General features: G+C 71.2%; 57 protein-coding genes (2 of these 57 cut by a window edge). 28 read left to right on the forward strand and 29 right to left on the reverse strand.

Features of this window, described 5'->3' with window-relative positions; genetic code table 11:
• From ASF65_RS03425 to ASF65_RS03460, 8 genes are all read right to left on the reverse strand, one after another.
• Positions 1–496: the 5' portion of a copper homeostasis protein CutC gene (locus ASF65_RS03425; RefSeq protein WP_055885217.1), read on the reverse strand. It extends 230 nt beyond the left edge of the window; only the first 496 of its 726 coding nucleotides appear in the window; it begins with the start codon at positions 494–496; its stop codon lies beyond the left edge, outside the window.
• Positions 477–1400, reverse strand: a complete 924-nt coding sequence (locus ASF65_RS03430) for an ROK family protein (protein WP_055885220.1) — start codon at positions 1398–1400, stop codon at positions 477–479. Before ASF65_RS03430 ends, ASF65_RS03425 begins: the two co-directional genes overlap by 20 nt.
• Positions 1397–2401 (reverse strand): ABC transporter ATP-binding protein, encoded by a 1005-nt coding sequence (locus tag ASF65_RS03435; RefSeq protein WP_055885452.1) that lies wholly within the window; start codon positions 2399–2401, stop codon positions 1397–1399. Before ASF65_RS03435 ends, ASF65_RS03430 begins: the two co-directional genes overlap by 4 nt.
• Before the next feature lie 23 nt (positions 2402–2424).
• A complete protein-coding gene (locus tag ASF65_RS03440; protein ID WP_055885222.1) occupies positions 2425–3477 on the reverse strand; it encodes a Gfo/Idh/MocA family oxidoreductase in 1053 nt (350 codons plus the stop codon).
• Positions 3474–4316 carry a carbohydrate ABC transporter permease gene (locus ASF65_RS03445; RefSeq protein WP_055885225.1) on the reverse strand — a complete coding sequence of 281 codons (843 nt, stop codon included), beginning with the start codon at positions 4314–4316 and terminating at the stop codon, positions 3474–3476. Before ASF65_RS03445 ends, ASF65_RS03440 begins: the two co-directional genes overlap by 4 nt.
• A gap of 11 nt (positions 4317–4327) precedes the next feature.
• Positions 4328–5266 carry a sugar ABC transporter permease gene (locus tag ASF65_RS03450; protein ID WP_156369148.1) on the reverse strand — a complete coding sequence of 313 codons (939 nt, stop codon included), beginning with the start codon at positions 5264–5266 and terminating at the stop codon, positions 4328–4330.
• A 75-nt stretch (positions 5267–5341) separates the two neighbouring features.
• Complete coding sequence (locus ASF65_RS03455) at positions 5342–6604, reverse strand: ABC transporter substrate-binding protein (protein ID WP_055885458.1); 1263 nt, start codon at positions 6602–6604, stop codon at positions 5342–5344.
• Between the two features lie 41 nt (positions 6605–6645).
• A complete protein-coding gene (locus tag ASF65_RS03460; RefSeq protein WP_055885227.1) occupies positions 6646–7548 on the reverse strand; it encodes an N-acetylmuramic acid 6-phosphate etherase in 903 nt (300 codons plus the stop codon).
• 418 nt (positions 7549–7966) lie between these two features.
• Here ASF65_RS03460 and ASF65_RS03465 point away from each other — a divergent pair, with 418 nt between their 5' ends.
• From ASF65_RS03465 to nagA, 4 genes are read left to right on the forward strand one after another with little or no spacing between them, the layout of a single operon-like run.
• Positions 7967–8854 carry a BadF/BadG/BcrA/BcrD ATPase family protein gene (locus tag ASF65_RS03465; RefSeq protein ID WP_055885230.1) on the forward strand — a complete coding sequence of 296 codons (888 nt, stop codon included), beginning with the start codon at positions 7967–7969 and terminating at the stop codon, positions 8852–8854.
• Positions 8851–9609 (forward strand): GntR family transcriptional regulator, encoded by a 759-nt coding sequence (locus ASF65_RS03470; protein ID WP_055885233.1) that lies wholly within the window; start codon positions 8851–8853, stop codon positions 9607–9609. The genes ASF65_RS03465 and ASF65_RS03470 overlap by 4 nt, the downstream gene beginning before the upstream one ends.
• Positions 9606–10631 (forward strand): SIS domain-containing protein, encoded by a 1026-nt coding sequence (locus tag ASF65_RS03475; protein ID WP_055885236.1) that lies wholly within the window; start codon positions 9606–9608, stop codon positions 10629–10631. Before ASF65_RS03470 ends, ASF65_RS03475 begins: the two co-directional genes overlap by 4 nt.
• Positions 10631–11779, forward strand: coding sequence for an N-acetylglucosamine-6-phosphate deacetylase (nagA, locus tag ASF65_RS03480; protein ID WP_055885239.1), 1149 nt, complete (start codon positions 10631–10633; stop codon positions 11777–11779). The genes ASF65_RS03475 and nagA overlap by 1 nt, the downstream gene beginning before the upstream one ends.
• Positions 11780–11785: 6 nt before the next feature.
• On the opposite strand, the gene ASF65_RS03485 is transcribed toward nagA, so the two are convergent.
• Both ASF65_RS03485 and ASF65_RS03490 read right to left on the reverse strand, forming a co-directional pair.
• Entirely contained in the window at positions 11786–12607 is an 822-nt protein-coding gene (locus ASF65_RS03485; protein WP_055885242.1) for a VOC family protein, read from the reverse strand.
• A 36-nt stretch (positions 12608–12643) separates the two neighbouring features.
• Positions 12644–12955: a hypothetical protein gene (locus ASF65_RS03490; protein WP_055885245.1), complete on the reverse strand. Its 312-nt coding sequence runs from the start codon at positions 12953–12955 to the stop codon at positions 12644–12646.
• 143 nt (positions 12956–13098) lie between these two features.
• Here ASF65_RS03490 and ASF65_RS03495 point away from each other — a divergent pair, with 143 nt between their 5' ends.
• The 5 genes from ASF65_RS03495 (at position 13099) to ASF65_RS03510 (ending at position 16727) form a co-directional block, all read left to right on the forward strand.
• The gene (locus ASF65_RS03495; RefSeq protein WP_055885248.1) at positions 13099–14178 is read left to right on the forward strand and encodes a hypothetical protein; all 1080 of its coding nucleotides are present in this window, start codon (positions 13099–13101) and stop codon (positions 14176–14178) included.
• 427 nt (positions 14179–14605) lie between these two features.
• The gene (locus ASF65_RS21750; RefSeq protein WP_200939995.1) at positions 14606–14776 is read left to right on the forward strand and encodes a hypothetical protein; all 171 of its coding nucleotides are present in this window, start codon (positions 14606–14608) and stop codon (positions 14774–14776) included.
• A gap of 22 nt (positions 14777–14798) precedes the next feature.
• A complete protein-coding gene (locus ASF65_RS03500; protein WP_055885250.1) occupies positions 14799–14978 on the forward strand; it encodes a DUF3606 domain-containing protein in 180 nt (59 codons plus the stop codon).
• Positions 14979–15109: 131 nt separating this feature from the next.
• Positions 15110–15472: a DUF6481 family protein gene (locus ASF65_RS03505; protein WP_244486550.1), complete on the forward strand. Its 363-nt coding sequence runs from the start codon at positions 15110–15112 to the stop codon at positions 15470–15472.
• Between the two features lie 211 nt (positions 15473–15683).
• Positions 15684–16727, forward strand: a complete 1044-nt coding sequence (locus ASF65_RS03510) for a GGDEF domain-containing protein (RefSeq protein WP_156369149.1) — start codon at positions 15684–15686, stop codon at positions 16725–16727.
• Here ASF65_RS03510 and ASF65_RS03515 read toward each other — a convergent pair.
• Positions 16708–16926 (reverse strand): hypothetical protein, encoded by a 219-nt coding sequence (locus ASF65_RS03515; RefSeq protein WP_055885256.1) that lies wholly within the window; start codon positions 16924–16926, stop codon positions 16708–16710. The genes ASF65_RS03510 and ASF65_RS03515 overlap by 20 nt on opposite strands.
• Before the next feature lie 106 nt (positions 16927–17032).
• On the reverse strand, positions 17033–17335 hold the full coding sequence (locus tag ASF65_RS21185) for a hypothetical protein (protein ID WP_055885259.1): 303 nt from the start codon (positions 17333–17335) through the stop codon (positions 17033–17035).
• Positions 17336–17665: 330 nt separating this feature from the next.
• Between ASF65_RS21185 and ASF65_RS03525 the strand changes: the two genes are divergently transcribed.
• Entirely contained in the window at positions 17666–18256 is a 591-nt protein-coding gene (locus tag ASF65_RS03525) for a TetR/AcrR family transcriptional regulator (protein WP_055885262.1), read from the forward strand.
• A gap of 31 nt (positions 18257–18287) precedes the next feature.
• On the opposite strand, the gene ASF65_RS03530 is transcribed toward ASF65_RS03525, so the two are convergent.
• Positions 18288–19262: an AraC family transcriptional regulator gene (locus ASF65_RS03530; protein ID WP_055885265.1), complete on the reverse strand. Its 975-nt coding sequence runs from the start codon at positions 19260–19262 to the stop codon at positions 18288–18290.
• A gap of 89 nt (positions 19263–19351) precedes the next feature.
• On the opposite strand from ASF65_RS03530, the gene ASF65_RS03535 reads away from it, so the two are divergent.
• Positions 19352–20566, forward strand: a complete 1215-nt coding sequence (locus tag ASF65_RS03535) for an MFS transporter (RefSeq protein WP_082505145.1) — start codon at positions 19352–19354, stop codon at positions 20564–20566.
• A 10-nt stretch (positions 20567–20576) separates the two neighbouring features.
• Here ASF65_RS03535 and ASF65_RS03540 read toward each other — a convergent pair whose 3' ends face one another.
• Complete coding sequence (locus ASF65_RS03540) at positions 20577–21668, reverse strand: aldo/keto reductase (RefSeq protein WP_055885268.1); 1092 nt, start codon at positions 21666–21668, stop codon at positions 20577–20579.
• 96 nt (positions 21669–21764) lie between these two features.
• Here ASF65_RS03540 and ASF65_RS03545 point away from each other — a divergent pair, with 96 nt between their 5' ends.
• The 7 genes from ASF65_RS03545 (at position 21765) to ASF65_RS03575 (ending at position 33012) form a co-directional block, all read left to right on the forward strand.
• Entirely contained in the window at positions 21765–22664 is a 900-nt protein-coding gene (locus tag ASF65_RS03545) for a LysR family transcriptional regulator (protein ID WP_055885271.1), read from the forward strand.
• 294 nt (positions 22665–22958) lie between these two features.
• On the forward strand, positions 22959–24653 hold the full coding sequence (gene kdpA, locus ASF65_RS03550; RefSeq protein ID WP_055885273.1) for a potassium-transporting ATPase subunit KdpA: 1695 nt from the start codon (positions 22959–22961) through the stop codon (positions 24651–24653).
• Positions 24654–24755: 102 nt separating this feature from the next.
• Complete coding sequence (gene kdpB, locus ASF65_RS03555) at positions 24756–26810, forward strand: potassium-transporting ATPase subunit KdpB (RefSeq protein WP_055885277.1); 2055 nt, start codon at positions 24756–24758, stop codon at positions 26808–26810.
• 22 nt (positions 26811–26832) lie between these two features.
• Complete coding sequence (gene kdpC, locus ASF65_RS03560) at positions 26833–27456, forward strand: potassium-transporting ATPase subunit KdpC (protein ID WP_055885281.1); 624 nt, start codon at positions 26833–26835, stop codon at positions 27454–27456.
• 71 nt (positions 27457–27527) lie between these two features.
• Positions 27528–30197 carry a sensor histidine kinase KdpD gene (locus tag ASF65_RS03565; RefSeq protein ID WP_055885283.1) on the forward strand — a complete coding sequence of 890 codons (2670 nt, stop codon included), beginning with the start codon at positions 27528–27530 and terminating at the stop codon, positions 30195–30197.
• On the forward strand, positions 30194–30871 hold the full coding sequence (locus tag ASF65_RS03570) for a response regulator (RefSeq protein ID WP_055885286.1): 678 nt from the start codon (positions 30194–30196) through the stop codon (positions 30869–30871). Before ASF65_RS03565 ends, ASF65_RS03570 begins: the two co-directional genes overlap by 4 nt.
• Before the next feature lie 152 nt (positions 30872–31023).
• The gene (locus tag ASF65_RS03575) at positions 31024–33012 is read left to right on the forward strand and encodes a methyl-accepting chemotaxis protein (protein WP_055885289.1); all 1989 of its coding nucleotides are present in this window, start codon (positions 31024–31026) and stop codon (positions 33010–33012) included.
• Positions 33013–33113: 101 nt separating this feature from the next.
• On the opposite strand, the gene ASF65_RS03580 is transcribed toward ASF65_RS03575, so the two are convergent.
• The 3 genes from ASF65_RS03580 to ASF65_RS21195 all read right to left on the reverse strand — a co-directional run bounded on the left by ASF65_RS03580 (position 33114) and on the right by ASF65_RS21195 (position 35190).
• Entirely contained in the window at positions 33114–34121 is a 1008-nt protein-coding gene (locus ASF65_RS03580) for an SDR family oxidoreductase (protein ID WP_055885292.1), read from the reverse strand.
• Positions 34122–34283: 162 nt separating this feature from the next.
• Positions 34284–34958 carry a GntR family transcriptional regulator gene (locus tag ASF65_RS03585; RefSeq protein ID WP_055885295.1) on the reverse strand — a complete coding sequence of 225 codons (675 nt, stop codon included), beginning with the start codon at positions 34956–34958 and terminating at the stop codon, positions 34284–34286.
• A gap of 70 nt (positions 34959–35028) precedes the next feature.
• Complete coding sequence (locus tag ASF65_RS21195; protein ID WP_156369151.1) at positions 35029–35190, reverse strand: hypothetical protein; 162 nt, start codon at positions 35188–35190, stop codon at positions 35029–35031.
• 106 nt (positions 35191–35296) lie between these two features.
• On the opposite strand from ASF65_RS21195, the gene ASF65_RS03590 reads away from it, so the two are divergent.
• From ASF65_RS03590 to ASF65_RS03610, 5 genes are read left to right on the forward strand one after another with little or no spacing between them, the layout of a single operon-like run.
• Positions 35297–36565: an NRAMP family divalent metal transporter gene (locus ASF65_RS03590; RefSeq protein WP_244486551.1), complete on the forward strand. Its 1269-nt coding sequence runs from the start codon at positions 35297–35299 to the stop codon at positions 36563–36565.
• A 17-nt stretch (positions 36566–36582) separates the two neighbouring features.
• Positions 36583–37347: a 5-oxoprolinase subunit PxpA gene (locus ASF65_RS03595; protein ID WP_055885298.1), complete on the forward strand. Its 765-nt coding sequence runs from the start codon at positions 36583–36585 to the stop codon at positions 37345–37347.
• An 11-nt stretch (positions 37348–37358) separates the two neighbouring features.
• The gene (locus ASF65_RS03600) at positions 37359–38162 is read left to right on the forward strand and encodes a putative hydro-lyase (RefSeq protein WP_055885302.1); all 804 of its coding nucleotides are present in this window, start codon (positions 37359–37361) and stop codon (positions 38160–38162) included.
• 9 nt (positions 38163–38171) lie between these two features.
• Positions 38172–39794: a carboxyltransferase domain-containing protein gene (locus ASF65_RS03605; protein WP_055885305.1), complete on the forward strand. Its 1623-nt coding sequence runs from the start codon at positions 38172–38174 to the stop codon at positions 39792–39794.
• Positions 39791–41524, forward strand: coding sequence for a biotin carboxylase N-terminal domain-containing protein (locus ASF65_RS03610; RefSeq protein ID WP_055885308.1), 1734 nt, complete (start codon positions 39791–39793; stop codon positions 41522–41524). The genes ASF65_RS03605 and ASF65_RS03610 overlap by 4 nt, the downstream gene beginning before the upstream one ends.
• Before the next feature lie 22 nt (positions 41525–41546).
• Here the strand turns inward: ASF65_RS03610 and ASF65_RS03615 are convergent, their stop codons facing one another.
• The 3 genes from ASF65_RS03615 to ASF65_RS03625 all read right to left on the reverse strand — a co-directional run bounded on the left by ASF65_RS03615 (position 41547) and on the right by ASF65_RS03625 (position 43431).
• A complete protein-coding gene (locus tag ASF65_RS03615) occupies positions 41547–41888 on the reverse strand; it encodes an ATPase inhibitor subunit zeta (RefSeq protein ID WP_055885311.1) in 342 nt (113 codons plus the stop codon).
• Positions 41889–42093: 205 nt separating this feature from the next.
• A complete protein-coding gene (locus ASF65_RS03620; protein ID WP_055885314.1) occupies positions 42094–42720 on the reverse strand; it encodes a ribonuclease D in 627 nt (208 codons plus the stop codon).
• A 138-nt stretch (positions 42721–42858) separates the two neighbouring features.
• Positions 42859–43431: a LuxR C-terminal-related transcriptional regulator gene (locus tag ASF65_RS03625; RefSeq protein ID WP_055885317.1), complete on the reverse strand. Its 573-nt coding sequence runs from the start codon at positions 43429–43431 to the stop codon at positions 42859–42861.
• A 95-nt stretch (positions 43432–43526) separates the two neighbouring features.
• Here ASF65_RS03625 and ASF65_RS03630 point away from each other — a divergent pair, with 95 nt between their 5' ends.
• Both ASF65_RS03630 and ASF65_RS03635 read left to right on the forward strand, forming a co-directional pair.
• The gene (locus ASF65_RS03630) at positions 43527–44264 is read left to right on the forward strand and encodes a CoA transferase subunit A (RefSeq protein WP_055885320.1); all 738 of its coding nucleotides are present in this window, start codon (positions 43527–43529) and stop codon (positions 44262–44264) included.
• Positions 44264–44905: a 3-oxoacid CoA-transferase subunit B gene (locus ASF65_RS03635; protein ID WP_055885323.1), complete on the forward strand. Its 642-nt coding sequence runs from the start codon at positions 44264–44266 to the stop codon at positions 44903–44905. The genes ASF65_RS03630 and ASF65_RS03635 overlap by 1 nt, the downstream gene beginning before the upstream one ends.
• 96 nt (positions 44906–45001) lie before the next feature.
• Here the strand turns inward: ASF65_RS03635 and ASF65_RS03640 are convergent, their stop codons facing one another.
• The 5 genes from ASF65_RS03640 to ASF65_RS03660 form a co-directional block, all read right to left on the reverse strand.
• Positions 45002–46066, reverse strand: a complete 1065-nt coding sequence (locus ASF65_RS03640) for a lipocalin-like domain-containing protein (protein ID WP_082505147.1) — start codon at positions 46064–46066, stop codon at positions 45002–45004.
• On the reverse strand, positions 46066–48591 hold the full coding sequence (locus ASF65_RS03645) for an FtsX-like permease family protein (RefSeq protein WP_055885327.1): 2526 nt from the start codon (positions 48589–48591) through the stop codon (positions 46066–46068). Before ASF65_RS03645 ends, ASF65_RS03640 begins: the two co-directional genes overlap by 1 nt.
• Positions 48584–49309: an ABC transporter ATP-binding protein gene (locus ASF65_RS03650; RefSeq protein ID WP_055885329.1), complete on the reverse strand. Its 726-nt coding sequence runs from the start codon at positions 49307–49309 to the stop codon at positions 48584–48586. Before ASF65_RS03650 ends, ASF65_RS03645 begins: the two co-directional genes overlap by 8 nt.
• A 70-nt stretch (positions 49310–49379) precedes the next feature.
• Complete coding sequence (locus ASF65_RS03655) at positions 49380–50003, reverse strand: alpha/beta hydrolase (protein ID WP_055885331.1); 624 nt, start codon at positions 50001–50003, stop codon at positions 49380–49382.
• Positions 50004–50060: 57 nt separating this feature from the next.
• Positions 50061–51002: a ring-cleaving dioxygenase gene (locus ASF65_RS03660; RefSeq protein WP_055885333.1), complete on the reverse strand. Its 942-nt coding sequence runs from the start codon at positions 51000–51002 to the stop codon at positions 50061–50063.
• Positions 51003–51124: 122 nt separating this feature from the next.
• Between ASF65_RS03660 and ASF65_RS03665 the strand changes: the two genes are divergently transcribed.
• Both ASF65_RS03665 and ASF65_RS03670 read left to right on the forward strand, forming a co-directional pair.
• Entirely contained in the window at positions 51125–52006 is an 882-nt protein-coding gene (locus ASF65_RS03665) for a LysR family transcriptional regulator (RefSeq protein WP_055885335.1), read from the forward strand.
• A 66-nt stretch (positions 52007–52072) separates the two neighbouring features.
• A complete protein-coding gene (locus tag ASF65_RS03670) occupies positions 52073–52852 on the forward strand; it encodes a Fe-S cluster assembly protein HesB (RefSeq protein WP_055885338.1) in 780 nt (259 codons plus the stop codon).
• Between the two features lie 41 nt (positions 52853–52893).
• Here ASF65_RS03670 and ASF65_RS03675 read toward each other — a convergent pair whose 3' ends face one another.
• Together ASF65_RS03675 and ASF65_RS03680 are read right to left on the reverse strand one after the other, a co-directional pair.
• Positions 52894–53151, reverse strand: a complete 258-nt coding sequence (locus ASF65_RS03675; protein ID WP_055885341.1) for a hypothetical protein — start codon at positions 53149–53151, stop codon at positions 52894–52896.
• Positions 53152–53182: 31 nt separating this feature from the next.
• Entirely contained in the window at positions 53183–53380 is a 198-nt protein-coding gene (locus tag ASF65_RS03680) for a hypothetical protein (protein WP_055885343.1), read from the reverse strand.
• A 152-nt stretch (positions 53381–53532) separates the two neighbouring features.
• Here ASF65_RS03680 and ASF65_RS03685 point away from each other — a divergent pair, with 152 nt between their 5' ends.
• Positions 53533–53772, forward strand: a complete 240-nt coding sequence (locus tag ASF65_RS03685) for a hypothetical protein (protein ID WP_055885346.1) — start codon at positions 53533–53535, stop codon at positions 53770–53772.
• Here ASF65_RS03685 and ASF65_RS03690 read toward each other — a convergent pair.
• Together ASF65_RS03690 and ASF65_RS03695 are read right to left on the reverse strand one after the other, a co-directional pair.
• Positions 53757–54356, reverse strand: coding sequence for an aminodeoxychorismate/anthranilate synthase component II (locus ASF65_RS03690; protein ID WP_055885349.1), 600 nt, complete (start codon positions 54354–54356; stop codon positions 53757–53759). The two genes, ASF65_RS03685 and ASF65_RS03690, sit on opposite strands and share 16 nt — an antisense overlap.
• A protein-coding gene (locus ASF65_RS03695; protein ID WP_055885351.1) for an anthranilate synthase component I family protein crosses the window boundary here: on the reverse strand, positions 54353–54506 show its 3' portion. 1241 nt of this gene lie beyond the right edge of the window; only the last 154 of its 1395 coding nucleotides appear in the window; its start codon lies off the right edge, out of view — the gene reads right to left on this strand; the stop codon is at positions 54353–54355. The genes ASF65_RS03690 and ASF65_RS03695 overlap by 4 nt, the downstream gene beginning before the upstream one ends.

Raw genomic sequence — 54506 nt, forward strand, 5'->3', positions numbered from 1 at the left:
GGGCGCGGGCGAGGTCGGCGAGGCCCTCCATCGCCGTCGCGGCGCGGCCCGACGTCAGGATGCGCTCGAAGCCGAGGTCCACCGCCAGATCCACCGCCGGCTCGATCGCGGGCACGAGGTCGAAGGCGCGGTGGAGCGTCAGGCCGAGCCCGGCGCTGGCGCCGACAAGGTCCGCCAGCGTGTCGCGGTCGAGCGTGCCGTCGGGGCGCGAGGCGCCGAGGACGACGCCCGCCAGCCCAGCCGCGCGGATGGCGGCGATGTCGGCGAGCATGGCACGGCGCTCGGGGCCCGAGAACACGAAGTCGCCGCCGCGCGGGCGCACCATCGCATAGACCGGCACGGGCGCCGCGGCGGCGAGCGCCATCAGCCCCGGCGTCGGCGTCAGGCCGCCAATCTCCAGCGCCGAGCACAGCTCGATCCGGTCGGCGCCGCCCGCGATCGCGGCCTCCAAGCTTTCGGGATCGCCGACGCAGACCTCAAGCAGCGGCATCGGCATCCTCCCGCAAGGCCAGGATCGCGGCGCCGATGAGACCGGGCTCGTGGTGGCAACGGGCCGGCACCACGAGGGGCGCCTGCGTCCGGCGCAGGATGCGCGCGCGCACGACAGCGTCGAGCCGCTCGACCAGCGCGTGGACATTGGAGAGGCCGCCGCCCACCGGCACCACGTCGGCGCCGACGATGTTGACGACGAGCGCCAGCGGATCGGCGACGAGATCGGTCCAGACGTCGATCGTGCGCGCCGCCGCCGCGTCGCCCGCGATCCAACCGTCCGTGATCTCGCGGCTCGTGCGCTCTGCGCCGTGGAGATGGCGATGGAGGCGCTCCAGCCCGCGCGCGCCGCCGACCGTGTCGACGCAGCCCGTCTGGCCGCAGCCGCAGGGGAGGCGTGGCACTTCGACCGGCGGCGTCCCGGCTCGGTTCGCCGCGATCGGGCCGTGGCCCCATTCGCCGGCAAAGCCGCCCGCACCCTGGAGGAGGCGTCCGTCGATCACCAGCCCGCCGCCGACACCGGTGCCGAGGATCGCGCCGAACACCACGCGGCGGCCGGCGCCCGCGCCCTCCATGGCCTCCGCCAGCGCGAAGCAGTCCGCGTCGTTGGCGACGGTGACGGGCCGCGCGAGGCGCACGGCGAGGTCGCCCGCCAGCGCGCGCCCGTCGATGCAGGGGATGTTCGCGACCTTGATGCGACCCGTCGCGGGATCGACGACCCCGGTGATCGACAGGGCCGCCGGCGCGCCCTCGGGAAGATCGGCCTCTTCGATCATCGTCGCCAGGGTGCCGGCGAAGGCGTCGAAGTCGTCGAGCGGCGTCGGGCGGCTGCCGAGCACCGTCAGTTCGGCGGGCGAGGCGGCGCGCGCGGCCTTGATCGCCGAGCCGCCGATGTCGAAGCAGGCGATCATGGGGTGCGGATCGCAAGGCCCGCGGCGTCGAAGCGGTGGATGCGGCCGGGCAGGGGGGCGAGCGCGACACGGTCGTCGATCGCGATCGCGGTTTCCTCGGGGATGCGCACCGTCACCTCCTGCCCGTCGCCGAGGACGACATAGAGATAGGTGTCGGAGCCGAGATGCTCGGCATGGCGCACCGTGCCGGACCAAGGCCCCTCAGGGTCGACGCGCAGGTGCTCGGGGCGGATCCCGAGCGTCGCGGCGCCCGCCTCCTCGGCGAGGCGCCCGGTCAGGAGATTCATCTTCGGCGAGCCGATGAAGCCGGCGACGAAGAGGTTGTCGGGTCGGTTGTAGAGATCGATCGGGCGGCCGACCTGCTGCACGGTTCCCCCGCTCAGGATCACGATCCGGTCGGCCAGCGTCATCGCCTCGACCTGGTCGTGGGTGACGTAGATCATCGTCGCCCCCAGCGTGCGGTGGAGCTTGGCGATCTCGAGGCGGGTGGCGACGCGCAGCGCCGCGTCGAGGTTCGACAGCGGCTCGTCGAACAGGAAGAGCTGCGGCTCGCGCACGATGGCGCGCCCGATCGCCACGCGCTGGCGCTGTCCGCCCGACAGCTCCGCCGGGCGGCGCTTCAGGAGCGGCGTCAGCTGCAGGAGCCCGGCGGCTTTCTCGACGCGCGCCTCGCGCTCCGCCTTCGACACGCCGTCCTCCTTCAGCGCCAGCGTCATGTTGCCGGCGACGGTGAGGTGCGGATAGAGCGCGTAGGACTGGAAGACCATGGCGATGCCGCGTTTGGCCGGCACGGTCGCATCGACGTTGCGCCCGCCGATCTCGACGGTGCCGGCGGTCTGCGTCTCCAGTCCCGCGATGATGCGCATCAGGGTCGACTTGCCGCAGCCCGACGGGCCGACGAAGACGACGAACTCGCCCGGCTTCACCTCGAGATCGACGCCCTTCAGGACTTCGATCGGGCCGAAGGTCTTGACGATCCGCGACAGTTTCAGGGAGTGCACGGGCGTCTGGGGGGTGTGAGCGTTCACAGGCGGACGGCCTTTCCTTCGCGCATCGACCGATCGGCGGCCAGCACCACGGCGAGCGAGCGCACGGCGTCGTCCATGTGGCGGGTGAGATCCCTGTCTTCGCGGATGGCGTCGAGGACGAAGCGTTGCTCGGCATCGCAGAGCGCCTGGTGGCCCGGCTCGCCCGCCATCGAGACCATCTCGTCGTCGCGGGCGAAGAGGCCGTCCGGTCCTTGCGCGGCATGGTGGATGCGCAGGCGCTGGGTCTTCGTATGGGTGTCGATGTCGGCCGACTTCGCGCCCTCGTCCATGACGATCGAGACCGAGCCCCGGGGGCTCATCACGTCCTTCACGAAGAAGGCGGTCTCCGAGATCATCGGCCCCCAGCCCGCCTCGTACCAGCCGAGCGAGCCGTCTTCGAAAAGCACCTGGAGATGGCCGTAGTTGACTTGTGTCTTGGCGATCTCGTCGGACAGCCGAAGGCCCATGCCGCGCACTTCCACCGGCGCCGCGTCGGTGATCTGCAGCATGACGTCGAGATAGTGGACGCCGCAGTCCACCACCGGCGAGGTCGACTGCATCAGCCGCTTGTGGATCTCCCACGCCGCGCCCGCCGACTGCTGGTTGAGGTTCATGCGGAAGACGTACGGCCCCCCGAGGTCGCGCGCGCGCTTGATGAACTCCACCCAGGACGGGTGGTGGCGCAGGATATAGCCGACGACGAGCTTGCGGCCCAGTCGCTTGGCGGCATCGACCACGCGCTGAGCGTCCTCGACCGTGCCGGCGAGCGGCTTCTCGACGAAGACATGCGCGCCGGCTTCCATCGCGCGGATCGCAAGGTCGGCATGGCTGTCGGTGTAGGTGTTGATCGAGACGAGGTCGGGTTTGAGCGCCAGCCCCGCCTCGAAATCGGCCAGCATCGGATAGGCGCGCAGCTCGTCCGGCAGATCGACCGGCGAACGGTTGGCGAGGCCGACGATCTCGAAGCCGGGATCGGTGTGATAGGCGAGCGCGTGGCTGCGGCCCATCTGGCCGAGACCCATGACGAAGGTGCGGATCGGGGCGGTCATTTCACGGCTCCCGCGGTGATGCCGGCGATCAGCTGGCGGGAGAACAGGAGGTAGAGGACGAGGACGGGCAGGATCGCCAAGGAGAGCGCGGCGAGCACCGCTTCCCAGTTCGTCACGAACTGGCCGAGGAAGATCTGGGCGCCGAGCGTCACCGTCTTGGTGCTCTCGCCGGGCGCGAGGATCAGCGGGAACCAGAGGTCGTTCCAGATCGGGATCATGGTGAAGACCGCGACGGTCGCGAGCGCCGGCCGGATCAGCGGCAGCACGAGGACGAAGAAGATCCGGTATTCCGACAGGCCGTCGATGCGCCCGGCGTTCTTCAGGTCGTCCGAGACGTTACGCATGAACTCCGACAGGATGAACACGGCGAGCGGCAGCCCTTGCGCGGTGTAGACGAGGACGAGCGCCGTCAGGGTGTTCACGAGGCCCGCCGAGACCATCATCTGCAGGATCGCGACTGTGCCGAGCCGGATCGGCACCATGATGCCGAGCGCGAGGAACAGGCCGAGGAAGGTGTTCAACCGGAACCGGTATTCCGACAGAGCGAAGGCCGCCATCGCCCCGAAGAGGAGCACGAAGAACAGGGAGCCGATCGTCACCGTCAGGCTGTTCTGGAAGTAGAGGAGGAAATCGCCCTGCGCGATCACCGTGCGGTAGCCGGCAAGGCTCGCCGTGGTCGGCAGCGGCGGCTCCAGGGGAGCCGCGAAGATCGCCCGGCGCGTCTTGAACGAGTTCATGACGATCACGAGGACCGGCAGGACCGAGATCAGGCAGTAGAGGAGGAGCGCTGCGTGGACGAAGCACAAGCGCAGGCGCTGGGCGGGGGCTTTCGGGGTCATCGGCGGCCGCCTCACATCTGGTAGCGGCGCATGCGCCGCTGGACGACGAACAGGTAGAACGAGACGCCGAGAAGGATGATCAGGAACATCGCCGTCGCCACCGCCGCGCCCATGTAGCGATCGCCCGCCTGCAGCTGGAAGCCGAAGAAGATGCGGTAGAGATAGGTGCCGAGGATGTCGGTCGAAAAGTTCGGCCCGGCGAGCGCGCCCTGCATCGCGTAGATCAGGTCGAAGGCGTTGAAGTTGCCGACGAAGGTCAGCACCCCGACGAGGCCGATTGTCGGCAGGATCAGCGGCAGCTTGATCTTGAAGAACTGCTTGAAGCCGGTGATCCCGTCGCATTCGGCGGCCTCGATCACCTCCGCGGGGATGGTGATGAGGGCTGCGTAGATCAGCATCATCGGAATGCCGACGAACTGCCAGATCGAGACCAGCGAGACGGCGGTCAGCGCATAGGCCTCCTGGCCGAGCCAGGGCGCGAAGAGCGACTTCAGGCCGATCGAGCCGAGGAGGTTCGGCGCGACGCCCCAGAGCGGCGACAGGAGGAGCTTCCAGAGAAAGCCGACGATCACGAAGGACAGGATGGTCGGCAGGAACAGCGCCGTGCGGTAGAGCGCGACGCCGCGAAGCCGCGGCACCGACAGGAGAGCCGCCAGCGCGATGCCGATCGGGTTCTGGATCAGCATGTGGAGGATGAAGAAAATGACGTTGTTGCGCAGCGCGTTCCAGAACCCGTCGGAAAAGCGCGGGTCGCCGAAGAGGGTGCGGAAGTTGTCGAGCCCGACGAAGACGCGGTTTCCGTCGCGCACGTTCTCCAGCGCCAGAAGCAGCGTCTGCATCAGCGGCACGAGCATGACCACGGTGTAGACGAGAAGCGCGGGCGTCAGGAACACGGCGATGTGCCAGCGCGGGCGCGCCTTGAGGATTGGCGCCTCGGGGTCTTGCGTCATCGGGGGCGCCTCAAGGCTGGCCGGTCGAGGAAGGAGAGGCGGCGCGGACGCCGCCTCTCGGCGTGGTTCGGGCGCTTACTTGGCGGCGGCCGGCTTGTACCAGCTGTCGAGGCCCTTCTGCAGCTTCTCGGCTGCCTGCGCCGGCGTCTCGGTGCCGTTGATCACGTTGGCGGACGCCGTCCAGGTCTCGTTCTCGAGGTTGGGCGTGCCGCGCGACAGGATCTGGTAGGTCGAGCGGATCGAGGACTGGCAGGTGCCCCGCCAGCCGACGATCTCCTTGGCGAGCGCGTTCTCGAGCGTCACCGGCTTGTCGATCAGCGGGAAGAAGCCCGGCGCGGCGTTGGCGTAGATCGTCGCGAACTCGGGGCTGGCGACCCAGGAGAGGAAGGTCTTGGCGGCCTCGGCGTTCTTGGAGGCGGCGTTGAGGCCGAGCGCGATGTCCGGGTGATCGGAGACGTAGCAGGTGTCGCCGGCGTTCTGGACCGGCGGCAGGAACGCGCCGATCTCGAAGTCGGCCTGCGCCTCGAAGGTCGCGATCTCCCACGAGCCGGCCGGATAGATCGCCGCGCGCCCGAGCGTGAAAAGGTTCTGGCTGTCGGGATAGGTCTGCGCCTGGAAGCCGTCGCCCATGTAGGGGCCCCACTTGGCGAGCGTCTCGAAGGGCTTCACCCAGTCGGGATCGGTCAGCTTCTGGGTGCCGGCGATCAGGGCTTTCCGGCCTTCCTCGCCCTTCCAGTCGTTCGGGCCGATGTTCTGGTAGCCCATGGTCGCGGCTTCCCACTGGTCCTTGGTGCCCATGGCCAGTGGCACGTAGGTGCCGTTCTCCTTGATCTTGTCGAGGAGGGCGAAGAACTCGGCTTCGGTCTTCGGCGGCTGGACACCGAGCTCCTCGAAGGCCTTCTTGTTGTACATGAAGCCGTGCAGCACGGCGGCCATCGGCACGCAGAAGGTCTGCGAGCCGTCGTCGGTCGACCAGGCGGTGCGGGCGGCAGGCGTGAAGTTCTCCATGCCCGGCAGCTTCGTGAGGTCGGCGAGCTGCTTCTTCTCGTAAAGGCCGAGCGAGGCGTCGAACGGGCGGCAGGCGACGAGGTCGCCGGCCGAGCCGGCATCCAGCTTGGCGGCGAGCGCCGAGTTGTACTCGGTCGGCGCCGTCGGCGCGAAGGTCACCTTGATGTCGGGGTGCTGCGCCTCGAAGGCGGGGATGATCTTCTCCTGCCAGGTGGCGAGGTCGTCGTTGCGCCAGCTCTCGATGGTCAGCGTCGTCTGCGCCAGGGCCGAACCCGAGAGGGCGGCGAGCGCCGCCAGGGCCACCGAGGCTTTGAGGATGGTCGTCGTCATGCCCGTCTCCTGTTGCATGCCCGAAGCGTTCGGGCGTCTTGTTATCGGCCGAGCTCTTGGAGGGCCCGGCGCAGGTGGCCCTTCGTGCGGGCAAGGCGTGCCCGCGCGTCGGAAAGGTCGGAGGCGCCGGCTGCCAGAAGCACGGCAGGCTTCACCTCGCCGCCAGCCTTCTCCAGCGCGGCGGCGGCGGTTTCGGGAGCGGTGCCGGCGGCGTCCGCCACCATGCGCGCGGCGCGCTCCAGCAGCTTGGCGTTGTCGGCGCGAAGGCTCACCATGTGGCCGTCGTGGACATGGCCGCGGCGCACGGCGAGCGCGGTCGAGATCATGTTGAGGACGGCCTTCTGCGCGGTGCCCGCCCCCATGCGCGTCGAGCCGGCGACCACCTCGGGCCCGGTGTCGAGAAGGATAGCGACGTCGGCCGCGGCGAAGATCGGCGCGCCCGCATTGTTGGCGACGGCGACCGTCGCCGCGCCCGCTTCCCGTGCGGCTTGAAGGCCCGCGACGACGAAGGGCGTCGAGCCGCTGGCCGAGACGGCAAGGATGCAGTCGCACGCTCCGATCCCTGCCGCCTCGACGTCGCGCCGCCCGGCCGCCGCATCGTCCTCCGGCCCGCCGGTGAAGTCGCGGACGATGTCGAGCCCGCCGGCGAGGATCGCGGCGAAGCGCTCGGCTGGCTCGCCGTAGGTCTGGGGGATTTCCAGTGCGTCGGCGAGCGCGATCAGCGCCGGGCTGCCAGCCGCGAGATAGACGAGGCGGCCGCCGCGATCAAGCGCATCGGCCGCCAGCGCCACGGCCTCGGCGATCGCCGGCAGCGCCGCGTCGACGCTGGCGAGCGCCCGCACCTGGCCGTCGAGGAGACGGGCCAGCACCTCCTGCGAGGACCGCGCGTCGAGCCCGAGGGATTCGGGATGACGCTGTTCGGTGCGGCGAAGACCGGTCGTCAAGGTCGCACTCTCCTCGTCTGATCGCGACGCCGCAACAGGGTGTCGGAAGATCTAAGGGGAGGGGCCGTCCGGCCGGTCGCCGTTCCTCGAGCGGACACGACAAGGGTGTCGCGACCCCATCGGATCACGCCCGCGTCCTGCCCTTCGAATCACGGGCTCGGCCTCAGCCGACCCCTCCCTGTCTTTTGTTGCCGGGATCGTACCAACGTAAAACCATTTGTCCAGCGGGCCTCTGCAAGATTTTGCGACGGCCTTCGCAGCTGCGAACAAAGCGGGCAAGGATCGCCTCCATAATCCCTGAATCAGAGCGTTTGGACTGACATATCTGTAATGGACCGTCCGTGAGAAAGGGGCTGGCGGGTTACCGACTCATGCCGTATAGCTCGATTGGTATTGTTTTGGTTTCTGTGGAGATCGCATGGCCGACAGGTTGCTCGTGGGGGTCGACGGAGGCGGGACGAACTGCCGCGTGCGCGTCCGCAGCCTGGACGGGACGCTGGTCGGCGAAGCGCAGGGCGGCACCGCCAACGTCTTCGCCGGCCTCGACGCCGCGCTCGCCACGATCGTCGCCACCACCGAGCGGGCGCTGGCGACGGGTGGGCTCGGCGCCGCCGACCTCGCCCGATGCCATGCCGGCCTCGGGCTCGCCGGGGCCAACGTCCCCTCGGTCGCCGAGGCCTTTCATGCGCGTCGCCTGCCGTTTGCCGCCGTCGGCCTCGAGACCGACGCCGTCACCGCCTGCCGCGGTGCGTTCGCCGGCGGCGAGGGCGGCATCGCGATCCTGGGCACCGGCACCGCCTACTGCGTGCGGGCCCGCGGCGCGCAGACGCTGCTCGGCGGCTGGGGCATGCTCGTCTCCGACCAGGGCAGTGGCGCCGATCTCGGCCGCCGGGCGCTCGCCGAGGCGCTGATGGCGCTCGATGGGGCCCGGCCCCTGACGCCGTTCTGCGAAGCGGTCCTCATGCGCTTCGACGGCTCCGCCGGGGCGATCGTCGAGTTCGCCCGCACCGCCTTGCCGCGCGACTTCGGCACGCTCGCGCCCCTCGTCTGGGACCATGCCGAGCGCGGCGATCCGGCGGCCGAACGGCTCGTTTCGACTGCGCTCGACGACATCGAGCCGATGCTGCGCCGGATGCTGGAACTCGGAAGCCCGGCGTTGGCCCTCCTTGGCGGCCAGGCGCCGCGCTACCGCCCACGCCTGTCGCCGGACCTTGACGCTCTCGTCGTCGAGCCGGCCGGCGACGCGATGGAGGGCGGCATCGATCTGGCGCGCGAAGTCCACCGCATGTCGGGCGGGCCGGCATGAGCGCGCTCCTGAAGACCGGCGCGCTGCCGGCGGGCGAGGGGCCGCTCTATCTCCGCCTCCAGGCCCTCATCCGCGATACCGTCGAGGCAGGCGAGCTGAAGCCCGCCGATGCCCTGCCGTCGGAGCGCGATCTGGCGGAGGCTTTCAGCGTTTCACGTGTGACGGTGCGCAAGGCGCTGACGGGGCTCGTCGGCGAAGGGGTCGTCGAGCAGCGACAGGGCTCGGGCACCTTCGTGTCGGGCGGCCACCGCAAGCTGCAGCAGGGCCTGTCGCACCTCACCTCGTTCTCCGCCGACATGGCGACGCGCGGCCGGCGCACCACATCCGACTGGCTCCTGCGCGCGCTGGAGCGCGTGACGCCGGCCGAGGCCATGCAGCTCGCCCTGTCGCCCGGCGATCTCGTCTGCCGCATCCATCGCCTGCGCCGCGCCGACGGCACGCCGCTCGCCATCGAGCGCGCCTGCGTGCCCGCGACCATCCTGCCGGATCCGGCGCTGGTCGAGACCTCGCTCTATGCCGCCATGCGCGCGGCCGGCCGCCATCCCGTGCGCGCGCTGCAGCGGATCACCGCCGCCAATCTCGACGCCGACGAGGCCGCCCTCCTCGCCGTCGCACCCGGAACGGCGGCCTTGTCGATCACCCGCGTGTCCTTCGACGAGGAAGGGCGCCCGGTGGAGTTCACCCAGTCGCAGTATCGCGGCGACGCCTATGACTTCGTCGCCGAACTCAGCCTGTCCGGACAAGGAACGTCATGACCGAAGCCAGCCTGATGGCGCGTGAGATCGCCGAAATCCCCGACGCCGTGCGCCGCTTCCTCGACGCGTCGAAGCCCGCCGTCGCCGAGATCGGCCAGCGTCTCGCCGACCTGTCGCCGGCCGTGACCGTCACCGTCGCGCGCGGCTCGTCCGACCATGCGGCGACCTATTTCAAGTATGCCGCGGAGATCGTCACCGGACGCCCCGTCGCCTCGCTCGGGCCTTCCGTCGTCTCGGTCTACGGCACGCGGCTCCAGCTGGCCGGCCAGGCCGCGCTCGCCATCTCGCAGTCCGGCCGCAGCCCCGACATCGTCGCGCTCCTCCGGGCGGCGCGCGAGGGCGGCGCGGAGACGGTCGCGATCGGCAATGTCGAGGGCTCGCCGCTGCTGGAGGCCGCGCACTGGCAGCTGCCGCTGAAGGCGGGACCGGAGCGGAGCGTCGCCGCCACCAAGAGCTTCGTCACCTCGGTGGTCGCCGCACTCGCCGTGCTCGCCGCCTGGAGCGGCGACGAGGCGCTGGGGGCGGCGATCGACGCCCTGCCGGACCGGCTCGCCGAGGCGCTGGCCGCGGACTGGTCGGCGGCGCTCGGCACCGTGGCCGGCGCGCGCTCGCTCTACGTGCTCGGCCGGGGACCGGGCTTTGCGGTCGCCAGCGAATCGGCGCTGAAGCTGAAGGAAACCTCGATGCTCCACGCCGAGGCCTATTCCGGGGCCGAGGTCCTGCACGGCCCGGTGTCGCTGGTCGAGGAGGGCTTTCCGGTTCTCGCCTTCGTGCCGGCGGATGCCGCGCGCGGCGGCCTCGTCGAGATCTGCCAGCGCGTCGCGGGCTCGGGTGCCGCGCTCTTCACCGTCGGCGATGCCGGGGTGGGCACGCGCCTGCCGCATGCGGCGACCGGCCACCCCTTGACCGAGCCCCTCTCGATGCTGGTCTCCTTCTATCGCTTCGTCGAGGGCGTGGCGCGTGCGCGCGGCCTCGACCCCGACGTGCCGCGCGGGCTGAAGAAGGTGACGGAGACGCTGTGATGACGAACGCCTTCATCGGTGCCGACATTTTCGACGGCGAGACGCGCCGGAGCGGCCACGCGCTGGTCGTGTCGAACGGGCGCGTCGAGGCGCTGGTGCCGGAAGGCGAGATCGGCGCCGGCGTCGAGACCCGGCGTCTGCCGGGCGGGCTGCTGGCGCCCGGCTTCATCGACATCCAGGTGAACGGCGGTGGCGGCGTCCTCTTCAACGAGGCGCCGAGCGTCGAGGGCATCCGGGCGATCGCGACCGCGCACGCCCGCACCGGCTCCACCGCGCTCCTGCCGACCGTGATCACCGACCGCCCCGAGGTGACCTTCGCCGCGATCGCGGCCGTCGAGGCGGCGATGGCGGCGGGCGTGCCCGGCTGCGCCGGCATCCATGTCGAGGGCCCGTTTCTGTCCGTCGCGCGCAAGGGCGCGCACGACCCGGCGCTGATCCGGCGGATGGAGGATGCGGACCTGCGCGCGCTCTGCGAGGCCTCCGTGCGCCCGTTCCTCCTGACAGTGGCGCCGGAAAGCGTGTCGAACGCGCAGATCGCCGCGCTCGCCGCCGCCGGCATCCGCGTCTCGCTCGGCCACACCGATACGAGCTACGAGACCGCGAACGGGGCGATCGCGGCGGGGGCGAGCTGCATCACCCACCTCTTCAACGCCATGAGCCAGCTCGGCAACCGCGAGCCCGGCCTCGTCGGCGCGGCGCTCGATTCGCCGGACGTCTGGTGCGGCTTCATCCCGGACGGGCACCACGTCCATCCGGCGACCCTCGGCGCGGCGCTGCGAGCCAAGCGGAACCCGCGCAGGCTCGTCGCCATTACCGACGCCATGCCGACCGTTGGATCGGACGACGATGTCTTCACCCTCAACGGGCGCGAGGCGCGGCGCGAGAACGGTCGGCTGACGCTCGCCGACGGGACGCTGGCCGGCTCCGACCTGTCGATGATCGGCGCGCTGCGGTATCTCGTGCGCGATCTCGGCTTCGATCTCGAGACGGCGCTGCGCCTTTGCTCGACCCATGCGGCCGAGTTCCTGGGGCTTGGAGCGACGCACGGCCACCTTCGCGCCGGGGCGCGCGCCGACATGGTGTGGATCGACGACGCTCTCGCCCTCAAGGGCGTCTGGATCGGCGGCGCGGCGATCGACCTCGCCTGACCGGCGTCAGGCGGTCTCGAAGCGGATCGCCGTCCCGAACGCGGCGGCGGCTGCCACGAGAAGTTGGCTGCCTTCCATGTCGAACGCGATCCCTTCGGACCGCAGGCGCGCCGCCACCGGAGCGAGATCGGGCACGCGCACGGCAAAGCCGGTGAAGCGCGCGGGCGCGGGGCCGGTCACCAGTTCGATGCGACTGCCGTTGAGCGGAACACCAGAGCCGTTGTCTAGGATCTCGGAAACGCCGGCAAAAGCCTGGAGAAAGCCGAGATGCGCGGTCGGGTCCGGCGCTTCGAGCGTCACCGCCGCGATGTCGCGCGCGCCGTTCGGGTGACGCTGGAACGCGGCGTTCCAGAAGTTCTCCGGCCGGTGCTGCTGGCAGACGAAGAAGCCGGCTTCGGGGGCGGCCGCATCTGCGGCAAAGGCGAGCGTGAAGGCGACCTCGATTGCTTCGCCGTCCGGCCGCCGGCCGTGCCGCCGGAAGAAGAACGGCTCGAAGTCGCCGATGCCGGCCGCGCGGAACCGCTCGGCGTCGGCCGCCGCGTCCGGGCTGTCCAGCACCAGCATCGAGATGCCGTCCCGCCTCTCCAGCGCATCGCGCACGAAGGCGCCGAAGCTGAAGCGGCGGGGCGCATGCGCCGGGATCGCGGCCGGATCGTCGCCCACCGTGATGAGCTCGAGAAACGAGGTGCCGAACTGGATCAGCCGGTTCTGCGTGCCCCAGGGGTGCCGGTTGCGCGCGCCGACATGGAAGCCGAGCCGCGCGTAGAACGCGGCCGCGGCGTCGAGATCGCGCACGCCGACGACGAGGTGGTCGATGCGTCGTGCCATGGGGTCGCGTCTCCTCTTGTGCCGGACCCCATCGGATCAGCGCCCGGTCATCGGCGCGCTCCAGCCCGCCGCCTCGTCGACATAGGCTTTTTGAGCGCGCTTGTCGTAGAGGCAGAGCTTGGGCGGGGCCTTTCCGGCGCGATCGCCGACCAGCACGGCGACGCGGGCGACCCGATCGTCGAAGCCGACGATCGCCGAAGTGCGGGCGCGCTGGAAGCCGCTCGCCTCGCGGCAGGCCTTGGCGACGCGGGCGTCGAACGCGGCCCAGGCGTCGTCGCTCGAGGCATGCGCCGCGCCGCCGGTGACGACGGCAGAGGCGAGGAGGAGGGCGGGAGCGAGGCGGGGCATGACGGACGGTCCTGTGTGGGGGTGGGCCTCGCGACGGAACACGGCCTTGCCGGCGCTTTGATGACGGCCGCCTCCGGGGGTGCTTCGCCGCGCCGCGGATGCTAACGAGCCGGGACTGACCGAGAGCTATTCAGGAGCGCGCCATGACCAACCGACAGGATCGCCGCTTCGCGGCCAAGCTCGCGCGCCAGATGCAGACGCGCGGCAAGACGCCGGCCGAGCGGGCGATCTTCCAGGCCGCCGGGGCGTTCTTCGCCGAGGAGACGGTCGAGATCGACTTCGGCCTCGAAGGCTTCGACGCGGCCTTTGCGCGCCTCTCGCCCGAACTCGACGAACTCCTCGACGGCGGCTTCGACGCCTTCCGCCGCGAGGTCTTCGCGCAGGCTGCCTGGGCCGGGATGGCGGCCCGCCTGCCGGACGGCGGCGAAGGGACGTTCGACCTTCAGCCGATCCTGTTTGCGGCGACCGGGACGGCGAAAGGGCTGACGGGCTTTGCCGGCGACGCGAAAAGCCTTGCCACGCTTGCCCGGTCGCTGCGCGAATCCGGCGTCTTCCCGGAGGCCGGCGCGGTCGCGATCCTGCCTGTGGTCTTGGCGCCGGACGCCGTCGACCTCTACACCGTCGGCCCGGCGGCGGTCCACGCGCTGACCGAGGGGCTCGCCGCGCTGGTCGAGGCCGACACCCCCGAAGCGGGACTGGCGGCCGCGCGCGAGGCGCTGGCGCAGGCCGGCCTGCCGACGGTCGGCGAGGGCGAAGCGGAAGTGGAGGGCCTTCTTCTCGGCATCTGCCTGACGCCGGTCGAGGACTGGGACCTGCCGGACGCCGAGGTCGAGGCGCGCCAGCTCGCCATGGCCGCGACCCGCGCCTCCTGGCTCGACACCTATGCCGCGACGCTGCCCTTCCGCCTCGACGAGCCGGTGTTCTGGCACGAGGCGGCGTCCTCGCTCGCCTTCCACGCGCTGGCCGGCCGGATCGAGGCGGACCTGGCGTCGCGCGGCGTCACCGAGCCCGTGTCGCGCATCGATGCCTGCCTTGCGCCGGAAACCGGCGATCCGGTGCTCGCCGTCCAGGCCGGGACCGTGCGGCTCGGCCCGTTCCACGCCCCGCGCGATCTCGTCTTCACCGATATCGACGGCTTCGCGGGGCTCGCCGAACGCTATGCGGGGGAGCTTGTCGAGCACGAACGGCCGGGGCAGGTGCTGCGGCTCGTGGCGGGCGCCTGAGCGGCCCCAAGAATTGATTGTCGCCCCGCCCCGGCTTCGTGCCATGCTCCGCCGCCGTCAACCGGAGGAAAGAGACCATGGGTGAGAAGAACAAGGGCGGGAAGGAAGCCCGCAAGCCGAAGAAGGTCGTCGAGAAGACGATCGCCGCTGCGCCGAGCCTGAAGGGCGGCACAACGCCCGCCTCGAAGAAGAGCTGACCGGGGGGCGGGCGGGCCGGGTCCGTCCGAAACCTAATCTTAAGGGTGACGGGCTAGTGTCACCCCAGTGGTTGAGGCGTGTTGCGTTGGCCCCAGCTATCGAAGGCGTCGGGCCCGGACCCGGCGCCTTCTTTGTTTCAGCGAAGATCTCGTTCGCTCGCTTTGCGGTTCGCATTTCCGCCGGTCGCTCCCCATATGCAGGGGATTGTCCACCGGCCGAGGGATCGCCCATGAAAAAACCGAATTTCGACTTCGAGCGCCGGGAACGCGAAAAGGCCAAGGCCGCCAAGAAGGCGGAGAAGGCTGCGGCTAAGGCCGCATCCAAGGCTGCGCCCGGCGAGGCGGATCGCGACGACCAGGATCCGCACGAGACGAGCGACCCATCTGCGACCGCGAACTGACGCGGGGAAAGCTGCAACACCCATGTCCGACAAGAAGAACGGGACTGACAAGTCCCGCACGGCGCCGGCCGAGGAACCCTACGAGCCGGACGCCTTCGCCCGAAAGTATGGAATTCCGCCGGGCGAGGCGAAGACGATCATCAAACGCTACGGCCCCTCGCGAAAGAAGCTTGACTCCTACATGGCAGCGCGCGAGGCCTGAACCGATCGGCCGGTGACCTTCTTGGGTCCCGGCCGACCCCTTCGAAACACTCCGCCGGGATGCTATGGTCCGACCCGATCCGACGGGCGGCCAGGCTTTGGCGGCCCCCTATGATGCGAAAGAGAGAAACGTTGAAACAGACTGGCACGGACTTCATCGATCGCCGCAACGCGGCCAAGGATGCCAAGGCGGCTCTGCTCGAGAAGATGAAGGCCAAACAGAACGATCCGGCCGCGCAGGCCCGCCGCGAGGAGCACGCCGCGCTCGCCGCCGCCCGCGCCGAGCGCGAGGCCGCCAAGCGCGAGCAGCAGAAGGCCGAAGAGGAAGTGCGTGAAGCCGAGCGCGCCGCTGCCGCCGCCGCCGCCGCGGAAGCCGCCGAGAAGGCCGCCGTGTCCGAGCGCGACAAGCTGATCGCCCAGGCGATGGCCGACCAGGCCGCGCAGAAGGCCAAGCGCGACGCGCGTTACGCCGCCCGTCAGAGCCGCAAGGGCTGAACCGGGCCCGGGCCGCGGGCGGGACGCCTCGTGCTGACCGCCCGGCGGCCCCCGTCCGGGCTCCGGCCGCCGGACTTCATTCCCTTCGACCCTTCAGCCGACGACCCGACGGCAGCCATCGCGAGAATTGATCGCGTCGTGGTGGCATCTCGCTAACGAAGCCGCGCTAGAAAAGGTCGGGGGACCGAATCCGGAGCGTTGAAAGGTGATCGTGAGCGACAACGCGCCTGCGCGCCCGACGGACCCCGTACAACCCAGCCAGGTCTTCGCCGAACCGCTCCAGCGGGACCGCGGCGCGCTCGCCTTCGAGCATGCGCCGACCTCCATGTGGATCCAGGACCTCCATCTCCTGAAACGGCGCCTCGACGAATGGCGCGGCGGGGGGATCGGAAACCTGCGTGCCCATCTGGCGACGGAGCCTGCCTGCGTCGAGGAGTTGGTGGCGTTGATCCGGGTGACGGCCGTCAACCGCGAGACGCTGCGCCTCTACGAGGTCGCGGACGAGGCGGAGCTGATGGCCAAGGTCCGCGAGATCTTCGGCGAGGACCAGATCGCCTCCTTCGTCGAGGTGATCTGTCAGCTCTGGGAGGGCCGGGTCGCCACCAGCGTGGTGACGCGCAACTACACGGCGCGCGGTCGCCTTCTCGACGTGAACTACAAGGGCCGGCTCCTGCCCGGCCACGAGGCCGACTGGGCCGCCTATCTCATCTGCGTGGAAGACGTGTCGGTGCAGCAGCAGGCGCTTCGCCTGCTCGAGGCCGCGCGCACGCACGACCCGTTGACCGGTCTCCACAACCGCACCTTCCTGACCGAGACGCTGGAGCGCCTGGAGGGCGGCGGCGATCCGGTGGCGCTCGCCGTCTTCGATCTCAACGGTCTGAAGAGCGCCAACGACCGGTTCGGGCACAAGGCGGGCGACGATCTCCTGCGCCGGATGGGGCGCCTCCTGCGCGACCACCTGCCGCCGACCTGCCCGGCGGTGCGCATGGGCGGCGACGAGTTCGTGGCGATCGTCACCGGGCTGGACGAAGACGGCGCCAACGCGCTGCTCGCCCGCCTTGCCCGCGCGGCGGAGGCGAACGAGGGCGGGGCCTGGCAGGTCCCTCTCAGCTTTTCGGCGGGGCTCGCCTGGCGCCGCGCGGGCGAGGGCATGGACCAGCTCCTCGCCCGCGCCGACCGCAACATGTACCGCTCGAAGCGCGCCTTTCACGGGCGCCGAGCGGCGGCGGACCGCGTTACAGCAACAGGCCGTTGATCTCCTGGCGCGCCGGGCGGCCCAAGGCGGGCTGCCGGAACGCCGCGCGCTCGACCCGAGGCGCCGGCATCAGGTCGGCCGTGTCCTGATCGGCGACCGACAGGAACAGGCGGCGCAGGCGCGCGCCGAGGCCGTCCGGGGTCAGGGCCGTGTAGGGGGTGTCGATCCGGGTGTCGTCCGGGGATAGGCACAGGGACATCGGGGTGCTCCTCGTCGGTCGGTCCACGGGATGGGGCGGCACGGGGGCGCCGCTTGGCAAGAACCGCCCGCGAAGGCCGCAACCTTCGCGGGCGGACGGGCACGGGTCAGAAACTGTCGGAGCCGGGGACGAGGGCTCCGCGGATTTCCGCCGCGCGAGGGGGCTGGACGGCCGGCTGCGCCTTGGCGGCGGCCGGGTTCGTGCGGGCGGCGGGATAGCCGAAGGTCGCGGCGGCCTCGCTGCGTCCGGCGGCCGAACGGCTCGCGGCCTCGCCGGTCACCACCGAGCGGTCGGCGCGGCCGTCGTCGACCTTCGTGCCGGCGTCCGAGGCCGGGACGAGGCCGCCGGCCAGGCCGAGCCCGGTCGACAGGAGGAGGGCGGCGGCGGCGGAGAGGATCGTGCGGGTCATGGGAGGAACTCCTCTGGGTTTTGAGGCGCGCGTCGGCCCGGCCGCGGCCCGGAGCGGGCGCGGAGACGGACGGCGTCTCGCGGCGTTGAGTCGGAGCGCATGGCATGCGCCCGCGGGGCGCCGGGTCTTGCAATCCGGCGGTGTTGCGTGTGTTGACGGGGTGTCGCGTTTGCGTCCGCCCGGTCCGGCGCTGAACCTCTGCAGTTCATTACCGTTTGGTATGGAATGAATTAGGGGCTTGGTTTCCGGCTGTCAACGGACTAATTTACCGACAGGTATAAAAATCTGACGCCGGTCCGCCCGAGCATCGGAAGACAAGGAGATGCGATCATGGGTGCCGGCCGCCCGCGGGAGTTCGATCCCGACGAGGCCCTCGATAGCGCGCTGGATGTGTTCTGGCGGCAAGGCTACGAGGGCACCTCGATGTCCGACCTGACGCAGGCGATGGGCATCGCCAAGCCCAGCCTCTACGCCGTCTTCGGCAACAAGGAGGAGCTGTTCCGCAAGGCGCTCGACCGCTACGCGTCGCGTCGCTCGGATCTCGGCTGCAGCGCCCTGAACGAGGCGACCTCGCGCCGGGCGGTGGAGCGGATGCTTCTGGCCTTTGCCGGCGTCGGCGAGGACGAGGAGGCGCCCAAGGGCTGCCTGATGGTGCAGGGCGCGCTCGTCTGCAGCGAGGCGTCGGAATCGATCCGGCAGGAGCTTTGCGCACGCCGGGCCGAAAGCGAGGCGGCGCTCTGCCGCCGCCTCGAGGAATGGAAGGCCGCCGGCGACCTGCCGCCCGAAGCCGAACCCAAGGACCTCGCGCGCTACGTCATGTCGGTGGCGCAGGGGCTGTCGGTCCAGGCGGCGAGCGGGGCGACGCCGGACGACCTGCGCCGCGTGGTGGCGATGACGCTGAAGACCTGGCCGCCCGTCTGAGGTGGCCTTCCTGCTGCCGTGCGACGCCCTTTCAGGCCCGTGCGCCGTCCGTGCCGGCGCCGCGCATGCGGCCCGGCGCGGTGCCGATGACGCGCTTGAAGGCTCGGCCGAACGAGGCCTCCGATTCGTAGCCGAGCCGGCGGCTGGCGTCGGCGATGCGCATGCGGTCGCGCGCGATCCACTGCCGGGCCTGGTGCATGCGCACCTGCGTGACGTAATGGGCCGGCGTCGCGCCGACGATCGCGGTGAACTTGGCGGCAAAGCCGGAGCGCGACACGCCCATCAGCGCGGCCATTTCCGCCACCGTCCAGTCGCGTTCAGGCTCGGCGTGGATCGCAGCCAGCACCCGGCCGACCTTCGGATCGCGCACCGCGGCCAGCCAGCCCGCCTCGTCGCCGCAGCCGTGCTCCACCCAGGAGCGGATGATCTGCGCGGCCATCACGTCGGCGAGCCGCGCGAGGATGCCGCTCGCGCCGACGCGGTTGAGGCTGCACTCGGCGATCATCGCGTCGAGAAGGTGCGGGATCGCGGGCTCCGCCTGCATCAGTTCCTTGGCGCGCATCAGGTCGGGCATCATCCGCAGAAGCGGGTGCAGCCCGTCGATGTTGAAGCGCATGGTGCCGCAGAAGAGGATGCAGACACCCTCCGCTTCCGGCCCGGCCGCACCGTAGTCGTAGACGCTCTCGCAGATGACGAGACACTCGCGGCGCGGAAAGGCGCGGGGCGGGATGCCCGGCGCGCTCGCCAGCGTATGGGCGGCACCGCGCGGCACCAGCACCGCGTCGCCGGCCGAGAGCTCGCTCCATTCGCCGTCCGGGCTCTGCAGCCAGCAGCCTTGGCCGGCCACGAAATGGAAATGGGCGTGATCCTGCGCCGGGTAATGAAAGGCCCACTCGCCCTGGAGGCGGCAGCGGCCGTATTCGACGCCATCGAGCCGCAGCCCCCGCAGCATGTCGGTGAGGGGGTCGATCGGATCGGCGACAGGTTTGGACGAACGGTCAAGCATGATGGCGTTCCTAGCATGGAAACGCCAGACCGGCGAGACTAGGTTCGGCCTTCAAATTTTTGCACTGCATCATGACGGGACGATCCTCCATGTCCGACATCGCCTGCCCCGGCGGCCTCGCCGCGCCCGACACCGAAACGCCCGCCGCCGCCTGGCCTGCGGTGTTCTCGCTGTCCTTCGGCGTCTTCGGTCTCGTCACCGCCGAGTTCCTGCCCGTCAGCCTCCTGACGCCGATGGCCGCCGAACTCGGCGTCACCAACGGCGCGGTGGGGCAGGCGATCACCGCGACGGCCGTGGTCGCCGCGCTCGCCGGGCCGCTTCTGGTGCTCGGCTCCGGGCGGCTCGACCGGCGCGTCATCGTCTGGGCGCTGATGGCGATGCTGGTCGTGTCGAGCGTGCTGACGGCGTTCGCGGGCAGCGTCGGCGTCCTCCTTCTGGCACGGGGGCTCCTCGGCTTCGCGCTGGGCGGCTTCTGGGCGATGATGACGGCGCTGGCCCTGCGGCTGGTGCCGCCGGCCGACGTGCCGCGCGCCATGTCGATCATCGTCATGGGCGTGTCGGTCGCGACCGTCGTCGCAGCGCCGCTCGGCGCCGCGCTCGGCGCGCTGTGGGGCTGGCGCGCGACGTTCCTTGCCGCAGCAGCGCTCGGCGCCCTGTCGCTCCTCGTCCAGCTTCTCGTTCTGCCGCGCCTGCCCTCGGTCGGCGCCCCGGGCCTTGCGAGCTTCCGCGCCGCCCTGTCGCGGCGTGCGGTGCTGATCGGCTTTGCCACGGTGATCATCGTCGTGTCCGGCCATTTCGCCGGCTTCACCTTCATCCGCCCGTTCCTGGAGGAGGTTCCGCGCCTCGACGTCGCGACGATCTCGCTGGCGCTTCTCGCCTTCGGCATCGGCGGCTTTCTCGGCAATCCCGTGGCCGGAATGATCGCGGCGCGCAGCCCGGCCTTTGCCGCCGGCGGCGTATCGCTCCTCATCGGCGCGGCCTCGCTCCTGCTGGCGCTGTTCGGCGGAACGCCGGCCGTGGCGTTTGCCGCGGTCGCGCTCTGGGGCTTCGCCTTCGGCGGCTTCCCGGTGGCCGTCTCGATCTGGAATGCGCGCGCGGCGCCCGATCTCGCCGAAAGCTCCGGCGCGCTTCTCTCCTCCTCGTTCCAGGTGGCGATCGCCAGCGGTGCGCTGATCGGCGGTTTCCTGATCGACGGCATCGGCCCGCACGGCGTCATCGTCTATGCCGCCGCCGCTGTGGTGCTCGGCGCCGGCGTGATGCTGACGCTCGGCCGGGCGGCCGAGCGCACGCGGGCCGGGGCGTAAGAGCGCCAGCCTAGCGCCAGGGCGTGACCGACACCCCGCCGAAGAGCTGCTCGCGCGGCATCTGGAAGATGAAGTAGGGGTTGATCATCGGCAGCGCGCTCACGGCATCCAGCCGGGCGCGCTGGTCGTCGGAGAGCGCTACGTCGAGCGAGGCGACGTTGGCGTGCACCTGTTCGGGGCGGCTCGCGCCGATCAGGACGCTGGAGACGCCGAGCCGCCCCGTCACCCAGGCGAGCGCCACCTCCGCCATCGAGCGGCCGATCTCGCCGGCGACGCTGCGCACTGCGTCCACCACCGCGAAGTTTCGCTCGGTGAACAGCATTCCGCCGAACGGATTGTCGCCGTCGAGCCGGTTGCCGCCGTCGCTCGTGCCGCTGGCCTGGTTGGGAACGGTGCCGGCCGTTCCGTGGGCCTCGAGCTTATCGCGGCCGTACTTGCCGGTGAGGAGCCCGGCGGCGAGCGGGCTCCAGGGCACGAAACCGAGGCCGAGCGCCTCGCCCGCCGGCAGGATCTCGAGTTCGACACCCCGGTCGATCAGCGAATAGGCGTATTGCAGGCCGATCGGCTCGGGCAGGCCGTGGGCGCGCGCCAGGGTCGCGATGCGGGCCGCATACCAGGCCGGCGCGTTGGAAAAGCCGTAATGCAGGATGTCGCCGCGCCGCACGGCGTCGGTCAGTGCGCGCAGCACCTCCTCCGGCGGCGTCGTGCGGTCCCAGACATGGGGCCAGTAAAGGTCGATCCGGTCGGTGCCGAGGCGCTTCAGCGAGCCTTCCAGGGCCCGGCGGATATGGCGCACGCCGTTGCCGCCCATCAGCGGCACGCCGCCGCTTTCCGGGAAGCCGGATTTCGTCGCGATCACCAGCCGGTCGCGCACGCCCCGCTCCGCGACGAGGCGCCCGAGCATCGTCTCGCTGGCGCCCCCGGAATAGATGTCCGCCGTATCCACGAAGTTGCCGCCGCGCTCGAGATAGGCGTCGAGGATGGCCGCGGCCCCCGTCTCGTCGGTGCCCCAGCGCCCCGCGCCGAAGGTCATGGTGCCGAGCGCCAGCGGGCTGACGAGAAGGCCGGAGCGCCCGAGCGCGCGGAAATGGGTGAGGTCCATTCGTGTCTCCTGTCGAACGATGAGACGAACATAGCGGGCGGCGCCGCGCCGGATTAGGATGCATCCCGGCCAAGGGCTTGTGAGCGGGGTTCATCAATGCGGCGCGGCGACCTCGACGATCTCGCCCTGTTCGCCGCGATCGCGCGGGCGCGCAGTTTCACCCGCGCGGGCGCCGAGCTCGGCCTGTCGCCCTCGGCGCTCAGCCATGCCATGCGCCAGCTCGAGGCCCGGCTCGGCGTCCGACTTCTGGCGCGCACGACGCGCAGCGTCGCGCCGACGGCGGCGGGCGAGCGGCTGCTGGCCGCGCTCGGCCCTGCGCTCGACGCGGTGGAGGGCGGGATCGCGGCGCTCGCCGACTGGCGCGACGCGCCGTCGGGCACGCTCCGCCTCACCACCTTCTCCTATGCCGCGCGCACGATCCTCGGCCCCCGCCTGCCGCAGTTCCTCGTCGACCATCCCGACATCGCCGTCGAGGTGGTGGTGGACGACCGGCTGGTGGACCTCGTGGCGGGCGGCTTCGACGCCGGCATCCGGCTCGGCGAGAGCGTCGAGCTCGACATGGTGACGGTGCCGGTCGGGCCGCCGCTGCGCACCGTGGTGGTGGCGACGCCCGGCTACTTCGCCGCCCGTCCCGCGCCCGCGACGCCCGCCGATCTGCGGGACCACGTCTGCGTCAACTATCGCCTCGTCGGCGGCGGCGGGCTCCTGCCCTGGGAGTTCGAGCGGGACGGGCAGGCGCTGCGGGTCAAGGTCGGAGGACAGCTCATCGTCAACGACGAGCGGCTGGCGGCGGGGGCCGTGCGGGCGGGCGCCGGGCTCGGCTACATGATGGAGGACGACGTTGCCGAGGACATCGCCGCCGGTCGGCTCGTTCAGGTGCTGGACGCGTGGTGCGCGCCGTTCGACGGGTGCCGCCTCTATTATCCGAGCCGACAGGCCGCGCCGGCGCTGCGCGCCCTGATCGAGGCCTTTCGCTGGCCACGCCCGGCGGGCTGACCGCGGCGCGGGGCCCTTCGCCCCTTCGCAAACTCATATGGATTTTTTACGCGCCCCCGGCGCAATCGAATGGGCGATCCCGAAAGGAGGGTTCGCATGTTCGATTTCATCTACCTGGCCGTGGGGCTGGGATTTTTCGCGTTGATGGGCGCCTACGCGCGCTGGGCGGTTCGGGCCTGACGATGTTCGACCTCGTCCTCGGCGGCGCCGTCGCGCTCGCCCTTGCCGCCTACCTCGTCTACGCGCTCGCGCGTCCCGAGCGGTTCTGATCCCCTGTCCTGAAAGTCGGATGCCATGACCCTTGTCGGCTGGCTGCAAATCATCCTCATCCTCGCGGCCGTGGTCGCCTTCGCCATCCCGCTCGGCGCCTTCATGGGCCGCGTCTTCGCAGGCGAGCGGACCGTTCTCACCCCCATTCTCGGCCCCGTCGAGCGCGGCTTCTATCGCCTCGCCGGCATCGACCCGGCGCGCGAACAGGGCTGGCTCGCCTATACGCTGGCGATGCTCGCCTTCAACGCGGCCGGCTTCGTGCTCCTCTACGCGATCCTGCGCGGGCAGGCCTTCCTGCCGCTGAACCCGCAAGGGTTTGAGGGCATGTCGCCGCATCTCGCCTTCAACACGGCCGTCTCGTTCGTGACCAACACGAACTGGCAGTCCTACGGCGGCGAGACGACGCTCAGCCATCTCAGCCAGATGGCCGGCCTCACGGTGCAGAACTTCCTGTCGGCGGCGACCGGCATCGCGCTGGCCGTCGCGCTGGTGCGCGCCTTCGCGCGCTCGGGCGCCCAGACCGTCGGCAACTTCTTCACCGACATGACGCGCGCCACGCTCTATGTCCTCCTCCCGCTCGCGATCGTGACCGGTCTCTGGCAGGTCTCGATGGGCACCCCGCAGACGCTGGAGGCGTCGGCGACCGTCCAGACGCTGGAGGGCCAGCCCCAGACGCTGGCGCTCGGGCCCGTCGCCTCGCAGATCGCGATCAAGCAGCTCGGCACCAACGGCGGCGGCTTCTACAACGCCAACGCCGCCCACCCATACGAGAACCCGACGCCGCTCTCGAACGCCCTCACGATCTGGCAGATGCTCGTCGTGTCGACGGCGCTCGTCTTCGCCTTCGGCCGGCTGATCGGCGACCGGCGTCAGGCTGTGGCGATCCTCAGCGTGATGGGCCTCTTGCTCGTTTCTGCGACGGCGATCTGCTACTGGGCCGAAAGCGCCGGCACGCCGGTTCTGGCCGCCGCCGGCGGCAACATGGAGGGCAAGGAGGTTCGCTTCGGGCTGGCTGCCTCCGCCTTCTTCGCCTCCGTGACGACCGGCCTGTCGGACGGCGCTGTCAACGCCATGCACGGCTCCTTCACGCCGATCGGCGGCATGGTGCCGATGGTCTTGATCATGCTCGGCGAGATCCTGCCGGGCGGCGTCGGCTCGGGCCTCTACGGCATCCTCGTGATCGCGATCATCTCGGTCTTCGTGGCGGGCCTCATGGTCGGCCGCACGCCGGAATATCTCGGCAAGAAGATCGAGGCCAAGGAGATGAAGATGGCGGTGCTCGCGATCCTCATCCTGCCGACCGCGATCCTCGGCTTCTCGGCGGTCTCGGCAGTGTTGCCGGTGGCACTCTCGGGCCTCGGCAATGCCGGCCCGCACGGCCTGTCGGAGATCTACTACGCCTACACCTCGGCGGCCGGCAACAACGGCTCGGCCTTCGGCGGCCTGTCGGCGAACTCGCCCTGGTGGAACACGACGCTGGGCCTTGCCATGCTGCTCGGCCGCTTCGCCTACATCGTGCCGATGATGGCGATCGCGGGCTCGCTGGTGGCCAAGACCAAGCTCGCGCCCTCGGCCGGCACGTTCCCGACCCACGGGCCGCTCTTCGTCGGGCTGTTGGCCGGCATCATCCTGATCCTCGGCGGCCTCCAGTTCTTCCCCGCGCTCGCCCTCGGCCCGATCGCCGAGCAGGTGCAGATGCTGGCCGGCAAGACCTTCTGACGACCTTGGGCGCGGCTCGGCCCCGACGCCGGGCCGCCCCTCACGAACCGTCACCCATTCTGCGTCGGTCCCCTCGAGGACCCGACAACAAGGACATTCCCCATGGCTGCCAAAGCCGCAACGTCCACCTTCCGGCCCGATCTCGTCGGCCGGGCCACGGTCGACGCCTTCAAGAAGCTCAATCCCGCAGCCCTCATGCGCAACCCGGTGATCTTCGTCACCGAGGTCGTGGCGGCGGTCGTCACCGTCCTCTTCGTGCGCGACCTCCTTGCCGGCAACCCGCTCCTCTTCACCGGCCAGATCATGGCCTGGCTCTGGTTCACGGTGCTCTTCGCCAACTTCGCGGAAGCCATCGCCGAAGGGCGCGGCCGGGCGCAGGCGGATAGCTTGCGCAAGGCGCGCACCGACACGATGGCCAAGCGCATGGCCTCGGCCAAGGACCGATCCGCGATCCAGTCCGTCTCGGCGCTTGACCTCAAGGTCGGCGACCACGTGCTGGTGGAGACCGGCGACCTCGTGCCGGGCGACGGCGAGATCGTCGAGGGCATCGCCTCCGTCAACGAGGCGGCCGTGACAGGCGAGTCCGCGCCCGTGATCCGCGAGGCCGGCGGCGACCGCTCGGCGGTCACCGGCGGCACCACGGTCGTCTCCGACTGGCTGGTCGTGCGCATCACCGCCGCCCCCGGCTCCTCCTTCCTCGATCGCATGATCGCGCTGGTCGAGGGCGCCGAGCGCCAGAAGACGCCGAACGAGCTCGCGCTCACCATCCTTCTCGTCGGCATGACGCTGATCTTCCTGATCGCCGTCGTCACGCTGACCGGCCTGTCGTCCTATGCGGGCGCTGCGGTCTCCGTGCCGATCCTCGTCGCGCTTCTCGTCACCCTCATCCCGACGACGATCGGCGGCCTCCTGTCGGCCATCGGCATCGCCGGCATGGACCGCCTGATCCGCCACAACGTTCTCGCCATGTCGGGCAAGGCCGTCGAGGCGTCGGGCGACGTCGACACGCTGCTCCTCGACAAGACCGGCACGATCACCTTCGGCAACCGCATGGCGTCCGAGTTCGTCGCGGTGCCGGGCGTCACCGACACCGAGGCCGCCCAGATCGCGGTCGAGGCCTCGCTCGCCGACGAGACCGCGGAAGGGCGCTCGATCCTGGTGCTGGCGCGCGAGACGTACGGGATTGCCGTCCCCGAGACCGCGCGGGACGGGGCGACCTTCATCCCTTTTTCGGCCGCCACCCGGCTGTCGGGCGCCGACACGGGGGACAAGACCATCCGCAAGGGCGCGGTCGACGCCATCCGCCGCTTCGTGCGCGAGACGGCGGGCCGTGAGGTCGAGGAGCCCGCCGCCTTCAGCCAGGCCGTCGAGCGCATCGCGAAATCGGGCGGCACGCCGCTGGGGCTCGCCGAGAACGGCCGCTACATCGGCGTCATCCACCTGAAGGACGTCGTGAAGCCCGACATCAAGGAGCGCTTCGCCGAGCTGCGCCGCATGGGCATCCGCACCGTGATGGTGACGGGCGACAACCCGGTCACGGCCGCCGCGATCGCGGGCGAGGCCGGCGTCGACGACTTCATCGCGGAAGCCACCCCGCAGGACAAGCTGAACTACATCCGCAACGAGCAGCGCCAGGGGCGGCTCGTCGCCATGTGCGGCGACGGCACCAACGACGCGCCGGCGCTCGCCCAGGCCGATGTCGGCGTCGCCATGCAGACCGGCACGCAGGCCGCCCGCGAGGCCGGTAACATGGTGGATCTCGATTCGGACCCGACCAAGCTCATCGAGATCGTCGGCATCGGCAAGCAGCTCCTGATGACGCGTGGGAGCCTGACGACCTTCTCGATCGCCAACGACGTCGCGAAATACTTCGCCATCATCCCGGCGCTGTTCATCGCGGCGATCCCCGAACTCGGCGTCCTCAACGTCATGCGGCTCGCCACGCCCGAGAGCGCGATCCTGTCGGCGGTGATCTTCAACGCCCTCGTCATCGTCGCGCTGATCCCGCTGGCGCTGCGCGGCGTGCCCTACCGGGCGATGGATGCCGCGACGGTGCTGCGGCGGAACCTCCTGATCTACGGCCTCGGCGGGATCCTGGTGCCTTTTGTGGGCATCAAGATCATCGACCTTGCGGTCTCCGCCCTCGGCCTCGCCTGAACCCCATTCAAGGACAGCTTCCATGCTCTCGCAACTTCGCGCCGCGGCGACGCTTCTCGGCCTCCTCACCATCCTCCTCGGCGTCGCCTATCCGCTGGCGATGACCGCCGTCGCCGGCGCGGTCTTCCCGGCGCAGGCGTCGGGCAGTCTCATCAGCCGCGACGGCCAGCCGGTCGGCTCGTCGCTGATCGGCCAGGCTTTCGCGCAGCCTAGCTACCTACAGGGCCGTCCGTCGGCGGCCGGCACCGGCTACGACGGCGCCTCGTCGTCGGGCACCAACCTCGGGCCCACCAGCGCCAAGCTCGCCGAGCGCCTCAAGACGGACGGCGCGGCGATGAAGGCGGCGACCGGTGCGAGCGTCCTGCCCGCCGACGCCGTCACCACCTCGGGCTCGGGCCTTGATCCGGACGTCTCGCCGGCCTTCGCCGAGCTCCAGGTCGCGCGCATCGCCGGCGCGCGCGGCGTCGACGCCGACCTCGTGCGCCGCGCCATCGCCGACAACACCTTGGGCCGCACGCTCCTCGTCCTCGGCGAGCCGCGCGTCAACGTGCTCGCCGTGAACCTCGCGCTCGATGCGCTCGCCCCCGCAACGCCTGCGCCCGCGGCCGGCACGCCGACGGCCTCCGTCGACCGGCCCGCCGGCTGACGCGAACGCGCCCGGCGGGAGACCGCCGGGCCCCGACCTGCTATGGCGGATCCGACAGGAACGGACATGCGATGATCAAGGGAGACGGACCCCGCGCCTCTGCGGACGCCCTTCTGGCCGGCGCCGAACGGGAGGGGCGCGGCCGTCTTCGCCTGTTTCTCGGCGCCGCGCCCGGCGTCGGCAAGACCTTCGCCATGCTGCAGGCCGCCCACGGCGCGGCGGGCACGGGGCGCGGCGTTCTCGTCGGCATCGTCGAGACGCACGGGCGCGCGGAGACGGAGGCCATGCTGGCGGGGCTCGAGGTCCTGCCGCGCAAGTCCATCCCCTACAAGGGGCGGCTCGTCCCCGAGTTCGACATCGACGCCGCGCTCGCCCGCCGGCCGCAGCTTCTTCTCGTCGACGAATACGCCCATTCCAACGTGCCGGGCTCGCGCCACCCGAAGCGCTGGCAGGACGTCGCCGAACTCCTCCAGGCGGGGATCGACGTCTGGACCACGATGAACGTCCAGCATGTCGAGAGCCTCAACGAGGTGGTCCAGCGGATCACGGGCGTGCGGGTGCGCGAGACGGTGCCCGACACGACGCTGAAGGTCGCCGACGAGATCGTGCTCGTCGACCTGCCCTCGGACGAGCTGATCCGGCGGCTCGCCGAGGGTAAGGTCTATGTCGAGGACACGGCCACCCGCGCCACGCAGAACTTCTTCAAGCCGTCCAACCTCACCGCGCTGCGCGAGCTGGCGCTCCGGCAGGTGGCCGCCCGCGTCGACAGCGACCTTCTGGAGCGCATGCAGGGCGGCGCGATCGAGGGCCCCTGGCCGGCGGGCGAGCGGCTTCTCGTCTGCCTCGGGGCGACCGGCACGCCGGAGCGCCTCGTGCGCGAGGCCAAGCGCCTCGCCGACCGGCTCGACGCGCCCTGGTTCGCAGTGACGATCGAGCGGCCCGGCCTGTCGCTGGCGCCGGCGGATGCCGCTCGCGTCGAGGCCGCGCTGCAGCTTGCGCGAACGCTGGGCGCCGCAACGCAGAGCCTCGTCGGCACCGATTTTCCCGGCGAGCTCCTGCGCTTCGCGCGCTTCGAGAACGTCACGCAGATCGTCGTCGGTCAGGCCCGCGCCCGCGGCCGCTGGTCCTGGCCGCTCCGGCCGAATCTCGCCGACGCGCTGGTGCGCCGGGCCTCGGGGATCGCGATCCATGTCCTGACCGAGGAGACGGCGGGCGGCCGGGTGCGCCGGCCGATGCCGGATCGCGGACCGCTCACGGGCTATGCCACGGCCGCGGTCGGCGTTGCCGTCGCGACGCTCCTCGGCTCGGTGATGCGCCATTTCGTGGCGCTGCCGAACGTCTCAATGCTCTACCTCCTCGCGGTGCTCCTGCCGGCGCTGCGCAGCGGCGTCTGGCCGGCGATCCTCGCCTCGTTCCTGTCGTTTGCGGCCTACAACTTCTTCTTCATCGACCCGACCGGCACCTTCACGGTGGCGCGCCCGCACGAACTCTTGGCGCTCGCGATCTTCCTGATCATCGCCGTGTCGATCTCGGCGGTGGCGGGGCAGGCGCGCGAGCAGATGAAGGCCTCGGCCGTTCGCACGCGCGCCGCGCGCCGGCTCTACGAGTTCACCCGCACCCTCTCGGCGCTCGCCGACGCGGAGCGCGTGATGGAGGCGGCGGCGAGCGAGATCAACGCGGCGACGGGGCGCGCCTGCGTGATCCTGCGGCCGTCGGGGCCGGACCTTGCGATCGCCAGCGCCTGGCCGCCCGACGACCGGCTCGACACGCCCGCCCGCACCGCCGCCCGATGGGCCTTCGAGAAGGGCGAGCCGGCAGGCGCCGGAACGGGCACCCTGCCGTCGAGCGGCTGGTCGTTCCTGCCGCTGCAGGCGCCCGACGGGACCGTCGGGGCGCTGGGGCTGGAGCATCCGGCGGATCGCGGGCCGCTCGACGTCGAGACGCGCACGCTGCTTGCCGCCCTTGCCGAGCAGACCGCCGCCGCGCTTCACCGCGCGCTCCTGTCGACCGAGGTGCGCCGCGCCCGCACGGCGGCCGAGACCGAGCGCGTGCGCAACATCCTCCTCGCCTCGATCAGCCACGACTTCCGCACCCCGCTCGCCTCGATCCTCGGATCGGCCACCGCCCTCATCGAATACGAGGAACGGCTGGAGCGCGACGCGCGCCAGGATCTCCTTGCCGAGATCCGCGACGAGGCGAGCCGGCTCGACACGATGGTGCGCAACCTCCTGTCGATGACGCGGCTGGAAGCCGGCGCGCTGGAGGTGCGTCGCGACTGGATCGACGTCACCGAGGCGCTGGAGCGGCAGGTCGACCTGGCCCGGCGGCGCGGGGCGACCCAGCATTTCCGGCTCGTCGAGACGGCCGAGCGCATCCTCGCCTTCGTCGACGGGAACCTCCTCGATCAGGCGCTCGCCAACATCGTCGGCAACGCCGTGCGCCACGCGGGCGCGCAAGCGACGGTGAGGCTGTCGGCGCGGCGCGACGGGGAGGCGGTCGCGATCCGCATCGCCGACGACGGGCCCGGCGTACCGGCGGATCTCGCGCCCTTCGTCTTCGAGAAGTTCACGCGGGCCCGCGCGCCGACCGGCGCCGACGGCGGCGACAGCGCGGGGCTCGGCCTTGCCATCGCCAAGGGGATCGTGGAAGCCCAGGGCGGCACGCTGACGCTTCTACCTCCTCAGCCGGGGGCGACGGGCGCCGTGTTCGAGATCCGGCTGGCCGGCGGGGAGGGCGCATGAGCCGTGCGACGATTCTCGTGGTGGACGACGAGCCGGCGATTCACCGCTTCCTGAAGCCCTCATTGACCGCCGAGGGCTACGCCGTCCTTCAGGCCGCCAACGGCGCGGAAGGGCTGCGGCTTGCCACGACGAGCGCGCCCGACGCCCTGGTGCTCGATCTCGGCCTGCCCGACATCGACGGTCTCGTGGTGATCGAGCGGCTGCGCCTCCACTCGGACGTTCCGATCGTCGTCCTCTCGGCGCGCGATCGCGAATCGGAGAAGATCCGGGCGCTGGATCTCGGCGCCGACGACTATGTCGAGAAGCCGTTCGGCATCGGCGAGCTGATGGCGCGCCTGCGCGCCGCGCTCCGCCACCGACAGAAGGCCGCGAGCGCGGGGCCGTTCCAGGCGGGCGACCTGTCGCTCGACCTCGAGGCGCGGGTGGTGCGCAAGGGCGAGGCCGAGGTGCGCCTGACGCGCCGCGAGCTCGCACTCCTCACCGTCCTCTTTCAGAATCTCGGCAAGGTCGTCACGCACCGCACGCTCCTGCGCGAGGTCTGGGGCAAAGCCAACGAGCACGACACGCAATATCTGCGGGTCTATATCGGCCATCTCCGCCAGAAACTGGAGGACGACCCGAGCGCGCCGCGACGCGTCCTCACGGAGCCCGGCGTCGGCTACCGGCTGGTCTGACCGGTCGGAGCGACGCCTCACCAAAGAAATCGCGGTTTCGTGTTCGGCCGATCTTGAAACCGAACGCTCGTGACGCATGAGAATCTGCCGCCATTAGCGGCTTTTCAACTCACACGTATCATCGTGGGCCCTTCTTCCGTGTGGAGCCCGCTATGCTGCGCAACCGATCGCTGCCGATCAAACTGACCCTGATGCTGGCGTTCAGCCTTCTGCTGGTGACGGTTCTCGTCAGCGTTTCGGGCATCTTCCTCCTTCATTCCGACGCCGTCGGCCGGGCGCGCGAGCGCCAGGAGGTCAACATGCGCGTCGCCTGGGACGTCCTGTCGTCCTACGGCAAGACCTACGCGCGGCGGGGCGACGTCCTCTACGCCGACGATACGCCGCTCAACGACGCGTCCGACGCGGTGGACCGCATCAAGACGCTGGTCGGCGGCACGGCGACGATCTTCATGGGCGACAAGCGCGTGGCGACCAACGTCAAGAAGCCGGACGGCTCGCGCGCGGTCGGCACGACGCTGGCGGCAGGTCCCGTCTACGACGCGGTGCTGAAGGCGGGCACGTCCTTCCGCGGCGAGGCCGACATTCTCGGCACCTCCTATTTCACCGCCTACGATCCGATCCGCAACGCCAACGGCGAGACGATCGGCGTCCTCTATGTCGGCATTCCGCAGGCCGAGTTCCTCGCCTCGATCGAGACCCTCCAGCGCACGCTGATCGCGGTCAGCATCGTCTCGGCGCTTCTCGTCGGCGCGCTCTACTACTGGACGGTGCGCCGGATGATGGCGCCGCTGAAGCCCTTGATCGAGACGATCGGCGACGTCGCGGAAGGCCGCACGGACGGCGCGGTGACGGGCATGGATCGCGGCGACGAGATCGGCCGGATCGCCCGCTCCGTGGAGAAGCTGCGCGAGGCGCGCATCGCGCAGCGCCAGCTGGAGATCGAGGCCGACGCCTCGCGCCAGACGCAGGCCGCGAGCGCCGAGCGCCAGTCAGCTCTCGACCACGCGAAGGCCGAGGACCTTCGCGCCTTTGTTGGCCTCGTCGAGACGAGCTTCGCGCGTCTGTCGGCGGGCGACCTGACGGTGCGCATGGGTGAGGCGGTGGCGCCCGAGTTCGAGCCGATCCGCGCCGAGTTCAACCGCGCCGTCGAGCAGCTGGAGACGACGATCGGCCAGGTGGTCTCGGCGGTCGGCGCGATGCGCTCCGGCCTGTCGGAGATCACGGTGGCGGCAGGCGATCTCTCCCAGCGCACCGAGCAGCAGGCGGCCAATCTGGAGGAGACCGTGGCGGCGCTCGGCCAGGTGACGCGCGGCGTCGGCGAGACGGCGCAGCGGGCCGATGCCGCCCGCCAGTCGGCGTCCACCGCCTGCCGCGAGGCCGAGCGCGGCGGCGAGATCGTCGGCCGGGCGGTGTCGGCGATGGCCGAGATCGAGCAGTCCTCGGCGCGCATCGGCAACATCATCGGGGTGATCGACGAGATCGCCTTCCAGACGAACCTCCTGGCGCTGAACGCCGGCGTCGAGGCCGCACGCGCCGGGGAGGCGGGCCGGGGCTTTGCGGTGGTGGCGCAGGAGGTGCGCGGTCTTGCCCAGCGCTCGGCGGAGGCCGCCAAGGAGATCAAGGCGCTGATCGAGGCGTCGGGGGCGCAGGTGGGGTCGGGCGTCGAGCTCGTCTCGGCCTCGGGCCGCTCGCTCGAGGCGATCGTCGCGCAGGTCGGGGGCGTCGCGCAGTCGATCGCGGCGATGGCGGAGGCGGCACGCGAGCAGGCGGTGGCGCTTCGCGAGGTGTCGGTGGCGGCCGACCAGATGGACAAGGTCACGCAGCAGAACGCGGCGATGGTGGAGGAGACGACGGCGGCGGCGCAGGCGCTGTCGGGCGAGACGGAAGGGCTGTCGGGACTGGTGTCGGGCTTCGCGACGGGGGCGGGGCACCGTGCGGCCGCGATGCGCCCGGCGGCGTCGGCAGCCTCGAAGCGCGCCGCGATGCAGCCGGCTCGACCGGCGGGTCTCCGCGCACACGCTGCACCCGCTGCTCCCGCTGCGCACGCGACGTCACGTCCCGTCGCGCAGATGCGCACCGCCGGTCACGGCGGGGCGGCTCCGAAGGCCGCGGCCGTCGAGGAGGGCTGGGAGGAGTTCTGAGCGCCCTTGCCCAATCGACCAGCTGAGCATTCTACCGCCGCGCTCCCGAAAGGGGCGCGGCGGTCTTGCGTTGGATGGGTTTGGCGCGCTGACACCTCGGATCAGGGATTGCCCTTGCCGCCGTGTGCCCCGACCGCCGTGCCGGTCGAGAAGCTGGTGCCGTCCTCGGCCAGCGCCACGTAGAGCGGCGCGAGTTCGGCCGGCTGTCCGGCGCGCCCGAGCGGCGTGTCCTGCCCGAACTCGCCCATCGTGCCTTCGATCTGGCCGCCGGCGACCTGCAGCGGCGTCCAGACGGGACCCGGCGCCACGGCATTCACCCGGATCCCCTTCTTGGCGAGCTGCTTGGCCATGCCCTTGGTGAGGTTGAGGATCGCCGCCTTGGTCGAGGCGTAGTCGATCAGTTCCTCGCCGGGGTCGTAGGAATTCACCGAGATCGTGTTGATGATGACGCCGCCCGGCGGCAGGCTCGGGATCGCCGCCTTCGAGACGCGGAACGTGTGGAAGACGTTGGTCTCGTAGGTCCGCACGAACTGCTCGTCGGAAATCTCGGAGATGTCGGCCTTGGACTGCTGGTAGGCCGCGTTGTTGACGAGGAGGTCGAGGCCGCCGAGCGCCTCCACCGCCTGCCGCACGATGCCCTCGCAGGCGTCCAGCGTGCGGATGTCGGCGGGCAGGAGCACGGCCTTGCGTCCGGCCTCGCGGATGAGCTTCGCGACGTCCTCGGCGTCCGGTTGCTCGTCCGGATGGTAGTTGATCGCAACATCCGCGCCCTCGCGCGCAAAGGCGATCGCCGCCGCCCGGCCGATGCCGCTGTCACCGCCGGTGACCAGCGCCCGGCGCCCGGTGAGGCGGCCGGAGCCGCGATAGCTCGTCTCGCCGCAGTCGGGCACCGGCGTCATCTGCGACTGGAGGCCGGGCCAGGGCTGCTTCTGCTCGGGGAAGGGCTCGCTGGTGTAGCGCGTGCGCGGGTCGCTGAGCCGCGGCGAGCCGTCGGCCGCGGCAGTGCCTGCCTCGCTCTGCGTCTGGGCGCCCGCAGGCGCCGCGATCGCGGCGGCGCCGAGGACCGCGCCGCCGAGGACGGTGCGGCGTGACAGGGTTCGATCGGTCATGGCTTGAGGCTTCCCGGCTGATGCGACGACGGGATCGCCGCGCGCCTGTGGCGGGCACCGCGGGTCCCGCATCGGGAAGCCGCCCGCGCGCGCAGAGGTTCCGCCGCCGCCGGCTCTCGCGACCGGTTTCGTGCGGCGATCTCGTTAGCCGGGCATGCGCCGTTAGCCGGCAGGCGAGGGGGCCGTGCGCCGCGACAGGGCGCCGAGGATGATGCGCTCGGCGCGGCCGAGATAGGCATCGAGGAGGTCGGCGGCGTCCGCCGGCCGGCCGGCCTCCAGCGCTTCCAGGATCGTCCGGTTGCCGTCGATGAAGGGGGCGTGCAGGGCTTCCGGCGTGGCGAGGAGGCCGAAGGCGAGGCGCAGTTCGGCGGCGACCTGCGCGTAGAAGGCGGCGAGCCGCGCGCTGTCGGCCAGATCCACGATGGCGGCATGGAACGCCATGTTGGCGCTGCCGACACCCTGCCAGTCCACGCTCTCGCGCGCCGCTTCGGCCCGCTCCACCGCCGCCCGCATGCGGGCGATCGCGGGATGGCCGGGCTCGGCCGCGGCCAGCGCCCGGCCCTCGACCAGCCGGCGGACGCGGTAGATGTCGATCACCGCGGCGTGGTCCGGCGCGGTGACGAAGACGCCGCGATGGGGCTCGTGCCGCAGGAGCCCGTCCTTGGTGAGAAGGCGGAAGGCCTCGCGCAGCGTGTTGCGCGACACCGACAGCTCGGCCGCGAGCGCGTTCTCGGACAGGCGCTGACCCGGCAGGAGCTCGCCAGCGATGATGCGATCGCGCAGCCGCTCGGCGAGCCGCCCGGTCAGCGCGGACGATGCGATGTCCGGCGCACTCATGCGACCCGCCCCGTCGCGACGCCGGGGCACCCAACCGCTCCTCGCATCGCCATGGTGCTTCCTGCTTCGCTCAAAGATCGCCGCGACCATCGGCCATGCGACGCCCCCGATCAAGCGGGGCGGCCACCTCGCAAGACGGCGAAGGCTCAGAAAGTTGTTCAACCATTGTGCGATCGCCTGCGCCGACAATCGCCAGATTGCTCAGGCTCTGCACATTTTGCAGGACAGACATGCAAAAATCGTTGAACAATATTGACGTTCGGGTTCAATCCGACGAAGCTGCCCTCGCAATTCGGCCTCAATTCTCCGGCGCGCGCCGCCTCAAGGAAGCCCGAACGATGGATCCAGCCTCCTCTTCCCCGCCGCCCCGGCCGGTCGCCTCCACCACCTTCGGCCGCGGCAACGAATCGAAGCGCTTCGCGCTGATCTCGGCCGTGTTCCTGATGGCGACGGCCGCCAGCGGTCCCGGCTTCATCACCCAGACGGCGACCTTCACCCAGACCATGGGCGCCGCCTTCGCCTTCGGCATCCTCGCCTCGGTGATCATCGACTACATCGTCCAGATCAACATCTGGCGGATCGTCGCCGCCACGCGCATGCGCGCCTCCGACATCGCCAACGCGGCGATCCCCGGCTCGGGCTACCTCCTCGCCTTCCTCGTCATCCTCGGCGGCCTGTTCTTCAACATCGCCAACGTGGCGGGCGCCGGCCTCGGCCTCAACGCGCTGCTCGGCCTCGATCCCAAGATCGGCGGCGCGCTCTCGGCGCTGCTGGCCATCGGCATCTTCCTCAACAAGCGCGCGGGCGGGGTCATGGACCGCACCATGATCGCGCTCGGCACCGTCAAGATCGCGCTGATCCTTTTCGTCGCTTATTCCGCGAGCCCGCCGGTCGGCGAGGCGCTGCGCCAGACGGTGTGGCCGGACACGATCGACTTCCCGACCATCACCACCATCGTCGGCGGCACGGTCGGCGGCTACCTGACCTATGCCGGCGCGCATCGCCTGCTAGACAAGGGGCTGGTCGGCCGCGAGAACATTCCGTCCGTCACCAAAGCCGCGCTGAACGGCATCACGGTGACGGGCATCATGCGCTTCATCCTGTTCCTCGGCATTCTCGGCGTGGTGTCGTCGGGCGTGACGCTGGACCTGTCGGGTCGCACCGCCAATCCGGCCGCACAGGCCTTCGGCCATGCCGTCGGCGAGTTCGGCTTCCGCGTCTTCGGCCTGATCTTCTGGGCCGCCGGCATGAGCTCGATCATCGGCGCGGCCTATACGTCGGTCTCCTTCATGACCGCCTTCCGGCCGGGCATGGGCGACCGCGCCCGCTCGTGGGCGACCGTCGTCTTCATCGCCGTCTCGCTCGCCGTGTTCCTCCTGATCGGCACGACGCCTGCCGCGCTCCTCGTCTTCGTCGGCGGCTTCAACGGGCTGGTCCTGCCGATCGGTCTGACCATCATCCTCTACGCCGCCTGGGCCCGCCGCGACCTGATGGGCGACTACCGCCATCCCGCCTGGCTCTTCGCGCTCGGCGTCGCGACGGCCGCGCTCACCTGGTGGATGGGCTATCGCTCGATCGGCCCCATCTTCGCCTTCCTCGGCCGCTGACGCGACAGGAGCCTTCCATGAGTTCGATCGACCTCAACAGCGATCTCGGCGAAAGCTATGGCGCTTGGGAAATGGGCGAAGACGAGACCATGCTCGGCCTCGTCTCCTCCGCCAACGTCGCCTGCGGGTTTCACGCCGGCGACCCGGCCGGCATCCTGCGCACGCTGAAGAGCGCGGCCGCGCGGGGCGTCGCGATCGGCGCCCACGTCTCCTATCCCGACCGCGGCGGCTTCGGCCGCCGCAACATGGACGTCGCGTCCGAGGACCTCGTCGCCGATGTCATCTACCAGATCGGGGCGCTGAAGGGTCTGGCCGCGGTGGCCGGCACCCGCGTCACCTACGTCAAGCCGCACGGGGCGCTCTACAACACGATCGTGAGCGACCCCCGGCAGGGGCGCGACGTGGTGGAGGCGATCCTCGCCGCCGACCGGTCGCTGGTCCTGATGTGCCTCGCCAACGCGCCGCTGGTGCGGCTCGCCGAGGATGCCGGATTGACGACCGTCTCGGAAGCCTTCGCCGACCGGGCCTACACGCCGGAGGGCACCTTGGTCTCGCGCCGCGAGCCGGGCGCGGTGATCCACGATCCGGTCGTGGTCGCGGCCCGCATGGCGCGCCTCGCCTCCGCCGGCGAGATCGAGGCGGTGGACGGCTCCGTCGTTCGCCTGCACGCCCAGTCGATCTGCGTCCACGGCGACAGCCCCGGCGCGGTCTCGATCGCCCGCGCCGTGCGCGAGCGCCTCATGGCCGACGGCATCACGATCTCGCCCTTCGCGCCCGCTTGAGGAGACAGTCGATGAGCGTTTCCGACAAAGGGGAACACCTGCGCGAGGCGGGCCGCGCGGCTCGCGCGCGCTACCGCGCCGGCCTCGTCCAGCCGACGGCCGGCGTCGCGCCCGGCCTGACGCAGGCCAACATGATCGCCCTGCCGCGCGACTGGGCCTTCGACTTCCTGCTCTATGCCCAGCGCAACCCGAAGAGCTGCCCCGTCCTCGACGTTCTGGAGGCGGGTTCGCGCGAGACGGTGCTGGCCGAGGGGGCGGACGTCGCGCGCGACATCCCGCTCTACCGCGTGTGGCGCGACGGCCGGCTGGCGGACGAGGTGCCCGATGCCACCGCCGCCTACGAGGAGGCCGGCGACCTCGTCACCTTCCTGATCGGCTGCTCCTTCACCTTCGAGGCGCCGCTGCGGGAGGCCGGCATCGAGGTGCGCCACATCGCGGACGGCACCAACGTGCCGATGTACCTGACCAACCGCCCCTGCCGCCCGGCCGGGCGCCTGTCCGGCCCGATGGTCGTGTCCATGCGGCCGATCCCGGCGGCGCGCGTGGCGGACGCCGCGCTGATCTCGGGTCGCTTTCCCGCCGTCCACGGCGCGCCGGTCCATGTCGGCGACCCTCAAAGCCTCGGCATCGCCGACCTCGCCAGGCCCGACTTCGGCGAGGCCGTGCGCATCGAGCCCGGCGAAATCCCGGTCTTCTGGGCCTGCGGGGTAACGCCGCAGGCGGCCGTGATGGCGTCGAAAGTGCCCTTTGCCGTCACCCACGCGCCGGGACACATGTTCGTTACCGACGTTCCCGACGCCGCCTACCACGTCTGAGGATCCCGGATGCGCATCCTTCCCGTCAGCCTGCGGGTCGTGCTGGTCGAGCTTGCCGACCTCGACGAGACGCTGGCGCTCTTCGCCTCCCTCGAGGCTCGGCCCGTGGCCGCGGTCGAGGAGATCGTGCCGGCCGCGAGTACGCTTCTCGTGCGCTTCCGGCCGGGAACGCTCCCCGATATGGCGGCGTTTGCCGCCGACCTTCGCGCCCGCGACATCTCGGCAAAGGCGGCGCCCTCCGAGCGCCTCGTCGAGATCCCGACGCTCTACGACGGCGAGGACCTCGACGACGTCGCGCGGCTGACGGGGCTCACGCCAGAGGCGGTGATCGCCCGGCACGCCGCCTCCGAGTTCACCGTCGCCTTCACCGGCTTTGCGCCGGGCTTCGGCTATCTCGTCGGCGGCGATCCCGCGCTCCATGTCGCGCGGCGCCAGAGCCCGCGCACCCGCATTCCAGCCGGCACCGTGGCGCTGGCCGGCCCGTTTGCCGGCGTCTACCCGCAGGAGGGGCCGGGCGGCTGGCAGCTGATCGGCACGACGCCGCTCAAGATGTTTGACCTCGCGCGCGACCCCTCGACCCTGTTCCAGCCGGGCACGCGCGTGCGCTTCACGCGGCTGGCCGACCGAGCCGCGTTCGATGCCATCGCCGCGCGGGAAGCGGCGCGCGCGCAGGCCGTTGCCGCACCCGCGCTCCCCGGCGGCACGCGCTTCCTCGTCACCGCAGCGCCGATGCCGCCGCTGTTCCAGGACGACGGACGACCGGGGCAGGCGGCGCAAGGGGTCTCCGCCTCCGGCGCGCTCGATCGCGCGGCGCTCCATGCCGCCAACCGGATGGTCGGCAACGAGCCGGGCGAGCCGGCGCTCGAGATCGTCGGCGGGGGCTTCGCCTTTACCGCCGAGGGACCGGCCGTCGTCGCCATCGCCGGCACGGACGCCGTGCTCGAAATCCGCGACGCGGCGGGCCGCCGGCAGATCGCCGAGGCCTATCGCCCGGTCTCGCTCGAGCCCGGTGACTGTGTCACGCTCGAGGCGCCCCGGCGCGGCCTTCGCACCTATCTCGCGGTCCGCGGCGGCTATGCCGCCGAGCCGGTGCTGGGTTCGGCGTCGGTGGATTCCCTCGCCCGCCTCGGTCCTCCGGCCGTCGGCGTCGGCGACCGGCTGGCGGTGAATGCCCGGCCGCCCCGTCGCCCGGTCGGCACGCCGGAGGTGCCGCCGGCCGATCTCCCGGCGCCCGGCGAGACCGTGGTGCTCGACGTCGTCATGGGCCCGCGCACCGAATGGTTCACCGATGCTGGCATCGAAACCCTGACGGCTGAGGAGTGGACGGCGACGCCCTTGTCCAACCGCGTCGGCCTGCGCATCGAAGGCGCGGTGCCGCTCGAGCGGCGCGATCCCAAGGCCGAACTGCCGAGCGAGGGCACGGCCAACGGCGCGATCCAGGTGCCGCACAACGGCCAGCCGGTCCTCTTCCTCGCCGATCATCCGCTGACCGGCGGCTATCCCGTCATCGCGACGCTCGCCGAGCACCATCTCGATCGGGCCGGGCAGATCCCGGTCGGCGCGCGTATCCGCTTCAACGTGATCCGGCCGTTCGCCGAGATCGAACCCGAACGTTCCGAAGGTCGACCATGAGAAAAGTCCTCATCGCCAATCGCGGCGAGATCGCGCTTCGCATCGCCCGGGCCTGCCGCGACCACGGCGTCGCCTCCGTCGCCGTCTATGCCGACTGCGACGCCGACGCCCCCTTCGTGCGCATTGCCGACGAGGCCTATCCGCTCGGCGGCAATGCGCCTGCCGACACCTATCTCCACATCGAGAAACTGCTCGACGTCGCAAGGCGTGCGGGCGCCGACGCCGTCCATCCCGGCTACGGCTTCCTGTCCGAGCGGCCGGAGTTCGCCCGCGCTGTCACCGAGGCCGGCATCACCTGGATCGGCCCGGACGCCGGCGTGATCGAGGCGCTCGGCGACAAGACGCGCGCGCGCGAAATCGCCGCCCGCGTCGGCGCGCCGCTGGTGCCGGGCTCCGACGGGCCGGTGAAAGACGCAGGCGAGGCGCTGCGCTTTGCCGAGGCGCACGGGTTGCCGATCGCGATCAAGGCGGCCTTCGGCGGCGGCGGGCGCGGCATGAAGGTCGCCTGGAAGCTCGAGGAGGTGGAGGAGCTCTTCGCCTCCGCGACGCGCGAGGCGGAAGCCGCCTTCGGGCGCGGCGAGTGCTTCGTCGAGCGCTTCCTCGACCGGCCGCGCCATGTCGAGGTGCAGATTCTCGCCGATCGCCACGGCACGGTGCTCGTCGTCGGCACGCGCGACTGCTCGCTCCAGCGCCGGAACCAGAAGCTGGTGGAGGAGGCGCCCGCGCCCTTCCTGACGCCGGAACAGCGCTCGGCGATCCACGAGGGTGCACGCGCCGTGTGCGCCGAAGCCGGCTATGTCGGCGCCGGCACCGTGGAGTTCCTCCTGGGACAGGACGGAACCATCTCGTTCCTCGAGGTCAACACGAGGCTGCAGGTCGAGCACCCCGTGACGGAGGAGACGACGGGCCTCGACCTCGTGGTGGAGCAGCTTCGGATCGCCGACGGTGAGCCGCTGCGGATTCTTGAAACGCCCGAGCCACGCGGCCATTCGATCGAATTCCGCATCAATGCCGAGGATCCCGGCCGCGGCTTCCTGCCGACGCCGGGTCCCGTCACCCTGTTCGATCCGCCGTCGGGTCCGGGCGTTCGGGTCGATGCCGGCGTCGTATCGGGCTCGGTCGTGCCGGGGCACTTCGATTCGATGATGGCCAAGCTCGTCGTCACCGGGCCGACGCGCGAAGTGGCGATCGCACGCGCGCGCCGTGCCCTCTCCGAATTCCGCATCGAGGGCGTCGCGACCGTGCTGCCGTTCCACCGGGCGGTCCTGGAGGCGGACGATTTCACGGGCGAGACGCTGCGTGTCCACACCCGCTGGATCGAGACGGAGTTTGCCGGCGAACTGGCCGCAGCCCCTCGCCCTGAGCCGCTCGACGACATGACTACCGTGCGGCTGCCGGTCGAGATCGATGGGCGCCGCCATATGCTGGGATTGCCGGCGGCGTTCCTGGCGCGGCTCGGCACGACCGGCGGCGCGCCGGTCGCCGCCGCCGAGGAGACACCGGTGGACGCCGCGCGTCTCGCCGCCCCGGTCGCCGGGACGCTGCAGGGCTGGCGCGTCGAGGACGGCGCCCGCGTGGAAGCCGGGCAGGTCGTCGCCGTGATGGAGGCGATGAAGATGGAGACGCAGGTGACCGCCCATGCAGCCGGCACCATCGTGCTCGTCGCCGAGCCCGGCGCCTATCTCCAGGCGGGCGAGGCGCTCGCCCGGATCGAGGCGGGACCGGCCTGACGCCGGTCCGCCGGCCGGGACCTCAGGCGCCGAGGGCGTAGGCGTGGATCGTCGCCGCGCCGAACGGACGGTCGAGGTCTGCCATCGCGATGGCGTAGCGCGAGCGGATCGTCTCGACATGGACCGGCGTGGCGGCGAGGTCGGCGGCGATGCGGTTGAACCCGCCACGCCCGCTCGGCACCGTGACGCCTGCCCGCACCACGGCGTCGGCATAGGCGTCCGCACCGTCGTCCCGCAGGCCGAGATGGCCGGCGGCCCACAGGCCGACCAGCCGGTCGGCGCGCGCGCGGTCGCAGAAGGACCGGCGCTCGGCGAGCGCGTGGCGGGTTTCCGACAGTTCGTGGAGACGATCGATGTCCTGCATGAGTCCGCTTCCCCTCGTTGATCCCCGTCGCCGGCATCTCGGGCGACAGGGAGGAGGCTAGGCGACGGGCTCTCAAGGGAGCGCGAATCTCAAGGCGACAATTGAATCGAACGGCCGGGAAAAGTGTTGCGCGATCGTTAACGCGGCCCCGCGAAACCGGCTTGTGCGCTTACGATCTCGCGAGGATTCGATCACGCTGCCGCGATCAGGACCGCGCCACCGAGTGCGAGAAGATGTCCTCCTCGTCCCAGCCGAGAAGGTCGAGCCTGGCGCGCGTCGGCAGGAAGGCGAAGGCGGCTTCGGCGATCTCCAGCCGATCCTCGCGCTCCAGGCGCTTCAGGAGCACGCCCATCAGGTCGTGGAGGTAGAGGACGTCCGAGGCGGCGTAGTCGAGCTGGGCGGGGGTGAGCGTCTCGGCCGCCCAGTCCGACGACTGCTGCTGCTTCGACAGGTCGACCCCGATCAGCTCCTTCGACAGGTCCTTGAGGCCGTGCCGGTCGGTATAGGTGCGCGTCAGCCGCGAGGCGATCTTGGTGCAGAACACCGGCTGCGTCATCACGCCGAACGCGTGGTAGAGCGCGGCGATGTCGAAGCGGGCGTAGTGGAAGATCTTGCGCTTGGTCGTGTCGGCCAGAAGCGCGCAGAGGTTCGGCGCCTCGCGCTGGCCCTTTGCGATCTGCACGATGTCGGCCGTGCCGTCGCCCGGCGACAATTGCACCACGCAGAGACGGTCGCGCCGGGTGTCGAGGCCGAGCGTCTCGGTGTCGATGGCGACCGATCCGGTGTAGCGGGCAAGGTCGGGAAGGTCTCCCTTGTGGACGCGGATCGTCATGGCTGCGGTCTCCAGGCCCCTTCGGGCGGGGCGTATGTCGGGTGGATGCGGTTCGTGCGCGGGGCATAGCGGATTTCGCGCCCCGGCCAAACCCCGCGCTGCGGGCGGCAGACCAAAAACGCGCGCGTCGGCTCCGTGTCAGCCGCCTTCGGCGAGGAACCAGGCGACGAGCTCGGCGCCGTTGCGCACGCCGACGGCCCGCGACAGGCGCAGGCGATGCGCCTCGATCGTGCGCGGCGACAGGCCGATCGCGCCCGCGATCTCGCCGTTGGTGCGCCCCTGCGCGACCAATGTGAGGATCTGGCGCTGGCGGCCGGTCAGTTGCAGCGTCGCCCCGGTGACCGGCCGGTTCAGCGGCTGGAACGCGTAGATCGCCTCGGCGAACGGATCGGCCGCGCGGCGCGAGCGCCCGTTGACCCGTGCCCAGAAGCGCCGGCCCATCGCGCCCCGCATGATGCGCTCGTCCTGGTAGACCTGGCCGCCGGGCAGGTGGCTGCGCCACATCTCGCCGGTGCGCACGAAGTCGTCGAGCGCCGGGTAGAGGCGCGAGAAGCTGGCGTCGATCAGGTCCCGCCGCTCGAAACCGAAGAGCGCCGCGAACTCGGCGTTACAGTCGCGGATGATGCGGTGGGTGGCGAAGACGAGGGGCACGGGCAGCTCGGCGAGCGCAAAGCGCAAGGCGGTGTCGTCGAGCGGGGCGCGTGCGGACATGCCGTAGAAATACGACTCGCCCGGCCCGGAGGGCAAGCCCTAGCTTGGGCCATGAGACAGGCCCGGCGGGGCCGGCGACGGGGAGGCACGGAGCGTTGCGAAAAGTTCATTCCACGGCGACGGAGGCCCTGGCCGGGCTCCTGCGCGACGACATGGTGGTCATGGCCGGCGGCTTCGGCCTCTGCGGCATTCCCGAGGCCCTGATCGACGCGGTGCAGCAGTCGGGCGTGAAAGGCCTGACGGTGATCTCCAACAATGCGGGCGTCGACGGGATCGGCCTCGGGCGGCTTCTCGCCACGCGCCAGATCGCCAAGATGATCTCGTCCTATGTCGGCGAGAACAAGCTCTTCGCGCAGCAGTACCTGTCGGGCGAACTGGAGCTGGAATTCAACCCCCAGGGCACGCTCGCCGAGCGCATCCGGGCCGGCGGCGCCGGCATTCCGGCCTTCTTCACCAAGACCGGCGTCGGCACCCTGATCGCGGAAGGCAAGGAGGTGCGCGAGTTCGACGGCGAAACCTACGTCATGGAGCGCGGGCTCTTTGCGGACCTCGCGATCATCCACGCCCATACGGGCGACGCGCAGGGGAACCTCGTCTATCGAAAGACCGCGCGCAACTTCAATCCGATGATGGCGACGGCGGCACGCGTGACCGTCGCCGAGGTCGAGCACCTGGTGCCCGTCGGCTCGATCGACCCCGACCACATCCACACGCCCGGCATCTTCGTGCAGCGGATCGTCCACGTGCCGAACCCGGAGAAGCACATCGAGCAGCGCACGGTGCGAAAGCGCGAGACGGCCGGCGCACCCGCCGCCGCAGGGGAGGAGATCTGATGGCCTGGACGCGCGACCAGATGGCGGCCCGCGCCGCCCGCGAACTCGAGGACGGGTTCTACGTCAATCTCGGCATCGGCATCCCGACGCTGGTGGCCAACCACATCCCCGACGGGATCGAGGTGGTGCTCCAGTCCGAGAACGGCATGCTCGGCATGGGTCCCTTCCCCTATGAGGGCGAGGAGGACGCCGACCTCATCAACGCCGGCAAGCAGACCATCACCGAACTGCCGATGACGAGCTTCTTCTCCTCGGCCGACAGTTTCGCGATGATCCGGGGCGGGCATATCGACCTGTCCATCCTCGGCGCCATGCAGGTGGCGGCGAACGGCGATCTCGCCAACTGGATGATCCCCGGCAAGATGGTGAAGGGCATGGGCGGGGCGATGGACCTCGTCGCCGGCGTCAAGCGCGTCGTCGTGGTGATGGAGCACGAGGCCAAGGGCGAATCGAAGCTCCTGCCCGAATGCACCCTGCCGCTGACGGGCGCGCGCGTCGCCGACCTCGTGATCACCGATCTCGGCGTCTTCACGGTGGAGCGCAAGGGGCCGGAGCGCCTGACCCTGATCGAGCTTGCCGACGGCGTGACGCTCGATGAGATCCGGGCGAAGACGGCGGCGCCTTTCGAGGTCAGGCTGTAAGGGCGCGGCGCGACGGAATTGCTATCGGCTGCGCCCGGCGCGCCAGCCGGACAGCATCCTCCGGCTCGCCGCACCGGCTCGTAGCACGACAGGCTCTCAGAGCGACAGCGGCGTGGTGTAGCCGGTGAGTTCCAGGTAGCCCCGGCCGCCCTCGGTCCTCACCGCCCCCTCCCAGTAGACGGGCAGGCCGCCGGCCCGCCCGTCGAGTTCCTGGTCGTCGAAGAGGGGCTGGAGGGGCAGGCGTCGCTCGCCCTCGGGCAGGCGGACCACCAGCACCTGCTCCACCGGATAGGTCGCGCCCGTCCGCTCGGAGCGCCAGCGGCGCACCGGCTCGAAGCGGACGTCGCCGGGCCCGAGGCGCACGATCGTGCCGTCCGGGCGGCGCCACGAGCCGCCGGCATAGACCGTGTCCACTTCGCGGCCGCGCATGCGGAAGGCGACGAGCGCCGAGCCGTCGTCGAAGTTCAGGCCGGTCCAGTCCCAGCCGCTGGCTTCCGGCGCGAGGTACTGGGACGACCATTCGCGGTCGAGCCAGGCCTCGCCGGTGACCTGCTCGACGCCCCCAGCGCGCGCCAGCGTTCCCGAAACCTCCAAATGCGGCAGCGAGTAGTAGTAGCTCGCCTCCCCCTCGCGGCTGCCCTTGCGGCTGTAGCCGTCGTCGCCCTGGAGGAACTCGGCTTGCGTCGGCCGGAAGGCGAGGTCGTAGGAAAAGTCGGGCGTGCGCACGGTGGTCGTCCAGCGACCGTCCGCCTCGCGCCGGATGTGCCAGTCGCGGATCGAGACATCGGCGTTCCCGGTCGCCGCGCCGGCAAGGCCGAAGCCCTCGCGCGCGGACCGCTCGCCGTGCAGCAGCTTGCCGACCGCGGGATCGGAAAACGCGGCGTGGGCGAAGAGGACCTGGGCCGGCGCGAAGCGGCTGGGATTGGCCGGATCGATACGCGGCCGGGTGCGGAAGAAGGTCACCTGGAAGCCGAGCTCGGCGCCGTCCTCGGTCTGGAGCCAGCCGGTGACGTACCACCACTCGGTGCGGAACTGAGGGTGAGCGCCATGGTCGGCGGGAAAGGCGAGCGGCACGCCGGGGCGCACCACCGGATACTCCTGCGCCCGCGCCGTCAGGACGAGGACGGCGAGCGACAGGAGAAGAGCCAGAGCCACGCGCATCACCAATCCTCCCGAACGGCCTGCACCGCCCCTTGCGCCGTCGCGCGGCGGCCCGCGAGCACGGCCGTCAGCGCCGCGGCGGCGACCAGCACGGCGGCGACGAGTGCCAGCGTCCCCCACGGCACGCGCGTGCCCATGGTCCAGTTGAAGCTCTGCGGGTTGATGACGTGGATCAGAACTTGGGCCAGCGCGAGGCCGAGAACGGTTCCCGCCACCGCGCCGACGGTGCCGAGAAGCGCCCCTTCCAGCCCCAGCATCGCGCGGATCTGCGGCCGCGAGACGCCGAGATGGCGCAGCATGCCGAATTCGCGGGTGCGCGCCAGCGTCTGCGCCGAGATCGTCGCCGCGACGCCCGACAGGCCGACCAGCATCGCCACCGCCTGCAGGACGTAGGTGACGGTAAAGGAGCGGTCGAAGAGGTCGAGCGCAAAGGCGCGCAGCTCGGCGGGCCGCGCGAGGTTGGCGGGGCTCCCCGATGGCAGGGCGGCGAGAAGCGCACCGCCGACGGCATCGCCGTCCGCGCCGCGTGCGAGCGTCACGGCCGCCTCGTCGCGCGTCGCGTCGCCCGTGAGCCGCGTGTAGTCGTCGCTCGCGATCGCCACCGCGCCCTGCTGGCGCGCATAGTCGCGCCAGATGCCGGCCACGAAGAAGCGGGCGTCCTGCCCGATCGGCAGCGCGATGGTGGCGCCCGGACGCCAGCCGTAGAGCCGCGCGGCGGGCTCGGAGACATAGACCGGCAGGCTACCGGCCGGCGCCGGCGCCTGCGTCGTCTCCACGGAGCGCAGAAGCCCGCCCGTCTCGCCGTCGCGGATGTCGCGGGCGATCAGCACCACCGGCGGGCGGTCCGGCGCGACCGAAAGCGGAAGCTGGCGGCTGAACTGGATCGTGCCCGCGCCCGGCACCTCGAGAAGGCGCGCCTGCGTCTGCGGATCGAAGCCGCTGCCGGCGCCCGCGCGAAGATAGAGGTCGGCCGAGAGCACGTCGCCGAGCCAGTCGTCGACGGCGGTGCGGAAGCTCGTGACCATGGTCGCCATGGCGATCACGAGCGCTGTCGAGGCGACGATGCCGCAGAGCGCCGTCGCCGCCTCGCCGGGGCTGCCCTGGACATGGCGGACGGCGAGCTGCGCGGGAACGGCGCGGGGCGGCCGGCGCACCAGCGGCTTCAGGAGCTGGCGAGCGAGCCAGGGCACGCCCGCGACGCCGCCCGCCAGCATCAGCGCCATGCCGGCAAAGCCGAGGATGGGCAGGTTCGCGATCGGCGGCGCGAGGCTGGCAAGGACGCCGGCGCCGAGGAGAGCTGCGGCGGGGATGATGGGCACGCGGGAGCGCGGATCGACGAGGTCGCCGGCGTTCTTGAGGCTGGCGGCGGGCGCCGCACGCGAAGCGGCCCGCGCCGGCAGGGCGCTGCCGAGAAGCGCGGCGAGGAGGCCGAGCGCGAAGAAGACGCCGGCGGCGACCGGCTGGAACACGACGCGCGCAGCGCCCCCTTCGAAATAGCCGGCGCCGAGATCGCCGCCGAGAAGCCGCAGCGCGAGCGTCGCGAGCCCATAGCCGAGGAGGAGGCCGAGACCCGCGCCGACGATCCCGATCACCAGACCTTCCAGCGTGACCGCGGCGACGACGCCGCCGCGCGGCAGGCCGAGCGTGCGCAGGAGTGCGAAGGTGCGCAGACGGCGGGCGACCGAGAGCGCCTGCGCCGAGAAGACCAGAAAGCCGCCGGTCAGGAGCGCGACGAGCGCCAGCATGTCGAGGTTGACGCGGTAGGCGCGGCTGAGGGCCGAGCCCTGGCGCGCCTCCGTCTCGTCCGTGCCGAGGCTGGCGTTGGCCGGCAGGAGGGCGGGGAGGGCGGCTTCCGCGGCCGCCCGGTCGGCGACCGACAGGTCGATGCGGTCGAGGCGCCCCAGCCGGTCGAAGCGCCATTGCGCCGCCGCGATATCGATCGTTCCGAGCCGCTCCGTGTCGCCCGCCGCGTCCAGCGTTCCCGCGATGCGCAGCGGCACGGTGCGCCCGTTGGCCGAGACCTCGATCGTGTCCCCGATCCCGGCGCCGGTGGCGGCGAGCGCCGCGCGCGACAGGAACAGGGCGTCGGGCGAAAAGACCTCGGCGCGGTTCTGGTCGACGCCTTGCGCGTTCAACCCGATCAGCGTCGGCGTGACACGGGCGGCACGCAGGACGTCGAGGCCGAGAAGCGTGAATGCGGCGCCGCCCGCCCGCGCGTCGAGCGCGACCACGGGGCTCGCATCCTCGACGCCGCCGGTCAGCGCAATCGGCCCATAGGCCGCCTCGTCGAAGCCAAGGGGGCTCGCCGCCCGCACCTGGAGATCCGCCGCCCCGTTGACCGAGCGCACCGCGCCCTCGAAGGAGGCGAGCGCCGAGCCGTTCACGAGATGGACGGCAAAGCCGAGTGCGACGCCGACGGCGATCGCAAGCGCGGTCAGGAGGAAGCGCGCAGGGTGCGCGCGCCCCTCGCCGACGATCAGCCAGCGAAGGGCAAGGCGGGCCTGGCCGAGGCCGGCGTCAGTCATCGGAAGCCTTCAGGCCTGTCGCGGTCAAGGTCAGGACGCGGTCGGCGACCGCGGCGGTCGCGGGCGAATGGGTGACGATCACGGCCGCCGCACCCCCTTCGCGCACCGCCGAGGCGAAGAGTTCGAGGACCCGCGCGGCGGTGTCGGGGTCGAGATTGCCGGTCGGCTCGTCGGCGAGGATCAGGGCCGGCCGGTGGACGAGCGCGCGCGCGATGGCGACGCGCTGCAACTCGCCGCCCGACAGGTCGCGCGCATAGTCGCCCGCCCGCCCGCCGAGACCGACGGCGTGGAGAAGCCGCTCGGCTTCCGACGTCGCCCGCGCCGCATCGGGGGAGACGAGCGCCAGCGGCAGGGCGACGTTCTGGCCGAGCGTCAGGTAGGGCAGGATGTGGAAGGCCTGGAAGACGAAGCCGATGCGCTCGCGGCGAAGCGTCGTGCGCGCCGTCTCGTCGAGGGGCCCGAGCGCGGTGCCGCCGACCTCGACGACGCCGTTGTCCGCCTCGTCGAGGCCGGCGAGGATGTTGAGGAGCGTCGACTTGCCGGTGCCCGATTCGCCGACGATCGCGACGAGCTCGCCGCCGGCAACCGCAAGATCGAGCCCGGAAAACAGCTCGCGGCCCCCCGGCACGGTCTTGGCGAGGCCGCGCACGACGAGGCGGGCGTCGGTCGCGCGTGTGGCGGCGTCGCGGATCGGGAGCGGGGCGAGATCGTTCGGCATCGCGCCGGAAACTGGGGCGCGGCGCCCGGCGATCCAGGCGCGGGGCCTGTCGCCGGACGCCGCAGGGTGGTCAGGCGTCGACCTGTCGCAGCCAGTCGCGCGCGAGCGCGAGGTCCATCTGCGACAGGCCGTGGCCGACGGGAAGGACCTCGTGCCGCACCCTGGCGCCGCCCTCGCCCAGCATCGCGGCCAGGCGCTCGGCGTTGGCGGCGGGCACGATCGGGTCCATCGCGCCCGACAGCATCAGGACGGGCGTTCCTTGAAGCGCGAAGGCGGGCGGCCGGGCCAGCGGCACCATCGGTCGGATCAGCGCGGCCCCGGCCAGCGCATCGGGCGCCAGCATCAGGAGCGCGGCCGCGATGTTGGCGCCGTTGGAGAAGCCGACCGCAATCGGGGCGGAAAGACCATAGGCCGCGCGCGCCTCCGCCACGAACGCGGCGAGCTCGTGGGCGCGCGCGACGACGTCCGCTTCGTCAAAGACGCCCTCGGCCAAGCGCCGGAAGAAGCGCGGCATGCCGTTCTCCAGCACCCGGCCGCGCGGCGACAGGAGCGCGGCGCCGGGGCTCAGCGCCGCGCCGAGGCCGAGAAGATCGCTCTCATTGCCGCCGGTCCCGTGCAGGAGCAGGAGCGGCGTCCCGGACCCGTCGTCCGCGGGCACGAAGCGATGGATATGCGACAGGGTCGTCTCGCTCATGGCGTCCTCCAGCGGGAAGGGGCGGGGCAGCTCTCGGCCGCCCCGCTTCAGGTTTCGTCAGGCCGCCTCGGTGCCGAGATCGGGCAGCACGCTCTCGATGCGGGCGCGGTGGGACTCGAGCCCCGCCGGCAGCTTCAGGGTCTGCCCGAGCGTCGCGGCCGGCTCGTCCACGGCAAAGCCCGGCGCGTCGGTCGCGATCTCGAACAGGACATGACCCGGCTCGCGAAAATAGACCGAGCGGAAGTAGTTGCGGTCCCGCTGCTCGGTGACCCCGATCCTGTGGTTCTCGACGAGGCGCTTCGCCATCGCCGCCTCCGCCGCATCGTCCTCCGCCCGGAAGGCGACGTGATGGACGGAGCCGGCCCCCGGCCGGGGCTTCAGGAAGCCGCCGACGGCCCGGATGTCGACGATGCCGCCGACCGAAACGCCGTCCACCTGGAAGCGCGTGGTCGAACCCTCCGAGCCGAGTTCCCGGAAGCCGAGGACGTCGGTCAGCACCGCGCCGGTCGGCGCCTTTTCCTCAAGCAGCAGGCTCACCGAATGGAAACCGCGGATCGCGACCTCCGGCGAGATGCCGCCCGCGGTCCAGCCCGGCTCGGTCTCGGCGCCGGGCACCGCGACCAGCGCCAGGTGCATGCCGTCCGGATCGCGGAAGGCGAGCGCCGTCTCGCCGAAGCGCTTGACCGGCGGGTCGAAGGCGACGCCGCGCTCGATGAAGCGGTGCGTCCAGAAGCCGATCGAGCCCTCCGGCACGCGGAACACGGTCTCCTGCGTCTCGCCAACGCCGAGCCGGCCGGGCGCCGCGTGCTCCCAGGGGAAGAAGGTCAGGATCGTGCCGGGGCTGCCGGCCTCGTCGCCGTAGTAGAGGTGCCATGTGCCGGGATCGTCGAAATTGACGGTCCGCTTCACGAGGCGAAGCCCGAGCGTGTCGGTGTAGAACCGCACGTTGCGCGCGGCGGGACCGGCGATGGCGGTGACGTGGTGGATGCCGTGGCTCATGTCGGATCTCCCTGGATCGCGTTGCGTGGACCCAACATAATCGCAATGACGGCTCTGCGTCAGGTGCAGCCTGATTGCATCTGTGCAATGCTGCGCTTGCAGCTTTAGAGAGGGCAGGAGGCATGGATCTCGATCGACTGGCATGGGACGACCTGCGGCTCGTCGGCGCGGTGGCCGAGACGGGCACGCTGCCGGCCGCGGCCGACCGGCTCCATGTCGCCCATTCCACGGTGTTCCGGCGGCTGCGCCAGATCGAGGCCGCGATGGGCTGCGCGCTGTTCGAGCGCGGCAGCGCGCGGCTCGTGCCGACAAGCGCCGGCGAGGAGATCGCGGCGGTCGCGCGCACCGTGGCCGAGGCGGTGGACGCCGCCGCGCTCCGCTTCGCGGGCCGCGAGCCGCTGCCGTCCGGCGAAGTGCGGGTCACCACCAACGATTCGCTGCTCGTCCATTTCCTGACGCCGCTGTTCGCCGGCTTCCGGCGGCATTGCCCGGCGGTGCGGCTCGACGTGGTGCTCGGCAATCCGGCGCTGAATCTGTCGAAACGAGACGCGGACGTCGCGATCCGCGCCACCGACCGGCCGCCCGACACGCTGGTCGGCCGCAAGAGCGCCCGCATCGCCTGGGCGCTCTACGAGGGGCGAGCGGGGGAGATGGAGGATTTCGTATCGCTCGGCGACGCGATGGGCGGCATGGCCGTCGTGCGGCATGTCGCGGCGACGATTCCCCCAGAGCGGATCGGCTACCGCGTCAACACGGTGCTGGGGCTGGCCGAGGCGGTCGAGGCGGGGCTCGGCCGCGGCTACCTGCCCTGTTTCGTCGGCGACGCGCGCGCCTCGCTGCGCCGGCTCGGGGACCCGGACGAGCGCTTCGCGACCGACCTCTGGCTCCTGACCCATGCCGACCTTCGCCACGTGCCGCGCGTGCGCGCGCTGATGGACTACCTCGCCGAGCGGGTCGCGGCCGAGCGCCCGCTTCTCGAAGGCGAGCGGCCACAGCCCGGCTAACGAAGCGCCGATCGCCGCAGGGGCGGAATCCGGGAACCTCCCGGAATCGCGGTGGATTCGATTCGAATGGAACAGAAATCCACCGTCCCGACCCCGAACTCCGGCGCGCCGCAGAAGCGCCGCTCGCCACGACGTGCATCCTCCGCCCCGGCGGGGGAGGCCTCGACCGAACTCGTCGCCAAGGCGCGCCTCGTCCACGACCGGCTTTGCGCCGTCTACGGCTGCCCGATCGGCTACTTCCACGACCTCGATCCCTTGAGCGAACTCGTGTCCTCGCTCCTGTCGCACCGGACGCGAAATGCCGACTCGGGGCGCGCCTTCAAGGCGCTGCGGCAGCGGTTTCCCGACTGGGCCGACGTGATCGCCGCACCGACCGAGGAGGTGGAGGCACTGATCCACGGGGTGCGCTGGCCCGAGCTCAAGGCACCTCGCATCCAGGCGATCCTGGCCGGCGTGCGCGAGCGGACGGGCAACCTCGATCTCGGCTTTCTCGCCGAGATGGCGCCCGAGGCAGCTCGGGCATGGCTGGAGGAACTGCCGGGCATCGGGCCGAAGACCAGCGCCGCGGTCCTCTCCTTCTCGACGCTGCGCATGCCCGCGCTGCCGGTGGACAGCCATCACCACCGCGTGGCGATCCGGCTCGGCCTGATCGGCGCGGAGGTCGCGGTCGGCCCGTCCCATCCGGTTCTACGGGCGCAACTGCCCGGCGACTGGAGCGCGCAGGACCTCTACGACAACCACGAGGTGCTGATGCTGCACGGGCAGAAGGTCTGCCACCACCGGCGGCCGGCCTGCGGCCGCTGCACGCTCGCCGACATCTGCCCGAGTGCCTTCCAGGTGGATTGACCGCCGGACCCGGTCGCGCGGGTCCGGCGGTCGTCGATCGGTCAGAGCGGCCCGTCGATCCGGCTGGGAGCGATCGGGTCGGAGGCCGGGAACGTGTCGTCGAGCGCCTCGTCGAGTTCCTCCTCCTCCGTCATCGGCCGTTCCTGGTCGCCGGGGGTGCGCTTGTCCTCGGCGATCGGCGGCAGGGGCGGCGTGCCCTCGGGCCGCGCCTTGTCGTCCGTCTGGACGAGCCCATCCTCGCCGATCGGCTCGGGCAGGATCGGGTTGGGGCGGTCGGCGTCGTTCTTCTGCGTCGGCATGGGTCGTCCTTTCCGGGGAAATGGTGCGGGGTCAGCCGGCACCGGCGTCGTCGCCGGTCTCGCCGTCGTCGGGCAGGCTGCCCGCGCCCGGTGTCGCGTCGGGATTGGTGAGTTCCGGCTTGGCGTGGGGGCCGGCGCCGGGCATCTTGGCCTTGTCCTTTGTAACCTGACTGGTCTCGGGCTTGCCGCGACCGGGCTGCGCGGCCGAACCGTGCGTCTCTCCGTTCATGCTGCCTGTCCTCCGCTGGCCTGTTCGGAAAGATGACGCTGGCGGGCCCGCCGGGGTTCCCGGCGCGTTCGCAATGCAGCCACACGTTCGCGCAAGGCTCGCGGGGAACGCTGGCGTGCCGGCACCCACCCAACCGCCGGCAGGAGGCCGCCATGAGGATACGCCTGAGCGAGATCAACGAGGGTCAGGGCGAGATGCTGCGTCGGCTCGACGACGGCCCGGCGCGCGACAGCGTCGGCCTCCACACCGGGGATCTGGCCACCGACGAGCTGCGCCGCTGCCTCGAGCTTCACGCGCTGGGGCTCGTGTCGGTCGCGATCGGATGGCGCGACACGTGCTGGTTCCGCCTCACGGCGTCCGGCCGTCGCCTCGGGCGTCAGTTGCCGGCCTGATCCCGCCACCAGGCGCTGGCACGATCGAGAAACCGATGGAGAAGCCGGTCGCCATCCGGCGTCAGCACGGACTCGGGATGGAACTGGATCCCGAAGGTCGGATGGACGCGGTGCGACAGCGCCATGATCTCACCGGCGGGCGAGCGGGCGGTGATCCTCAGATGCGCCGCCATCTCGTCCGTTTCGCGCACGATCAGCGAATGGTAGCGCCCGGCCTCGAACGGCCGGGCGAGACCCTCGAACAGGTCCTCGCCGTCATGCTCCAGCGGCGAGGCGCGCCCGTGCATCGGCTCCTCGGCACGCTCGACGCGCCCGCCGAACCGGAGGCCGATGACCTGATGGCCCAGGCAGACGCCGAGAATCGGCAGCTGGCCCGACAGGGCGCCGACCGCCTCTAGACAGACGCCCGCTTCGGCCGGGCCGCAGGGGCCGGGCGAGAGGACAAGTGCGTGCGGCGCCAGCGCGCGGATACCGGCGAGATCGATCCGGTCGCTGCGCACGACCGAGACCGCCGCGCCGTGCCGCTCGAGATAGCGCGCGAGGTTGTGGGTGAAGCTGTCGTAGTTGTCGAGGACGAGGATCATGGGGCCTCGAACGCTTCGAGGATGCGCGCCGCCTTGGTCTCGGTCTCCGCCCATTCCGCCGGCCCGTCGGACAGGATCGTCACGCCGCCGCCGGTGCCGAACGACACCGCGCCCCGTTCGAACTCCAGCGTGCGGATGGCGATCGACAGG

Source organism: Aureimonas sp. Leaf324 (assembly GCF_001423245.1).
GTDB lineage: Bacteria > Pseudomonadota > Alphaproteobacteria > Rhizobiales > Rhizobiaceae > Aureimonas.

Coding starts and splice junctions, on each gene's coding strand:
- ASF65_RS03430 (WP_055885220.1), bottom strand. CDS start 1,400: ATGATCGCCTGCTTCGACATCGGCGGCTCGGCGATCAAGGCCGCGCGC.
- ASF65_RS03440 (WP_055885222.1), bottom strand. CDS start 3,477: ATGACCGCCCCGATCCGCACCTTCGTCATGGGTCTCGGCCAGATGGGC.
- ASF65_RS03445 (WP_055885225.1), bottom strand. CDS start 4,316: ATGACCCCGAAAGCCCCCGCCCAGCGCCTGCGCTTGTGCTTCGTCCAC.
- ASF65_RS03450 (WP_156369148.1), bottom strand. CDS start 5,266: ATGACGCAAGACCCCGAGGCGCCAATCCTCAAGGCGCGCCCGCGCTGG.
- ASF65_RS03455 (WP_055885458.1), bottom strand. CDS start 6,604: ATGACGACGACCATCCTCAAAGCCTCGGTGGCCCTGGCGGCGCTCGCC.
- ASF65_RS03465 (WP_055885230.1), top strand. CDS start 7,967: ATGGCCGACAGGTTGCTCGTGGGGGTCGACGGAGGCGGGACGAACTGC.
- ASF65_RS03470 (WP_055885233.1), top strand. CDS start 8,851: ATGAGCGCGCTCCTGAAGACCGGCGCGCTGCCGGCGGGCGAGGGGCCG.
- ASF65_RS03475 (WP_055885236.1), top strand. CDS start 9,606: ATGACCGAAGCCAGCCTGATGGCGCGTGAGATCGCCGAAATCCCCGAC.
- nagA (WP_055885239.1), top strand. CDS start 10,631: ATGACGAACGCCTTCATCGGTGCCGACATTTTCGACGGCGAGACGCGC.
- ASF65_RS03485 (WP_055885242.1), bottom strand. CDS start 12,607: ATGGCACGACGCATCGACCACCTCGTCGTCGGCGTGCGCGATCTCGAC.
- ASF65_RS03490 (WP_055885245.1), bottom strand. CDS start 12,955: ATGCCCCGCCTCGCTCCCGCCCTCCTCCTCGCCTCTGCCGTCGTCACC.
- ASF65_RS03495 (WP_055885248.1), top strand. CDS start 13,099: ATGACCAACCGACAGGATCGCCGCTTCGCGGCCAAGCTCGCGCGCCAG.
- ASF65_RS21750 (WP_200939995.1), top strand. CDS start 14,606: ATGAAAAAACCGAATTTCGACTTCGAGCGCCGGGAACGCGAAAAGGCC.
- ASF65_RS03500 (WP_055885250.1), top strand. CDS start 14,799: ATGTCCGACAAGAAGAACGGGACTGACAAGTCCCGCACGGCGCCGGCC.
- ASF65_RS03515 (WP_055885256.1), bottom strand. CDS start 16,926: ATGTCCCTGTGCCTATCCCCGGACGACACCCGGATCGACACCCCCTAC.
- ASF65_RS21185 (WP_055885259.1), bottom strand. CDS start 17,335: ATGACCCGCACGATCCTCTCCGCCGCCGCCGCCCTCCTCCTGTCGACC.
- ASF65_RS03525 (WP_055885262.1), top strand. CDS start 17,666: ATGGGTGCCGGCCGCCCGCGGGAGTTCGATCCCGACGAGGCCCTCGAT.
- ASF65_RS03530 (WP_055885265.1), bottom strand. CDS start 19,262: ATGCTTGACCGTTCGTCCAAACCTGTCGCCGATCCGATCGACCCCCTC.
- ASF65_RS03535 (WP_082505145.1), top strand. CDS start 19,352: ATGTCCGACATCGCCTGCCCCGGCGGCCTCGCCGCGCCCGACACCGAA.
- ASF65_RS03540 (WP_055885268.1), bottom strand. CDS start 21,668: ATGGACCTCACCCATTTCCGCGCGCTCGGGCGCTCCGGCCTTCTCGTC.
- ASF65_RS03545 (WP_055885271.1), top strand. CDS start 21,765: ATGCGGCGCGGCGACCTCGACGATCTCGCCCTGTTCGCCGCGATCGCG.
- kdpA (WP_055885273.1), top strand. CDS start 22,959: ATGACCCTTGTCGGCTGGCTGCAAATCATCCTCATCCTCGCGGCCGTG.
- kdpB (WP_055885277.1), top strand. CDS start 24,756: ATGGCTGCCAAAGCCGCAACGTCCACCTTCCGGCCCGATCTCGTCGGC.
- kdpC (WP_055885281.1), top strand. CDS start 26,833: ATGCTCTCGCAACTTCGCGCCGCGGCGACGCTTCTCGGCCTCCTCACC.
- ASF65_RS03565 (WP_055885283.1), top strand. CDS start 27,528: ATGATCAAGGGAGACGGACCCCGCGCCTCTGCGGACGCCCTTCTGGCC.
- ASF65_RS03570 (WP_055885286.1), top strand. CDS start 30,194: ATGAGCCGTGCGACGATTCTCGTGGTGGACGACGAGCCGGCGATTCAC.
- ASF65_RS03575 (WP_055885289.1), top strand. CDS start 31,024: ATGCTGCGCAACCGATCGCTGCCGATCAAACTGACCCTGATGCTGGCG.
- ASF65_RS03580 (WP_055885292.1), bottom strand. CDS start 34,121: ATGACCGATCGAACCCTGTCACGCCGCACCGTCCTCGGCGGCGCGGTC.
- ASF65_RS03585 (WP_055885295.1), bottom strand. CDS start 34,958: ATGAGTGCGCCGGACATCGCATCGTCCGCGCTGACCGGGCGGCTCGCC.
- ASF65_RS21195 (WP_156369151.1), bottom strand. CDS start 35,190: ATGTCTGTCCTGCAAAATGTGCAGAGCCTGAGCAATCTGGCGATTGTC.
- ASF65_RS03590 (WP_244486551.1), top strand. CDS start 35,297: ATGGATCCAGCCTCCTCTTCCCCGCCGCCCCGGCCGGTCGCCTCCACC.
- ASF65_RS03595 (WP_055885298.1), top strand. CDS start 36,583: ATGAGTTCGATCGACCTCAACAGCGATCTCGGCGAAAGCTATGGCGCT.
- ASF65_RS03600 (WP_055885302.1), top strand. CDS start 37,359: ATGAGCGTTTCCGACAAAGGGGAACACCTGCGCGAGGCGGGCCGCGCG.
- ASF65_RS03605 (WP_055885305.1), top strand. CDS start 38,172: ATGCGCATCCTTCCCGTCAGCCTGCGGGTCGTGCTGGTCGAGCTTGCC.
- ASF65_RS03610 (WP_055885308.1), top strand. CDS start 39,791: ATGAGAAAAGTCCTCATCGCCAATCGCGGCGAGATCGCGCTTCGCATC.
- ASF65_RS03615 (WP_055885311.1), bottom strand. CDS start 41,888: ATGCAGGACATCGATCGTCTCCACGAACTGTCGGAAACCCGCCACGCG.
- ASF65_RS03620 (WP_055885314.1), bottom strand. CDS start 42,720: ATGACGATCCGCGTCCACAAGGGAGACCTTCCCGACCTTGCCCGCTAC.
- ASF65_RS03625 (WP_055885317.1), bottom strand. CDS start 43,431: ATGTCCGCACGCGCCCCGCTCGACGACACCGCCTTGCGCTTTGCGCTC.
- ASF65_RS03635 (WP_055885323.1), top strand. CDS start 44,264: ATGGCCTGGACGCGCGACCAGATGGCGGCCCGCGCCGCCCGCGAACTC.
- ASF65_RS03640 (WP_082505147.1), bottom strand. CDS start 46,066: ATGCGCGTGGCTCTGGCTCTTCTCCTGTCGCTCGCCGTCCTCGTCCTG.
- ASF65_RS03645 (WP_055885327.1), bottom strand. CDS start 48,591: ATGACTGACGCCGGCCTCGGCCAGGCCCGCCTTGCCCTTCGCTGGCTG.
- ASF65_RS03650 (WP_055885329.1), bottom strand. CDS start 49,309: ATGCCGAACGATCTCGCCCCGCTCCCGATCCGCGACGCCGCCACACGC.
- ASF65_RS03655 (WP_055885331.1), bottom strand. CDS start 50,003: ATGAGCGAGACGACCCTGTCGCATATCCATCGCTTCGTGCCCGCGGAC.
- ASF65_RS03660 (WP_055885333.1), bottom strand. CDS start 51,002: ATGAGCCACGGCATCCACCACGTCACCGCCATCGCCGGTCCCGCCGCG.
- ASF65_RS03665 (WP_055885335.1), top strand. CDS start 51,125: ATGGATCTCGATCGACTGGCATGGGACGACCTGCGGCTCGTCGGCGCG.
- ASF65_RS03670 (WP_055885338.1), top strand. CDS start 52,073: ATGGAACAGAAATCCACCGTCCCGACCCCGAACTCCGGCGCGCCGCAG.
- ASF65_RS03675 (WP_055885341.1), bottom strand. CDS start 53,151: ATGCCGACGCAGAAGAACGACGCCGACCGCCCCAACCCGATCCTGCCC.
- ASF65_RS03680 (WP_055885343.1), bottom strand. CDS start 53,380: ATGAACGGAGAGACGCACGGTTCGGCCGCGCAGCCCGGTCGCGGCAAG.
- ASF65_RS03685 (WP_055885346.1), top strand. CDS start 53,533: ATGAGGATACGCCTGAGCGAGATCAACGAGGGTCAGGGCGAGATGCTG.
- ASF65_RS03690 (WP_055885349.1), bottom strand. CDS start 54,356: ATGATCCTCGTCCTCGACAACTACGACAGCTTCACCCACAACCTCGCG.